This window comes from Pseudoalteromonas sp. NBT06-2 (genome assembly GCF_002276045.1).
Taxonomy (GTDB): domain Bacteria; phylum Pseudomonadota; class Gammaproteobacteria; order Enterobacterales; family Alteromonadaceae; genus Pseudoalteromonas.
Map to the genome: position 1 here is coordinate 1 of NZ_NQMR01000018.1, position 41,453 is coordinate 41,453.

Genomic DNA, 41,453 nt, shown 5'->3' on the forward strand with positions numbered 1-41,453 from the left:
CATGTCGCCCGTATGCAGTTTTTTGAGAAATTAAGGCTCAATGTTGCTCCATTACCCCCATATTCATAACTGGAGAAATAAGTGCTGTCTGCCCCTGTTGATGGGCAGACAGCACCAAAAAGATAGGCGTATTCAAATTGTTGTTGTCTTACTGCTCTTGGTCGTGTTCCTTTTTCTGTCCAGAGCTTTGTCGTTGTATTCTGCTGGCCAAAGCGTGCTTCATCTTGGAACCATACATCAATGTTTTCATGACTGACATTCCATGGGATCGTACGGATCATTTCACTTTCGAATTTTTTAAAAAGTCTCTTGTACTTCATCTGATTTTTGGGGGTGTCTTGAGCGACTTGTTATCCAACTAAATCCTATCGACTTTAATAGCTTATAAATAGCATTACGATGATAATTAACGTTAAAATTAGTTTTAATATAAGATTGAATACTCTCACCTGTTAACCGTCCCCCAGTCTCTGAATGGCTTTGAGTTTTTATATATACCCAAGCCACTTCAAGATTTGAGGTTCAGGACTGCTGAGCAATTCATGATCTAGGCGCATCTTTGCATTAATGGTTACTCCCTTAAAAAAAGATGGAACAACGAGCATGATTTTCTCAGAAGTCCCTGTAAGGTTGGTTTATAAATACTTTATGCAGCGTTATTGATTTTGAAAAGGGAATAACCATGTTCTTCAATCAATGCCTGCCTAAAGCATTTCTAATTCCAACTGAATCCTGCATCTTGAAGTGGTTTGGGTATATATGCTAAGTGCTTTCTTTTCCTGCTCATTTAGGTAACTAGGTCTGCCTGTAGGCTATTTACGACAAAGTCGCTCGGTAATTAGGCCGACAGTTTCCCTTGGTAATCACACTACTACAGGTAATAGATTTTTTATAACACGTACTTTTTAGACTCTTGTATTTGATTATATAAAGGCGTTATTTCATCTATTTGTTCAAATTTTAGCGCATCTAATGGCTCTAATTCATTAGGATTACTTCCTGTGATCAAAGCTTCCTTTTGTTGCTCTAACTGCGCTTTAAGCTCCTTTATACGCTCTGAAAAAATATTTTTATCTGACTTTGTTAAATATGATGAATTTCCAACATTTTGCTCTGCTAAAGTTAACATATCTATCCTAACGTCTAGCTCTTTAAGCTTTAAAAAATCAATGCCTAATCGTGCAAACACAATAGCCTCTTTCATTTCATGTCGTTCAATTTCCACTTCAATAGGTATATTCATGATTTCTTTAAGGGTTTTATCAAATAAATTTAATTCATAATCTCGATCTTTCAAATAAGGCTTAATAGTTTGTTTAACATCAATGCTCAGTTCACTATAAAGCGCTTTTGTTTTATCTGAAATTTCAGCTACGCTTCGTTCTCCTCTTAAATTAGATTTTTTGGCCACCTCTTCAAATAATTTAAAATGAGTTTCTGTCATATCTGAGCCATTTTTATTGCCTAACCGAGCTTGAGAGGTGTCAAAACCATTTAACCCAAGTAATTGATTGCTGATCAGTGACATATTATTCCCTTCATTGAATTGAATGAATTATAAAGCAATATTCAAGCCAAGTTACTGACGATTGATAGTGTTAATCAGTTATTTAATGAACTTTATCATTCGGCGTTTCTCATTTTTTGTCATTTTTAAACAAATATAATTAACCCATTAATGCGCTATCTAATTAAAGTATTATAAAAATTAAGTTCATCATCTAAGTTATAATAATAGAATCAAAGATAAGGTTATTTAAAGGTATATGATGAACCCTAACGTGGTGAAATATAGTATTGTGATTGTTATTTCAATGTTTTTTGGTGCTTTTTTTACTTATATTAATGTAATGCCACAGAATGTTGCTACAAATATAGATCCAAAAAACAACAGCAATACTGCCATATCAGCCAACTTAATAGCCAATAAAGAAAATAGCGTTAATATCTCTTTCAATGAGTTAGATGTGCCACCTTCTAAATTTGATAATTTTAAACAAATAGTCCAAATCGGCACAGGATTTGAGCAAGGTTTAGCTGCATATCATTTAGCAAGTGATATGCAATTTGCTGAGTTATCAGTAAACTTAACCGCTTTGTTCAAATTAGAAAAACAGGATCCTGCTGTAAAACTTTCGTATATTGTGCGCCAAAGAATGCTATTACTCGATCCATTAGCAACGGCACAACTTTATTATTCACACTTTAAATTATATCAGGAGAATTTAGATAAAAGAACAATAAGCGCTTTTCGCGGGATATTACATGATTGGGCACTACTTGATATTAAGAATGCGCTTTCATTTGTTAAAGATAACTTTCCTATAAAGCAGCAAGAATACTATTTTGATTATTTACTAAAAGATAATCACTTTAAACAAAGTGGTTACTTATTTGCGCAAGCAAATCAGTTTTCACCCGCGATTCAACAAAAGGCGTTAAGGGCTAAACTTGATTCAATGAAACCAGAATTAGCATTTGAAAAGCTATTAGCGTTAACTCTACCTCCAAGAGAAAGATATTATATGTTTCGCTCTGTTATAAAAAAGTGGCAGTCGGCTTCACTAGATAATTATCTCTCTCTTCAAAATAAACTCATTACCTCAAACTTAGCTAATCGTGAAAAAGAGAAATTAATAAATGAAGTGTTTATCCAATGGGCAGATTCAGATCCCGAATCAGCGTTAAGTGCGATATCACAAATAAAATATGGTAAACAATCAACTTATATAACCAGCATAATGTCTGAGTTGGCTAAAAAAGATGGAGAGCATGCCGTTTTAGTGGCCAAAACATTTTCTAAACAGCTTGGTAATGAGATCATTGATACCGCAATCTCTGAATGGGCAACATACGATCCACAAGCAGCAACACAGTACATTGAAAAAAATGGCCTAACTAAAAATCAAAGTTTATTGTACAAGGTGGCACAAACATACGGCCGAAAATCGCCAAAAGAAGCATTACAATGGGCTGAAAATTTAAATGCGCCAGAGGCCGTATTTCGCAATATTTCCAGATCATTAATAAACTCATCCCCTGAAGCCGCACAGAATTATTTAGACTCAGTGACTAATCAAAAAGTAAAAAACGCTATGTTATCAGCAATGGTAAACGAAAAAAGTAGATATAATAGCGAAGAAGCTCATATTTGGTTAAATCAATACAGCGCAGAACCAGGTTTTAAAGAAGCACAGCAAACCGTTTTTTATAGTTGGATTCGCCAAAATCCACAACAAGCTGTGCATGCATTATCTGAAGTAACTGACAATAAACAATTGCATAATTTAATTCCTACAATGGCTTATCAATGGTATAAAAAAGACCCTACGGCCACTGAAAATTGGCTAAGACAGTTAAATAATACAGCGATTAAAGATCTGGCGATTTTACGTATTGTAATGTACGCTTTATCCAATGATATTGGACATGCAAAAACACTTATTTCAGAAATTAATGATGAAAAAATAGCCGAAAAAGCAAAGAAAAGGTTAAACCACTATGAAGAAACGCATGGTAACTAGTGATACACTTTTCTTAAATTTATTTAATTCAAATCTTTATAAAAACAGTAGATTCTAAACTCAAACAGAGATTTTTATGCAGTATATCATGGTATTAAATATCGTAAACTCGACATTCGCGCTTTTATTAATTTTTAAGAGAGAAGTTCAAATAGTCATATATCAGTTTTTATTTTTTAGCGACTAAAAATAACCCAACAACTACGAATATTGCACCTATAATTCTATTAGCACTAATTTCTATTTTTGGAAAACCCAACCATCCATTATGATCGAGCGCCAAAGAGGCTATCATTTGACCACATACAACTGAAATTGCTAATACCACAGCACCTAATTTAGGCGCTAAAAATATCGACATTGTGATATTAAATGCACCTAACAACCCTCCAATCCATGCCCACCAAGGAATTGAAGCCAAAGCACCAGATTTAAACCAAGCATCACCTTGAAAAAATGCAATGATACCTAGTATGATTGTACCCACTAGAAATGAGATAAATGCCGCTTGAATTGGATTACTCAGAGCTAATCTTAGTTGAGAATTAACACCGGCTTGAGACGCAAGAGAAATACCAATCAAGACACTTAGTGGTAATAATAAATACATTCCTAAATTTCCCAATTTCTATCCTTTTTTATTTTTTAAAAACAAGTAGGTAACGCTCTACTCTCTTGGAATATCAATCAAAGGTGTCGCCAAAACATTACCATTTGTCGCCGTAATCTCAGTCATTAATTCATAATGAAATTTATCTATTGGGTGCTTTAATTGCATTGATATCTCAAATACCTGCTCAATTGACTTAGCTCTTAAATACCATAACAAATATTTTTTATTATCTATCTCTACTTTAAACCAAGATTCAATTTGTACGTATTCATCTTTCAAAGTGGCCGCCGCTTCATCAAGTCGAGATGAAATCACTTTTTCCCACTGTTCCACTTTATCTTCAGTGCCAGGTTTTAGCTTAATTAACCCTGATGCATATTCCATTTTCACACTCTTAAATTTCTAAATATTTAGTCTCGTATACAAAAAATTTATGCGGCGTTATTGATTTTGACAAAGGAGCCATCATTTTCTGAAATCAATACCTTTCCTAAATTTTTTAATTCCAACTGAAATTCGTACCTTGAAATAGTTTAGGTATATAATTGCTTAATCATCTAGTACTTACAACCAGTTTTTAGATATTTTTCTTGCATCCATTGGTCTCATAATCATGTTTTTCATAAGACTGAAATTCATTACTGATATGTATAAATTAAACGTCTCATTAAGTTAACCGAATTTGGCTTGATATACATTTTAAAATTAAAAGTTACAATAAGGTGGACGGCTATCAACCATAAGTATATCTAATTTAGTTTGTGCTCTTTTTGGATTTTCAATATCAATGCTTTCAATCATTTCACATTCATCTCTCACCATTTCTGCAATACTAATTGGATAATGACGGCAATCTTCAGGACGATCCAAATAAATACCACAAGTATACTTTACTTGTTTTGATAGTTTACTCTTTGGCATAGTTTCTAAAAATGGGCAAGTGGATAGTTGTTTATTTGTTTGTGGATCAAACCAAACTTTTCCATTTTTAACATACTCAAATATATGGGGTTGAAATAGCTCCCACATATCAATTTCTTCCATAGTAACACTCAGATCAGCGCCACCATATTTCATACAACATTTGCCACATTGGTTACACTCTTTCATTGGTAAGCTCCGTGATTTAATACCTGTACTTAAAATTGTAACATTTAAGTAATTGAAAGAGTGAAATCGGCCTCAATAAGTTGTATGAAGATCTCTAGACTTAATTTTAAAGAGTAGTTTGTCTACTAATATATACCCAAACCACTTCAAGATGCAGGATTCAGTAGGAATTAGAAATGCTTTAGGCAAGGCATTGATTGAAGAACATGGTTATTCCCTTTTCAAAATCAATAACGCTGCATAAAGTATTTATAAACCAACCTTACAGGGACTTCTGAGCAAATCATGCTCGTTGTTGCCTGCATGGATGTAGGTACTAGAGCAATGCAGGAGCATATTGCCGGTCCATCTTTTTTTAAGGGAGTAACCATTAATGCAAAGATGCGCCTAGATCATGAATTGCTCAGCAGTCCTGAACCTCACATCTTGAAGTGGCTTGGGTATATATTGAAATGTAAGCCGCTGATTCAATACATAGACCAAATTTAAAAAATTTCCACGTAATCCACATTAAAAAATTTCACCTTCGCCATATTAGTCTAAAAAACAACCACTTTGGCTCTATAAATAAAAACACAAATAAATATCAGTTGAATATATATTGTTATTTAATTGTTAAGAAACTAACTTGTACCTGTTTTAATACGGAAAATAAACAAGGATTAAAAATGTATAAAATAAACACTGTAACATTAATAGCGCTGGGCTTATTCGTAACAACAAGCGATGCTAAAGTTTCACTTAAAAATATTTCTGCTCCACCTATTATAATTGCTAAGACTATAAAACATACGCTATCCCTATCACCTTTAAACAATGTAATGTCTAATGATAATAATCAAAAAACAATACAAAAAACCATCACTGAGCCTGGATCTGAATTCATTAAAGTGCACTTTAACAGATTCAATATACCATTGGGTGCATATGTCACCGTTGCCAGTGCTGATGGCAAGGAAATATATAGGTATGATGGTATTAATAACAAAAATGCGACGTTTAATGGTCAAATAGGAGAAAATGGAATCAATCAGTTTTCTGCAATGTCGGTTTTTGGTGATGTTGCTGTTGTTACATTACATCTGCCAGAAGGTGTACATTGGACCCAATCTCATCAAATCGAAGTAGATCGATTCAATGCAGGTCAAAATGAAGCAATACCTCTAAATATAAACCCTAGTGATATCGATCCTACTTCCTCTTGTGGTGTAAATGAAAGAGTTGACGCTGTCTGTTGGGCATCAAGTAACCCGGTAGAATTTGAACGCACAAGACCTGTTGCACGCTTACTCATGGCGGGCTCAGGTCTATGTACAGGTTGGCGCGTTGGCGCAGAAAATCATATGTTTACCAATAACCACTGTTTATCAACACAAAGTAAACTGGCTGATACTGAAATTTGGTTTAATTATCAAAAAACAACCTGTGGTGGCTCAACTTTTTCGGGTACAGTAAAAGTAACAGGTAAAGATTTATTAAAAACAGATTACGATTTAGACTATTCTGTATTTTCAGTTAATGATTTTGCAAGTATTGCCAGTTTTGGTCAATATGGTTTAGATGTAAGAACTCCCACTCAAGGAGAGACAATTTATATTCCACAACATGGCGCAGGAAATCCAAAGGAACTGTCTATAGAAAGTGATCAAAATACCAATGGTTTATGTCAAATAGATATTGCAATCGCTAATGGACGTGCAACAGACTCTGATACAGGCTACTTTTGTGATACCATTGGCGGTTCATCTGGTTCACCTGTTTTAGCAAGTAGTAGTAACAACGTTATTGCTTTACATCATTTTGGTGGCTGTGAAAACCAAGGTGTCAGAATTGATAAAATATGGCCTCAAGTAGCGAGTATATTTAATAATCAAGTGCCAGTTGGAGATAATGCATCAGGTGGCAGTAATCAAGCGCCCGTAGCTGAAATTACATCAAATTGTAATGGTCTAAGTTGCAGTTTTTCAGCTGAAAACTCATCTGATGTAGATGGCTCTATTATAAATTATCAATGGCAATTTGGCGATGGTAATACAGCTTCGGGTAGTCTAAATCAGCATGCATATATTCAAGGAGGTACTTACAGTGTTAGCTTAACTGTAACCGATGATGATAACACAACAAACACCCAAAAAATTGATGTTTCAGTATCAGATAATAATTCAAACGAACTTTCTTCAGGCGTTGTACTGACTAATATTGCAGGTAACAAAGATCAAGAGCTTATTTATTACATAAATACACTAGAAAATGATACTAAAGTTAATGTAGTTACATCCGGAGGAACCGGTGATTTAGACTTATATGTGAAATCAGGTCAAATACCGACAAAAAATAATTATGATTGTCGCCCTTACGAAAATGGTAATAATGAAACTTGTGACGTTTTACTTGGAACCCCTGGTACAGTTTATATTAAGTTAATTGGTTACAGTGCATTTTCTAATACCACTTTAGTTGCAACTAATAGCACCAGTCCATCATCTGAATTTCCAATAAACAATTTAACCGCAAGCAAAAATCAATGGTTATATTTTGATTACATTATGCCTGCAGGTAGCACTCAAGCAACAATAAGTACTTCTTCGGGTTCTGGAGATGCAGATTTATATGTGAAAAATGGTACGCTACCATCAGATACAAGTTACGACTGTCGACCTTATCAATCTGGTAATAATGAATCTTGCACACTTTCAGCTAATGCTGGAGATGTTTTAAAAATAGGTATAAAAGCTTATACCAGTTTTAGCGGAGTAACATTAAACGCGCAATAAGACCTAAACTAATACGCATATGAATTATTCATATGCGTTTGTTAAACTCTGTTACAAAGTTTAACTTACATCAATACCAGCTTCATCAACCTCTATAATATCAGTCTCTATTGCTGAGTCAGCTATCCATTTTTGTAAGCTAGGGCAATCTAGTACGCGTGTCATATAAGCAGTCGCACCATCATTAATTTGAATACCATATGTTTTAAAACGCAATACAACAGGGGAAAACATGGCATCAGCAATAGACCATTGGTCAAATAACCAACCACCTTGCTCTTTAAATTGTAGATGTTGCTCGGACCAAATAGTCTCAATACGCTTTATATCTTTTTTCGCTTGTTCTGAGAGTATCACATTCCTTTTTGCTCTAATATTCATAGGCAGTTCGTTACGAATACCCATAAACCCAGAGTGCATTTCACATGCCAATGCTCTTGCCTTGGCTTTATTTTTTGAACACTGTGGCCATGCAATTCCTGATAAATAAGAATCATTGATATATTCGCATATAGCTAAGGAGTCCCATACTATAGTTGTACCATCAATTAAAGTAGGGACTTTTTGTGTAGGACTGAGATTTTCTAATCGTTTATAAAATGTATCAGTGCCTAGTGTTAATTTAATTTCCTTAAAATTAAGCCCATGCTTTTTAAGCATTAACCATGCTCTTAGTGACCAAGTAGAGTAATTTTTATTTCCAATATAGAGTTCCATAGCGTGTTATTTCCGTTATTTATCTGAGTTCGTAGTGGCACTTTATAGAGGTTTGTATGGTTTTAATATCAGATAATTTTTATAATACCTATAAATAAATCGAATAGGTATGTCACGTTTTATGGATATAGAAGCATTGAGAAGTTTTTTAGCTTTTGTAGAGACGGGAAGTTTTACACGAGCAGCAAAGCAAGTTCATCGCACACAATCAGCAATTAGCATGCAAATGAAAAAGTTAGAACAAAATATTGATAAATCCTTATTTGAAAAAAAAGGACGCTTATTGGTTTTATCTCAAGATGGGCAAGTATTTACTGGGTATGCACGGCAATTACTTCAGTTACATGATGAAACGTTAAACAAGATGCAAACAGAGGTACCAAGTACATTATTACGCTTAGGTTGCCCTGATGACTATGCTGAGTCGGTTTTACCTAAAGTAGTAAAATTTTTACATCAAACATGGGTTAATTTAGATTTGCAAATTGTGTGTACACCAAGTAATCGCGTCAAATTGATGTTAGATAGTGGTCATTTAGACATAGGGATCACTACTCGTTCCACTAACTCAGAAGAGGGGTATTTATTACAATCTGACCGAGGTATTTGGATATTCAATAGCAATGAAACTGCTCATTTAACCATACCGTTACCCATTGCAGTATTTCAGTCTGATTGTCGCTTCCATCAAGCGGCCATAGAAGGTTTATTAAAACAAAAAAGGCAATTTAAATTAATTGCATGTAGTGGCAGCGCAAGTGCACAAAGAGGTATTGTGCAGCAAGGTTTGGCTATTGGCGCTATGGCCAAATTAAGTAAAGGTAATTTAGATGAGCTGAGCTGCGATAATTTACCTCAATTACCAACTATAGAGATTGTTTTATTACGCTCAAGTAGTAAAAATAATCCTATTTCTGAGGAACAGTTAATTTCGCTGTGTGAGAGTTACCGACAAACAGAAATAACTTTATAAAATATGAATAGCGTGAGTTTAGGTAAAAGCAGCTTCAAGATATCGCATCTACGTCTTGGTTTATCCCTAAAACTGCTTATTTTATTATTTAGTGTAATTAACTCAAGACTATTTCCATGAAAAAGATGATAATTACGCCCATTATGATCAACCCGCTATTTGGCCGTTATTTTCTAATTTAAATACTGCTAATAAAGCGCATGACCTCTGTGGACACTACTCAATGGAAATTAAAGTTAATTTTCTCGATAACCTTAGACTTGAAGCTAAGTTTGATGATTTTTCTGTTATAGCAGATCAACCTATTCGCTATAAAGGTGACGGTTCAGCACCTAGCCCTTTTGATTACTTTTTAGCATCTTCAGCTCTGTGTGCTGCTTATTTTATGAAAGTTTATTGTGCTGCTCGCGATATTCCAACAGATGGCATTAGACTGTCTCAAAATAATATTGTTGATCCTGAGGATAGATATAATCAAATTTTCCAAATTAAAGTCGAGATACCAGAAAGTATTTCTGATAAAGATCGCCAAGGAATTTTACGTTCAATAGAACGCTGTACCGTTAAGAAAGTGGTTCAAACCGGTCCTCAATTCAAAATTGAAACAGTAAAAAATCTAGATGAAGATGCGCAAGCTATGCTTATGGCACAACCTGCGGATCAATCAAATACTTTTATCTTAGGTAAAGACTTACCCCTTGAGCAAACTATTGCAGATATGACGCGCATACTAGCTGATCTTGGTATGAAAATTGAGATTGCATCTTGGCGTAATATCGTACCAAATGTATGGTCGCTACATATTCGTGATGCAGCATCTCCTATGTGTTTCACAAATGGTAAAGGTGCAAATAAAGAAAGTGCTCTTTGTTCTGCGCTTGGTGAATTTATCGAACGTCTTAATTGTAATTTTTTTTACAATGATCAATTTCTAGGTGAAGAAATTGCCAATAGTGATTTTGTTCATTACCCAAATGAAAAATGGTTTAAACCTGGTGATAACGATGCCCTACCTACAGAAATATTAGATGAATATTGTCGTGAAATTTACGATCCTGAAGGTGAGCTATGTGGTTCTAACCTGATTGATACCAACTCAGGTAACCGTGAACGCGGTATTTGTTCTATCCCTTACGTTCGTCATTCAGATGGAAAAACCGTATATTTCCCATCAAACCTCATTGAAAATTTATTCTTAAGTAATGGCATGAGCGCAGGTAATAACTTTGCAGAAGCAAAAGTACAATGTTTATCTGAAATATTTGAACGTGCAGTGAAAAAACAAATCATTGAACAAGAAATTGTATTGCCAGATGTCCCTAAACAAGTTATCGCAAAATACCCAACTATTTTAGCTGGGATAGAGGGATTAGAAGCACAAGGTTTTCCTGTCATCGTAAAAGATGCTTCATTAGGCGGACAGTTCCCAGTGATGTGCGTCACGCTGATGAACCCAAAAACAGGAGGTGTATTTGCCTCATTTGGTGCTCATCCGAGCTTTGAAGTTGCCCTTGAGCGAAGCCTTACTGAATTATTACAAGGCCGTAGTTTTGAAGGCCTTAATGATGTACCTAAACCTACTTTTAATAGCTTAGCAGTATCTGAGCCTGAAAACTTTGTTGAACACTTTATTGATTCTACAGGTACGATTTCTTGGAAGTTTTTTAGCACTAAGTACGATTATGAATTTAACGAGTGGGATTTTTCAGGCACTAATGAAGAAGAAACTGCTAGCTTATTTGCTATTTTGAAAGATTTAGGCAAAGAAGTATACATTGCTGAATTTTCAGTTCTAGGCACAGCTTGTCGTATCTTAGTTCCTAATTATTCTGAAGTATATCCAGTTGAAGATCTTATCTGGGATAATACAAATAAGTCGCTTAATTACCGTGAAGATATCCTAAACCTTCACTCACTCAGTGACGATGCTTTATCAAATTTAGCTGAGCGTTTAGAAGACAGTCAGTTAGATAACTACACTGATATTATCAGTTTGATTGGTATCGAGTTTGATGAAAATACCGTTTGGGGTCAGTTAACTATTCTTGAGCTTAAAATATTAATTTACCTAGCACTAGGTGAATTAGAAGATGCTATAGAGTTGGTAGAGACATTCTTACAGTTTAATGATAATACCGTTGAACGTGGTTTATTTTATCAAGCTGTTAACGCTGTACTTGAAGTGATATTAGATGAAGAACTTGAACTTGACGACTTTATTGACAACTTCACTCTTATGTTTGGTAAAGAGAAGATGACTAACGTTGTTGGCTCTATCACTGGCGATGTCAGGTTCTTTGGTTTGACTAAAACAAGCATGAAGCTAGAAGGCCTAGACAAGCACTTAAAACTAATCGAAAGCTATAAAAAGCTTCATTCTGCTCGTGTAATTAAAGCTAAATAATTATATCAAAAAGCCAATTTTTAATTTAGAAATTGGCTGAACAAAGTAACTAATCAGATAATATAAACTAGAAGTAATACCTATCTAATTATAAACTTATATATAGCTTACAATTTAGCAATATAAATAAAGATTTTAATCGATTGGATATGAGTCCTAAACTGGAGATAAGTAATATGCTTAAGTTATTAAATATATCTAGATTTAAATGGTTTATATTCAGTTTCTTCCCCGCATTTTTTTATTTCAACTCAACTGCTTTTGCTAATGAAAAAATCGCCGTTGGTTATTTCAAACAAGGTAAATATATTGTTAGTAAAGGGACAAAAACGCCAACAGGTTATATATTTAATAAAAATTCAAATAAAACCATAAAACTCTCAACTTTAGATTGGCCACCGTATATAGGTCAAAATTTATGTAATAAAGGCTGGGGGTTTAATTTCACTGTGGCACTACTTGTCAGTAAAGGATATCAAGTTAAAATTGATTTTTTACCTTGGGCCCGTGCCGTTAGGTCAGTGGAGTTTGGCATTAGCGATATTTTATTTCCTGAATATTATATTGAATATTCAGCTCCTTCTGATTATGTAAAAGACAAACGGCGTAGAGAAATATTAATGCTGTCTAATGAATTTCCTGGCGGTATGATTGGTTTTTTAAAACGTAAAGGAGAGACTGATAAATTTAAAGGTAATTTACATAACCTTAAAGGAGAGGCGATTGGCGTAGTTAGAGGTTATCAAAATACCCCCGAATTCGATATTATGATGGATAATGGTGAATTTAACATAGTTCAAGCCGTTGATGATTTACAATTAGTGAAACTACTCGTAGCTAAGCGAGTAAACTTAATAATTGGTGATCCGATAGTATTACGTTTTACGGTTAATTACTCTGATTTACCTGCTCCTGAAAAAGCAAAATTATTAAATAGTATCGAGCAAGTTAAGCCTGAGATTCAATATAATGCTTTATATTATGCCTTGAGCGTAAAAAATAAAAATGCACATGAGATTCTAAAAGATATTAATACTGCTTTAAACGAATTTAAAAATAGTGGTGAAACTCAAAGGATCATAGATATGGGAAATAGTGAATGTTTACTTTGAAAGATGGAAATACAATGCGGTAATGGTTGAGTTTTAACAGATTGCCAAAATGACTAACGTATCACCACTAAGGATAAGCTTTTGTAAAGCAATGCGTGAAAAGGTAAAACGATATATCCTGCCAAAAAATGAAAGCGCCTCAAAAGAACAAACGTCCGCATTTAAAAAACCCATTCCCCATTCAGTCAATACATGCTTAACTGAATGATGTTAGAGTACAAGGAGCTTTAAAGAATTTACACTTCGTTGTTATGTCAGTGCTAAAGGGAATACATCAATTCACTGACATGCCTAACATTATAAAACGTCATAAGCTCTGATTGGTCATTTAATATTATTTACCCTGGTGATAATCAATGAGGTAAGGTGCTTATCACTAAAGCCTACTCTTGATTAGTGAATTTTACTTATTTTTAACAGCGACTGCGTGCGCAAAGCTGATATGTTTTTCATTCATTTTAATAAACTGACTAGCACACAAAGAAGCAACCGCAATTAAAGCACCAGCATAAAATACCAATGAATTATCAACTAACCAAAGTACACCAAAACTTGCAGGTATTACAACAGCAGCAATATGATTGATGCTAAAACTCACAGCAGAATTTGATGCGATATCTTTTGGATCGGCAATTTTTTGAAAGTAAGTTTTTAAGGCAATTGCCATAGCAAAAAACAAATGATCAATGACATACAGCATCGCAGCAATATCAGCAGACTCCACAACAGCGTAACCAACAAAAACAATCACTAAGCCAGTGTATTCTAAGGTAAGTGCTTTTCGCTCTCCGACTTTACCTATCCAAGCACCTATTTTTGGCGCTAAAAAGAAATTGATTAGATGATTTATTATATAAAGTAATGTAATTTGCTGAACGCTATAACCAAATTTATCAACCATTAAGAAACCCGCAAAAACAACAAATATTTGTCTTCGAGCCCCAGATAAAAAGGTCAGTAAATAATATAAACTGTAACGTTTTCTCAGAATGATTTTCTTGTGTTGAGTATGTTTCACTTCGAATTTTGGCATAGCCATGAATAGCCAAATTGTCAAGATCAGACCTGATAAACCAAAAAATAAATAGAGAAATTGATAGCTAGTAGAAAAAAAGCTAAAACCTAACCAAATAAGACCGTAACAAACCAAAGATGCAGCTGATTTAATAGACATTAACTTACCCAACTTTTCAGCTGTTTCATTTTTATTAAACCACTGTAAGCTTAATGAAGTATTTACAGTTTCGTAATAATGAAAGCCTATGGACATTAAAACAGTGGTTGCATACAGGCCGTAAATACTTGGAAATAACCCTGTGATGGCAACCCCAATAGATAAAATACATAAAGATATCAGTGCAAATACTTGCTCTGTTAAAACTAATAAAATAAATACTGCTGTAAAAGCTAAAAATCCAGGGATCTCTCTAAGAGATTGCAATATGCCAATTTCAGCCCCTGTAAAAAATGCCTGCTCTATAGCAAAGTTGTTTAGCATTGCTAACCATGCCGCAAAAGTGGCTGACATAACAATACTTGCCACCACTAAAAAAACAAATGGTGTTTGCCATACCTTATTATTCGTATTACTTCCAAAGAGCTTTATAATTTTTTGATTCATGCTGTTCCTACAAAATCATTAATAATATCTAGTTTGTGTAGCAAAGGAGAACAGTATATTATTTCCACCCAATGTCTAAAATATGAAATTATGCCAATTAACTTATCAAAACAGACAAGTTTAAAATGGACAAAACAAAGTCCAAGTAGGCTCTATCCAGAGCTACCTAGGCCAATTGTTTCAATTGCTCATGAATTTAAAGCGATGACACATATTGTTAGTCATTCTCACCCATGGTCACAATTGTGTTACTCATGTAAAGGGGTTACTCAAACAGAAACTAAAGAAGGTATATTTGTTTTACCTCCAGAGCAAGCCTTATGGCTACCAGCCAAAGCTGAACATCAACAAAGGCTAAAAAACAGTGGGAGTAATCGTAGCCTATATATCGATCCTGATTGGAGTGAGCCTTTAGGAAATAAAGTGCGCTCATTAACTGTTGACCCTTTATTAAAAGCACTGATCTTAGAGATTGCTAATTGGCCTGAACAATACCAACAAACAGAGCAAACGGATCGACTTGTTCGAGTTTTAATTGATAGACTAGCCATTGCGCCAAGCAATGAATTATTTATGCCTACAATAAAAGACAATAGGTTGTTACCAATTATTGAAGTGTTAAACAATGAACCTGCAAATAAATTAACGATAGAGCAATGGGCAACAAAAGTCGGGGCTTCAAGTCGCACATTAAACCGCTTGTTTAATAAAAGTTATGGCATGGGTTTTAGTAAATGGAAGCAAAAAATTAGAATTTTAAAATCATTAGAGCTGTTAAATGAAGCGGTGCCACTGCAAGAAATCGCCTATAGCTTAGGTTATGAATCCTCTTCAGCCTTTTTAACTTGCTTTAAAAAACAGTTAGGCTGCTCTCCTAAAAAATATATATTAAAATAATTCCCTACGATAATTTAATCATTAATGAAAAGCATACGCCATTTTTAAAAAGAGCTTTAAGCATTACTTTTAGCACTTAACAGCATATATTCCTTGGCATACTCCCATAACATTTGTGCTTGTTTAATATTATCTTCCTCGCCAATTCGGTACAAAGCCAGTGCGTGTATAGCATAGTCTTTCGCAGTGGTTTCATCATTTAAATTCAGTAAATTAACATCTGAATAGCCTTCTTGAATATTCATATTTATACCTAAGGTCGTTTTCAAATCATCAAAATAGTTCTTGATTATTTAAAGCAAATTTTAAGCCACTAATAACTGATATAAAATATAACTAATAAAACAGGCCACATATATGTGACCTATTTAATATCTTTATAATTAATATGTGGCTTTTAAGCTAACACCTGAATAACTACTATAAGCTTTTATTAAAACATGTACTGTCGTTGCTTGATTTACACTCATAGTGCACGTTTCAGTATTACCATTGCGATAAGGTCGGCAATCATAATTTGTATCTGTCGGCTGAGTACCTTGTTTCACATACAAATCACCATCCCCAGTACCCCCAAACATTTGCACTGTCAAACTTGAATTTGCAGGTACATCTATTTGATAAAAATTATCTGATCCAGTACTACCTGATAAACCTGTTTTTGCCACACCATTTTCTAAACAGCCATTATCAGTACACCCACCAGTTGCAGATTCAAAACTGCCAGTAATAGAAGTGCTGTATGATGAATATCCATGAACCATTGCATACATTTTACCCGCTGGTGGATTATCAATTACACAGCTTTCTGCATTACCATTTTTATAAGGTCTGCAAGAATAAGTTGATAATGTTGCTTTTTGTCCTTGATTAACATAGAGATCTGCATCACCCGAACCACCTGAAATTTCAAGTGTGACACTTGACGCAGCTGATGGTACATCTATATAAAAATCCATTGTGCTTCCAGCACTACCTGAAACAGCTTTTAATTGGTTATTTGATAATTCAGTTTCTTCAACAGGACAATTATTAACACACACTATATCTTCAGCTAATGCAAATAACATCTTATTAGGTGAACCCGATTTTGCATCGGTCACTACATTACTCGTTGATCTAGCGTTTAATAAGCTTTCCACTTGTGCACTCGATAATCCTGTATTTTCATCTAAGTAAAGCGCAGCAACACCTGCTACATGTGGCGCAGCCATTGATGTGCCACTAATCGTATTTGTTGCTGAATTAGAGTTATACCATGCAGAGGTTATATTTGAACCTGGGGCATAAATATCTAAACAATTACCATAATTAGAGAAACTAGAACGAGAATCACCATTGGCAGTAGAGCCAACAGTAATTGCACTTGCAGCCCTTGCAGGGGAGTAATTACATGCATTACTATTATCATTACCTGCAGCAACAACAAAAGTTATGCCTGCAGCAACAGCCGAATTTACCGCATCATCAGTTGCTTGTGAAACTCCTCCTCCTAAGCTCATATTAGCAACTGACGGCCCTGAAGCATTGTTTTTAACCCAGTTAATTCCCTGGATCACACCTGAATTACTACCTGAACCATTACAACCTAATACCCTTACGCCAACAACATTTACATTTTTAGCTACGCCATATGTTGCACCACCTATCGTGCCAGCTACATGAGTTCCATGACCATTACAGTCTGTCGCATTATTATCATTATCAATAAAATCATAACCACTTGTTGCGCGACCACCAAATTCATTATGAGAATTTAGTACACCAGTATCAACAACATATGCTGTGACTCCTGTACCATCAAAGTCATAATGATAATTACCATCTAGAGAACCTGAACGTTGGTCAACGCGATCTAACCCCCAAGTTGGGCTTGCTTGGTCTCCTGAAGCTGCAATGGGAGTTGCATACATCATCTGATCTTGCTCAATATATGCAATATTTGGATCTAAAAGTAGTTGTTTTAATTGTTTTTGCGTCGCATCAATTAGAACTCCATTTAACACACTGCCGAAGTTACTTTGAATATTTACATCATATTTATTTTTTAAAGATAATCCTTGTTGTGTTGCAAAGCCTTCTATTGACTGTTGACTATCTAAATTCAAAACGCTGGGAGTATTAAATACAACGATATATTTGTCTTTTATTGCTTTTGATTCATCGACTTGTAATAAAGTTGCTTTATATTCATTTGCTTGAACAGATGAATATGAAAGTACAGCTGTAACTGCTAGCGTCACTAAATGTTTTTTTTGCATTTTATTCTCCATTAATTGTTGTTTTTTTGCCCTGAGGCCAATTAAATCTAGCTCAACATTACCTTTTACAGGTACTTATTTGTAACTAATTGTAAACAAAAAATGAAAAATAATGGAATGGAATTGATTACTTTACATTCATATCATTAACTAAAATTAGAATTTTGTAGTTGTATCTGGCATTGAACAGAGAGAATTACAAATTTTCATTTAAAATGCTTTTTAAGAGGCATTATTTGAAGTATTGAGCTTAAATGCACTTAATTAGTAATGGTTCAAAATGTTTTTATGTAAATAACTAAAAATGAATATGTCGTGTAAAAATAAATTAGTCAAACTTCGTCGATAATGCAACGAATAAAATGATAAAGTTACCTGATCAATGTCTGCTATAAAAGGAAGTAAAATTTAAAAGTGGCAATAAAAAAACATGTATGAGATTTTAAGTATATGTCCAATTTTGATTGTATTTCACATTAAATTATTGGCTTGCTTTTATTACCTAACAAAAATTTCATATCGATGAACGACAACTGACAAAGGCTCAACTTTTAATTTATATTCTATCCATTTTTTTTGTACAATTAATGTATCTATATGGAAATATTACTAAATATTTAAATGCTTTTTGTGGTATGGTCAACAGAGAATAAATTTAAAATAGGAATGTAAGAATATGGAAACCTTTATACCTTTATTAGCGAGCCCAATTTTATGGATCACCTTAGTGGTGTTATATACTTTAAAAAAAGGGATTTATTTTGTACCACAAAATAGAGGATATGTGATTTATACATTAGGTAAATATGATAAGACCTTATCTGCGGGTCTAAATTTTATTATCCCTTTTATTCAATCAGTTGCTGCAGATAGAAACCTTAAAGAACAATCATTAGATATCTCTTCCCAATCGGCTATCACCAAAGACAATATATCTTTAGAGCTAGATGGTATTTTGTTTATGAAAGTAACAGATGCAGCCGCTGCAACTAACAATATTAGCGATTATAAACTCTCTGTGACACAACTCGCTATGACAACTATGCGTAATGCCATTGGCTCTATGGAGCTAGATGAATGCTTCCAATCGAGAGATACAATCAACGCAACCATATTATCAGCTATGACCGAAGCGACCGCACCTTGGGGTGTCATGGTAACACGTTATGAAATTAGAGATATTATGCCACCACAAAGTATTCGCGAAGACATGGAAAAACAAATGACTGCAGAACGCGAAAAACGCTCTGTAATATTAACTGCTGAAGGTGTAAAAACTGCAGCGATAACAGAAGCTGAAGGTTTAAAAGCAGCAAGAGTACTAGATGCAGAAGCCTCTAAAGCTGAACAAGTTTTAAACGCTCAAGCTGATAAAGAGAAACAAATTTTAGAAGCAACAGGCAAAGCAGAAGCGATTCGATTAGTTGCGAATGCTGAAGCCGCAGCACTTTCTACAGTAGGTCAAGCTGCTGAAACTCACGCAGGTCAAGCAGCGGTTACTTTAACGCTCGCACAAGATACCATTGCAGCACATAAAGCAATAGCTGCAGATAGTACCGTTGTACTGACTGATGGTAAAACAGGTGAAAACATAGCTAATACAGTTGCACAAGCGATTGCTGTTTCTAGTTCATTAAAACTACCAGATACGAACTCTGTGCAACCATAATAAGAGGATTGCTATGGATATAGTTAACTATTTTTCGATCCACCACGCACAGTTATTATATTTGATAGCAGGTGTGAGCTTTATTTTAGAGCTTTCTGTTCTAGGAATGAGTGGACCCTTGTTATTTTTTGCGATAGCTTGTGTTAAAACAGGTGTATTAGTTCATATTGGCTGGATTTCAGGCTGGGAAAGTGAATTATTCACTGTAGCCGTTTTAACAGCTTTGTTATCTGTATTGTTATGGAAACCATTTAAAAATTATCAAAATTCAGGCGGTGGTCTTGACACCAGTAGTGATATGATAGGTAAACAGGTGCCCAGTGTAGATGAAATTACGCTAGCTGATGGCCATATTCGTTATTCTGGTATTAATTGGAATGCAAAATTAGATGGTGATACTAATGATGAGGTTATTGAAGCAAATACCCAATGTATTATTACTGCCGTTGAAGGTAATACTATGCTTGTAAAACGCATTTAACACTTTAAAAATAAGTCCTTTTGATGTAAATAATATCATAAACACCTTTATACCCATGTTACTTCAAAATGCATGTTTCAGAACTATCTGAGCGAGTCCAATTCAAATTTTTAAGTATCATGGGCATATAACTTTTAAAACCTTATATGCTCTCCTTCATTCAATACATATAAAGGAATGTTTGACTTAAGCTTTTTTTGCATATGTAATAAACGAAAAAGCGCTGAATGTGAAGTATGATCTCCCATCATCCAACTTGAATTACCATAACCCCAAGGGATCATGACTTTACAATTTAAATCCTTAGCTGCCTGTAAAGCATCTTCTGGCGTTGTATGTACCTTTCTATACCATTTAGGGTCTTCCTTATTAAAGTAAGATGCAATTGGCATTAAACATACATCAATATCGCCGTATTTTTGCTGAATATCTTTAAAATGTGGTGAATAACCTGTATCTCCTGCAAAAAATAATTTTTTATCATTATGTTCCAAAACCCAACCTCCCCATAATGTAGCATTATGATCTTCGTATAGATATGGCACCCAAATTCTGCTACTAAAATGATGAGCTGGAACAAAATGTGCTTTTACTTCCCCTAATTTTTTACTGGCATACCAAGCCATTTCACTGATATCAAAACCATTATCTGGAAACTGTTTTGCAAAGCCTAATGGTGTTAAAAACTTGGGCTCAGAACCTATTTTTACAATATCGTCTTTATTAAAATGATCGTAATGAATATGAGAATACATTACGGCAGTGGTTTTTGTTAAAATATCAATACTTATAGGCATTGCAGGATTACGATTAAAGCCTTCACTCAGACGAAAAGCCCAGTTTACTGGCCAATCAAATTGAGCTGATACAGGATCAAATAAAAACTGCTGTCCGTTTGATGTATTAATTATAAAACTTGCATGACCTAGCCATTTAATATCAAAGCCCGTTTCAAGATTCAATTGTGGATTTGTACCTCGATATTCACAATCTTGCATTTTAGATTCGCATTGAATCAACGGTGTTACTGGGTAGCAACCTGCTTCACAAGTAACAAGATAGTCAGAAAAATTTCCATATAGATTGGTATACCTATCCTGATAGCCTTCAATATCAGTGTATTTAACTACAGCATCATTAGGAATAAGCGTTTCAACATTATTATTTGTGCTACAAGCAGTTAAACCCAAAAGAATCAAACTAAATGACATGCTTCGCATTAAAAAAACCATTTTATTTTAAAACTTCATTTTAACAAAAACTTATAAAATAGACGTACCTTTTTTTTAAAAAATATTGATACGATTTAAATCCAAGTCATGAATGAGCTATTTAAGAAAACTAAAAAATATTTTTCCGAAATTTTGTTTTCAAATATAAGGTCTCCTATCCCTACAAATTAAATTTTTACGACTCAAATAGAGGTAGGTTATTTTTCTATGCTAAAAATAATATCCCATACAACATTACAAACTCGTTTATTAATGGGGTTTAGTGCTGTTTTAATAATGATGTCATTAATCACTATTTTCGGAATTAATAGTGTCAATACGATAGATAAATCAATGACAGTTATTACTGATATAAATTCAATGAAACAAAGATACGCAATTAATTTTCGCGGGAGCGTTCATGATAGAGCGATTGCAATTCGAGATGTCGTTTTGATGAAGGATAATAACCAACTGTTTAGCACATTAGCATTAATTAAACAGTTAGCAGAATTTTATAACAATTCCCGTATTCCTTTGGACCAGCTTATGACTCAAGGTGCTACACAAAGGGAGCAAACGATACTTGCCAACATTAAACATATTGAAAATAAAACTCTCCCCTTGGTAAAAAAAATTATTAGATTAGTTGAACAAAACAGAAAAAATGAAGCTGAAAATATTCTTTTAAATTCTGCCAGCACTGCATTTGTTAAGTGGTTAGAAACAATCAATCAATTCATAGATTATCAAGAGCTTGAAAATCAGCATGCAACAAAATTTGTTAGAGAAACCACAGCTGATTTTCAAGGTGTGATGTTAGCTCTAACTGGTATTGCTTTTTTAATCAGTGGCATTATTGTTTATCGTATTGCAAAGGGTTTAAAAGTTTCTTTAGATGGTGAGCCTAAAGATGTAGCTGGTTTGCTTTCTCAAGTTGCAATGGGTGACCTAACCCAAAATATAGAAGCAAATTATGAAAATAGTGTACTGTTTTCATTGAAAAAAATGCAAAACCAATTAAGTGCCACAGTTTCAAATATTACAGGAGCCTCAAAAGATATAAATGGCCAAATTGATATTGTTTCTTCTGGATCAGCTCAAGTGTTATACTTGGTACAGCAACAAAGAGAGTGTACAGCACAAGCAGCAGAGAATCTAAATCAAATGCGCGATAAAACTTACACTGTGTCTCAAATACTTGTACAAACAGAAAAAAATTCTTCACAAACACTAAATTCTTGTACCGTTGGCAGTCAATCTGTCAATGATACAGCGATAGAAATAGAAAAAGTATTAACAACCGTCAGTTTAGCATTAGAAAAACTACAAAAGCTAGAGCAACGCACTAAAGATATTAGCGGTATTATTTCAGTAATAAGTGGCATATCAGATCAAACAAATTTATTGGCTTTAAATGCTGCAATTGAAGCAGCAAGAGCTGGAGAGTCAGGTCGTGGCTTTGCTGTTGTTGCTGATGAAGTAAGAACATTAGCTCAAAGCACGAGTACTGCTACATCTGAAATAGAAGCATTATTAACTGAAATCACACAAGAAACTACCGAGTCTGTTATTGCCATGGAGTCAACCTTACCCAAAATTGAAAAAGGGCTTTCTCTCGGAGTTGATTCTTCAAAATTGTTAGCTGAAATAGAAAATCAGGCAAACAATTCATTATTAAATGTAAAACAGGTTGTTAACGCTTCAAAAGAACAAATTATTGCTATAGATGAACTATACGAAGGAATGAAAAGAGTAGCTCAAATGTCAGATTGTTCAACTGATTCTTTAGAAAAGAATAATGATGTCGCAAATACATTAAATGTTCTGGCAAATAATTTAAAGGAACAAATTGGTTATTTCAAAGTGAAAAAATTCAGCTAATTCATGTCATTTAAAAAATGCAAATAAAGACCATTAAATTCTTTATTTGCCACTTTGATATTATTTAACTTCCCCCTATAAAATAGTGTAATTATTCAACAATTGTAAGCTTATGATTTAAAATAATATAAATTTTATATTTATTTTTACATCTTGTCATAAAACTTTAACATTACCCTTGTATGCTTCGTACCCATTTTAACTAATTTTGATGTTTTTAACTATTTCAATTTTCCAAACATTAAAAGATACAGCTAGGTCAGGTATGAAATTCACGCAAATAAATCATATTTTAGGTTCTGTTACAGGACTTTTATTATCCACAAGCGCTTTTGCGACAATCCCTACAAATTATTATGAAACTGTAGATACATCCTCAGCAACAGCACTTAGAAATTCGTTACATGCCATCATAGATGATCATACACGTTTTCCTTATACTTCATCTCAAACAGATACTTGGGATATTTTAGAAACTGCAGATCAAGATCCAAGTAATGCATCAAACGTAATTACAATTTATAGAAATGCCAGTTATCTAAAGGAACATGGGGGTAATTCATTTTATAATCGTGAACATACTTGGCCTAAGTCATACGGGTTTCCTGATGATAACTCAAGTAATTCCCCTTACACTGATGCTCATCACCTATTTATTGCAGACAGTGGCTATAACTCTAGCCGCTCTAATAAGCCCTATGCAAATTGTGACTCAAACTGTGATGAAAAAGTAACAAAGTCAAATAATGATAGAGGTGGTATAAACTCCAACTGGACAGGTGGGTCATACTCAACTGGTAGTTGGGAAACTTGGGATGCAAGAAAAGGTGATGTCGCTCGTGCTCTTATGTATATGGCTATACGGTATGAAGGAGGTGTACATAATGAAACTGGTGCCTCTGAGCCAGATTTGATACTAACAGATGATAGAAATTTAATCAGTGCTTCTAACACAGGCTCAAATGAATCTATCGCTTATATGGGATTAAAATCAACGTTAATACAATGGCATAAAGGTGATCCTGTTGACGACTTTGAAAAACGTCATACTGATGCTGTGTATGCTCATCAAGGTAACAGGAACCCTTTTGTTGATCACCCTGAATACGTTGCTTGTGTCTTTGAATCAATTTGTGATGGCGAGGCTGATGTTATCGCACCCAACGCTCCCTCTAACCTAAATGGAATTGGCAACCCAGGTAAAATAACGCTTAATTGGCATGCTAATTCTGAAGCAGATTTAAATGGTTATAACGTTTATAGAAGTGATGAATCTGGTGGTACTTTTGATAAACTAAACGCATCTGTAATGAGACAATTAGAATTTAAAGATGTCACAGTCGAGCCACTTAAAGAATACTACTATGTAATAAGTGCAATTGATTTTTCAGGAAATGAATCTGACGTAAGTAATGAAGCAACAGCAGCTGCAAGTGAAGTCATCATTAAATCAAGTGATGCGTGGATTAATGAGTTTCATTATGACAATTCCAGTACAGATGTTAATGAATTCATTGAAATAGCAGGAAAAGAGAATACAGATTTATCAGGCTGGTCGCTAGAATTATATAATGGTAATGGTGGTGCTATATATAAAACGGTTCCTCTAAGTGGTGTTATCAGCAATCAAGATAATGATTTTGGTACTGTCATCTTTTTAATCTCTGGAATACAAAATGGTGGCCCTGATGGCTTTGCATTAATCAACCCTGCCAATGAAACAGTTCAATTCTTAAGTTATGAAGGCAGTTTTATTGCAAAAGGAGGAACTGCTGATGGTGTCGAATCTATTGATATCGGTGTATCAGAAACATCTTCAACTGCTGTGGGAACGTCCTTACAACTGTCAGGAAATGGGGCTAGCTATTCTGAGTTCACATGGTTAAGCTCTTCAGCTGAAACTCCGGGAGCTGTGAATACATCTCAAACTTTTTCATCACCAAACCAATTACCTGAAGCGAACTTTACATATATTTGTACTGATTTAACTTGTCAATTTAATGCTAGTAACAGCAGTGATACTGATGGTGAAATAACTCAATACTTATGGCAATTTGGTGAACAGCACAACGGCATAAATCCGATTGAAAGTCATACATTTACTGATGAAGGTATTTACAGTGTAACTTTAACCGTTACTGATAATAATGGTGGTACAAGTACAGTAAAGCAGGATGTTTCTGTTTCAATTGAAGAACAATCATTCTTTGAAAATACAACTGTAATGCCGATATTAGATAAAAAACGCACAGTAAGTAAAATTAATGTACAAAGATCTTTTAGTGATGAAACTGCCACTGTAAATGTTGATATCACACACTCTTATCGTGGTGATTTAAAGATTAAACTTAAGTCTCCAAAAGGCACTATCTATAAGTTAAAATCAAAAGATAAAAATGATGATAAAGAAGATGTTCAAGAAAGTTACATTATTGATATACATGGTGATATATCGGGGAAATGGAAGTTAATAATAAAAGATAAAGTCAAAAAAGATGAAGGTCAACTTAACTCTTGGTCTATTCAATTTTAAAATTTAATCTCATTTAAATATACAATTGGGCGTGTAATTAATTACTTCACGCCCTGCTAAACATCACAATATCTTAATCATCCTTGATTTAAGACTACTGCATATTTCACTACTAAACATCAAATTCATTTCCTCCTGATAGATCTTCTAATTTAAATAAATCTTTATTCAAATTTGGTTACAGTATTGATTGATATTTTTGATATGTTATATTATAACAATTAATTCATTTGGATTGTGTCATGAAACTACAATGTATAAGCGATAAAACTGCAATTGGGCTTTCAATGTTATGTATAGCGCACTGTTTGTTAATACCTATCCTCATTATTCTTATACCTTCTATTTCAGGTATATTGTCATTTAATAATGAAGATTTTCATAAACAAATTCTATATCTAATGGTTATATTTAGCTTGATTGCTTTATTTATAGGATTTTTAAATCACAACAAGTTAAACGTTTTTCTACTTGGTTGTTTTGGATTATTACTTCTGATATCTGCTGTTCTGACTAAAGTTCAAATATTTGGTTCACTGACAGAAGTTATATTAACGGTATTAGGTTCTAGTATTGTGGCGTTTAGTCATGTAAAAAATTATCAGTTACGCCAACAACACAGTACAAAAAACACAGCCTAGCATTATAGATATTATCGTTATTTAAAAGGGCATGATTAAATTAAAGTAGCCCCCTCTCCTTAGTCAAATTGGACCATATGTACATGAATATAAACTTACCTGATATTACTTCAGGGCAATATGCCCTAACGCAACTGCCTCTTAGATGGGTTGGAATGGAAGCTATTGCCATTCCTTTAGAAGTACCTATATCTGATTTTACAATATTATCAGTAAATGCCAAAGCTGACATTTTTGTGAGTTTAGATAAGCCTGAGGCCAAGGGAATTCATATGTCGAGGTTGTACCTCAAATTAAAAGACAAGTTGACATCATATAATTTAAATGGAGAAATGCTAACTGAATTACTACATGAGATCATCAGTTCACAAGAAGGTCTCAGTGAAGCTGCTAAAATTAATCTCTCGTTTGAACTAACTATTCGTAAAAATGCATTATTAAGCAATGAGTTTGGCTATCAAAGTTACCCTATTTCAATTTCAAGATCTTATGTTCATGGAAAAACGGTTACTGAATTATCTTTAACAATACCATATTCTAGTACTTGTCCTTGTTCATCTGCATTATCAAGACAGGCTTTAAGCGATAAACTGGACCAAAGTTTTGCAAGTATTAACATTGATAAAAATGAATTGTTGCAGTGGATCATTTCAGAGAAAAATACGGCAGCAACAGCTCACAGCCAAAGATCATATGCCTATTTGAAGTTTACATTAAAAGACGAGCACTTACCCAATTTAAATGATTTAATTCTTAAATTTGAACAAGTAATGGGCACACCAGTTCAAACTGCAGTAAAAAGAGAAGATGAACAAGCATTTGCAAAATTAAACGCTGAAAATTTAATGTTTTGCGAAGATGCAGCGAGAAGATTGAAGCAATCGATTGAAAATAATAGCAATATTAGTGGATATTGGTTTAAAGTAGAACATCAAGAAAGCCTACATGCGCACAATGCAGTCGTAATTGATCACAACGAGCAACCTTATGAATAAAATATTAAAAGCCCTTGCTATTCCAACATGTCTATTTTATTTATCAGGGTGTGAACATCCTGAACACGCAAGTGTACAGCCAATATCTGAACTGAAAAACAAGGCACCATTAACGATAGCAACTTGGAATATTGAACACTTAGCTTACCCCAGTGATACTGGATGTAAACCAAGAAACCAAGAAGATATCGAAAAGCTACGTACATATGCCAAAAACTTAGATGCCAGTATTATCGCATTACAAGAAGTAGCATCAAAAGAAGCATTAAAATCCATTTTCCCTGAAAATAACTGGCAGCTGATCATGTCTGATCGTGAAGATAGCCCAATATACGAATGTCGAGAGAGTAGATTTCAATCAACGCAACAAAAAGTCGCTTTCGCTGTACGTAAATCAATTCCTGTAGTAGACATTAAACATAACAATCAGTTTAACCTTGATATACCAGGGTTAAGAAATGGACTAGCTATTACTGTAAACACACCGCTTGGTAATACTGAAATACTAAACGTTCATCTTAAAAGTGGCTGTTTTGTTAATGATTATGCAAAAAGTGGCAAAAAGGCATGTCAAGTTTTAGAAAAACAAGCTCCGATACTAGATTCATGGTTAGAACAACGTGAAAGAATTGACTCCCCTTACATCATTTTAGGAGATTTTAATCATAGATTATCAACTCCTGACAACCATTTTTTTCAGGTATTAAATAACAATTCCAATAAAAAAGAGCCATCATTACACCTTGCTACTGAAAACTTAAAAGGATGTCATCCAAGATACCCTGAACCTATTGATCATATTGTAATTGGTGGCACTAATACTGATATTTCAAAAAAATCCGCAAGCGTTCACAGTTATATAAATATGAATGAAGATGAGATGTTAAGTGATCATTGTGCTATTTCAATAAGCCTTTAACACATTTGGGTCATTCTCTTAATATGAGGATGACCAAACCTTTAAATTCAGGCCCCCGATACAATATTCACTCATAGAAATATAGCTTCATTGTATTTAAAATATAATTGACTAAGCTCACTTTTGAAATTTTTGTATGATATCTTTTAAAGCAGCATCAAAAGCGCCTCTATTTAATGCTCCTTTTAATTGCTCAACCACAATATTAACTTGATCTTTTCGAATACTTAGCAATGTAGTGCCGGGTTCAATAACATCAAGAGGTACAACGCAGCCTCCTAAATTGAGAGACAATGATATTTCATTTTTAACTATTCCTTTATTCATATTTTTAATTATGACATGTGCTCGTGCTTGTTCTGGGGTTAATTTAGATAATATCTGAATCATTTCCATCTGTTTATATCCTGTTTTAATTTTAGGTCCTCATAAAAGATAACGATTGAATATGACAATTTGAAGAGGATGTAGTATTTGTCTAATTGAATCAGAAACTATGAAACTGACGTTTAAAAAAACGATATGATTTTACAAAATAAATCAGAAGTTAAAAATTGATACTGAATAGTTAGATAAAATTTAATCATATCGAAATAACATCTTAGATGTCTATGCTCTTGTAACCTCACAACAAGTTTGATTCTTCCGATTCTTCCGATTCTTCCGATTCTTCCGATTCTTCCGATTATTCAAATTAGGAACTATACTTTTTAAAGTTGGTTATAGTTTAACTAAAATGGTGAATATATATGCGCTTTTTAATAGCTTATAAAATTATCTTTATTGGTTTTGTTGGGGTTTTAGCAATACTAATTAATATCTTATTTAATTACCAGGTAAGTGAATCAAACCGCGTTAGTTTATCTAATATTTCTAACTTACACATCCCATTGGTTGATAATATAAATCACTCTATCTTACAACTTAAACAAATAAAGGGCTCATTAACAATCGCGGTGTCTACTGGTGAAATAGAGTTAATTGAGGAAGTAAGAAATTTACAAGTTGGACTTGAAGCTCGTTTATTAGAAATAGCAAAAATAGATGCATCCTATGAAGGGGATGTTACAAAATATATTGATGACATACGCCGCTATTTAAATTTAGCAACTAAATTATCAATTAAAATTATCAATGAAGAAGTTTTTTCCGAAGTTGATAAGAAAATGATTAGCGAAATGAATAAACTCTATAACGATTTATTACTCGCTCTTGAAAAATCTAGAGATATACTAAGTAATCGTTTTTCTGATGTTGTCACTGCTGCTAGTGTAGCAACTAAACGCTCAATATATATTAATTTATTTATTGCTATGATCACAGCAATTATTATTTTTATCACTGCTCTTACTATTTCTCGTTCAATTTCTACAACTATTCGACGAGTAATCAATAATATGAATAAATTAACTGAGCAAGATAGTGGATTTGAATCGCGGATAGATAGTATTAATAATGATGAAATTGGAGATTTGGTAATTGGTTTTAATTCTTTTGTTGTTGGTATGAGTAAAATATTTGTAAAGATTCAACAAGAAAAATGGTTAAAGGCTGGAATTGCCGAGCTGAATATTTGTATCAGTGATGAAAAAGATACTCGACAATTTGGTGATGCTCTCTTAAAGTTTATGGCAAGTTATGTTTCAGCCAATATAGGGTGCTTTTATATTAATGAAAAAAAAGATGGCTGTAACCTTTATCAATTAAATTCATCATATGCTTGCGCCAGTGAAAAAAAACCTCGCTTGCAATTCAAAGATGGTGAAGGGTTAATCGGTCAAGCCGCTTTAAATAAAAAAATGATGATCGTCAATAATGTACCTAATGAAAGTATTGGTGTAACAAGTGCTATGATTGAAGCTTCCCCTACAACCATTGCTATCTTACCTTTACTATTTGAAGATAGTGTCATAGGTTTAATAGAATTTGCTTTTTTAGCTGAACTAACGAAGGAACAACTGTTATTTATAGATGCTTCAATAGAGCCTATTAGCCAAAGGTTATATGCTTTAACCTCTAGAATGAATACAGAAATATTGTTAAAACAAACACAAAAACAAACTTTAGAATTAGCATCAACTCATAAAAAAATGACTGATAGCATTAATTATGCGTCACTCATACAATCTTCGATTATTCCGAACGAAAGTGATTTTAAAAAAGCGTTTTCTGATTACTTCACATTATGGAGCCCTAGGGACATAATCGGTGGAGATATATATCTTTTCAGCTACTTACCTAATAGAAATGAATATTTACTAATGGTAATTGATTGTACTGGCCATGGGGTTCCTGGAGCATTTGTTACAATGTTAGTAAAAGCAATTGAAAGACAAATTATTGGTAAAATCAACCAAAGTGAAAGTATTGATGTAAGTCCAGCTTGGATTTTGGGATATTTTAATAAAACGCTCAAGAAATTGCTTCATCAAGAAGATTGTAATAGCGTGAGTAATGCTGGTTTTGATGGTGGTGTATTATTATATAATAAAAACAAAAATTTAGTTAGGTATGCAGGTGCAGAATTAGCTTTACTTTTTATACAAAATGGCATGATAAATCAAATTAAAGGAGATAGACAATCTGTAGGTTACAGAAATAGTAATAGTGCTTTTGTATTTACAGATCATGACATCGCAATAAACAAAGACACTTATTTATATCTCACAACTGACGGGTATATTGATCAAAATGGTGGTCCTAAAAAGTTTCCTTTTGGGAAAAAGAAACTACAAAAGACTTTGCTAGATATACATTCCAAAACATTTGAAACGCAAAAGAAAATACTTTTACAAAAAAATATAGAATATAAACAAGAAGAAGAAACAACAGATGATTTAACAGTGATTGGTTTAAAATTAGAATGCACGCAATAAGAAAGCCTTCATAATCGTGAACATATTTTATTTCTCTTTGATTGAGAGTAACACAGCAACTGGATATTTTTTAGATAGTAAGAATATATTGTATATAAAAGTAACGTTTAATTAATTCGATTTACTAATGTTAATGCGTTTCAAGAATCATAAGCTAAATATTATACATATTTCTTTATTTTTTATAAATATTATACTTTAATTTGTTTTAGAAGTTGCTCATTAAATAATAATTCTAAGCTCTAGAGATCCAGTATCCAGAGTTATAAAAATGGGAGGTTCCATTCGATAATAATTAATTTAACGTTAAATAGTGGCAGTTTACTCATTATGTTATTGCCACCTCTTAGTTGAAATTCAGATTATTAAAATTGAGCAGAGTCAATCTTTAGAGACTCCTAACGATAAGCTAACAAATACTTGTTGTGGTATGTGGTATGCCACACATATTTATTTTTAAGTCGTTATTTATGCGGGTTTATTGAATTATGTAAAGTAAAGATCTGCACTCTTTCATTAATTTATCAATATAACGTGAAGAGTAAGGAAGAAATAATGAAACCTAGCTTACTACTAATACCCATAATAATTGGTTTAACTACCCATAAATCATTAGCAGATATAAAAATTAATGGTTTTGGTTCTGTTGTTGCAGGAGCCGTTCTTAAGGGGGATGGATATATTGCAGATTACCCCAACTTAGGAGTATATGAAAATCAATTTGATGTAAGCCAAGAAACACGTTTAGGTTTGCAAGCTAAAGCCCAAATTGATGACAAGCTATCAGCAACTATTCAAATGATGAGCCGATCAGCCAATGACTACTCACCAGAAGTAGAATGGCTTTACACTTCCTACAAAATCAATACCAACAGTAATGTTCAAATAGGTCGCATGCGTATGCCTGTATACTATTACTCTGATTTTATGGATGTTGGTTATGCATACCCCTGGGTTCGCATACCTGCGGATACCTATTCGTTAGATATTACAAATTTTAATGGTATTAAAATTAATGCCGCTAAAAAGCTAGGTGATATATACATTAAAACCTCTTTATATACCGGCCAAGAAAAAAGTGAAAGTGATGAATTAATGAGCTACTTATTTGAAAGCTTTACAACAAATATAGATCGTAGTTTCGAGAATATATTAGGAGGAGTAGTAGAAAGTAGCTACTATGATTTTTTAGCAAGAGCAACTTATACCAAAGCTGATATGCTAGAAACGCAAACATATTATGATGGCAGTGATGCAGACATTAATTTCGATATTAAATTTTATGATTTATTTTTAAAATATGAATTTGATATTGGTATTTCAATAATGGCAGAGTATAACAGATACAAGCCATTCTATGAATCCTATTTTGGTTCACTTGTCTACCAAGATCAAGCTATGAGTTATTATTTAAGTTGGTCTAAATTTGATTTAGATACTGCTTTTGAAGAGCATGATACAACGAGTATTGGTGTAAGATATGATGCTGAAAGTTATGCACTTAAATTTGATATCAGCTCAATGAAAGATAATGGTTTTAATCCATTTAGCGGTAAAACAAATCCGGTATATCACAAAGCAACTGATAGCGGTGATGTAATAACTGCTACCATTTCACTCGACTTTGTATTTTAGGAGATAATGATGAAAACATTAATACTGATTTTTGCTGCTACAATTAGTTTACATTCACTACCTTCATATGCTGAAATTGCTGTGATTGTAAATCTAAATAACTCTGTTACAGTTAGTGCTGAAGATATCAAAGGGATATTTTTAGGAAAAATTAATTCATTTCCTAATGGCGTACCTGCTATCCCTATCGTGCAAAAAGCTAAAACACCTGTGGCGGATGAGTTTACCAAAAAAGTATTACATAAAACTAATAGTCAAATTCAAGCTTATTGGTCAAAATTGATTTTTACTGGGCAAGGAACTTCTCCTAAAGAGCTACAAAACAGCGAAAAAATATTATCTATCGTTTCTACCAATCCAAATACGATAAGCTATATAAATGCAGCTGATATCACTGAAAAAATAAGGGTTCTTATTAAATTTTAAATATCTTTGTTCACCTAAAAAACTTGACGTAGATCGCCATATTAGATCTGTTAGTGAGCTTTGAGTGATGGAAAATTAATGACAATAAAGGTTTTTTTAATATTTTAAGTAACACTTTAAAAACTGAAATCAGTTCAAAACAGCCAATATTTGATTACCTTATTTTATCAAATAAAAGAGATATATATCTCACCTTATATAATTTCAAATGTTTAAATTATGAATAAATATTAAGAAATCCTCTTTGTTGAAAGGCTTTTCCATAAATATAATATCTGAAGGTATTATTTTTGTCTGAATTTCAGTTTTGTCACTAGCAGATAGAATAAAATATTGTGCTAACTTATATTTTTCCCGCAATTTTTCTATTAAAAAAATGCCATTTGTGTCAGGTAGTTGATAGTCACAAATAACAAAGTTGGGTTTTACATTACTTATAAATTGCAATGCTTTTTCAGCACTATTATACGCCTGTACATTAATTCCAAGTTCTTCTAATAAACGTTGACATAATTCAAGGTTCATCTCATCATCATCAATTATTAATGCTGATTTACCTTTTAGTATACTTCTGTTATACGTTTCCTTTTTACTTATAGTTGTATAGGGTAAGCGAAATACAACTATTGTCCCCTTATTTTTTACGCCCCGAATACGAATTTTACCACCAATACCTTCTAAAACTTTATTACACATGTATAAGCCAACCCCAATTGCACCTTGACCTCCCATTTTATTTAGTTCACCTGTCGTACTAAATGGATTTGAAAAAATAAGTTTAGGATTTACACTTATACCTTTACCATAATCTTGAACTATAACTCGAATATAATTACCAAATTGATTTTCAACCTCAGATATATAGCAATTTACAATTGCTCCAGAACTATACTTAAATGCATTATTCACAATATTGGTAGTAAGTTGAAAAAACTTTGGTGAATCAAAATTTATCAGGCCAATTTCTTCGCTAAAATGTAAAATTAACCGTTTTTTTGATTTAAAAGTATAAGAGCTATAATACGATTTTATTTTATTTAATAATGCAGGTAAGTTTGTCGGTCTATTGTTTAATGTTAACTTTCCAGCTTCTGCGCAGCTATAATTCAAGGTGTTTTCAGCAACGCTATTAAGCATATTCGCTGACCAAATAATGTTTTCTACTACTTCTTGACTCTCACTTTTTAGAGCCTCCTGTTTTTTAAGTCTTTCACAAAAATAGATAACACTATTGATAGGTGTTCTTATTTCGTGGTTAATGGAAGATAAAATAGCAATTCTACAATTATTTTCTATATTTTCTAAATCTATTTGTTGTTTTATATTTATATGTTTATATATTAGGAATGAACCAAGCAATCCCAAAGTGAAAATAAACACAACTGTACTTAATAAGATAAACTCATTCTGCCAACTTAAATCATATTCAACCAACACTGAATAATATGTATTAAGAGAGGGTAAATCGAAAAATGTATCTTGATTGTACCTATTCAACGAAGAATACCAATTAACAGGCTGTATATTACACTCATTAGTTTGAATTATGTGCTGTTGTCCAATTAATTTCACACAATTATCGGCAGATAAATTGAGCAGGTTTAATAACGCGTGATCTGAAATTAAATAAACTAAGTATGGATTCTCACTCTGATCCAACGGTACTATAAATGATGTAAAGTTCGGGATATCTATTATAGGAGCATTTTGAGCTGAAATATTTATTGTTAATTTATGCTTATAGTTATTAAATTCATCTGACGAAACAAAATCTATACTATTGTGGTTATCTAGAGCAACTATATAAACACCATTTTCAGAAATAAGCTGCTGAGTATATAATTTAAACTCTTCTGAATTAACAAAAGTAGAAGCACTAAAAAATGCCTGAATAGATGCTATATTAGTTTGGTGCTTAATCATGGATGTTTCAATTTGATTAAAAATTAATTGAGCTTGATTTTTAAAGTTATCTTTTTTACTGCTACCTTCATGTACTAACAAAATCCAATTACTGATAATAGTAAATATTAATATTGTAATTGAACTTAAAATAGAAGAGTTAAACAATTTCAAGTTGATACTTCCTTTGATCATTACCCGACAAGCAGAAAAATATTAATTTAATGTTAAATATCGGAGCTATTCATTAAACTTTTCTTTAATAAGTAAAATTTCAGACTTACATCGCAAAAATATGGATACCAATGTAGGGTCAAAATGTGCTCCGGCATGTTCATTTAAAAAATTAAAAGCATCCTCTGTGGGCCAAGCTTCTTTATAAGGTCTAACAGATGTTAAAGCATCAAAAACATCAGCAATTGCAACAATACGCCCTTCAATAGGAATATCTTCTCCTGATAGTCCATAAGGGTAACCGGAGCCATCCCATTTTTCATGATGACTCAGCGAAACTGTTCGAGCCATTTTTAGTAATGCACTTGTATCTTCACCTATTATTTCTGCACCAATTTTAGGGTGTAGTTTCATTATATCGTACTCTTTATCAGTCAGTTTCCCTCTCTTTTTTAAAATTGCATCTGGGATCCCTATCTTTCCAACATCATGCATAGGTGCAGCTGCTGTAAGTAATGATACTATTTGAGGATCTAATTTTATGGCTTTAGCTAATACTTCAGTATAGTTGCTCATACGAATAATATGTAAACTAGTTTCATTGTCTTTATATTCTGCTGCGCGACCTAGAATTTGTATGATTTTAAACTGATTTTCTTCAATTTGTTTAGTTCTAATTGAAACTAATCTTTCTAGTTCTTTATTTTGATTGCTTAAAGCTAAATGCGTTTTAATACGAGCTAAAACAGTACTGCTATTAATCGGTTTTTTTATAAAATCAGAAGCCCCTAGTTGTAAACCATATTCTTCATCTGTTGGATCTGTTTTTGCGGTAATAAATATGATGGGTATTGAACTAGTATATAGATTTTCTTTTAGCTGACGGCAGACCTCATATCCATCAACATCAGGCATCATAACGTCCAATAATATCAGATCTGGCTTTTCTATTTCCATTGCAATTTTGATTGCTTTATTACCATTGATAGTTGCTTTTACATTATAAAAAGGTTTAAGGATATTACCTAACACCTTAATATTATTACTATTATCATCTACAATTAAAATGGTACTCTGGAACTTATTCATTTGTCTCTCCATTTATTAATCTTGTATCTGAATTTAGTGTTTCTAAGATACTTAAGGCATCCTCAAATTCATAATCATCTATTGATTGAATTAGGCTCTGTACTTTATCTTTTCCAAAAAAACTGTTAAAAAGATCTTCTACATCCTCTATTATTTCGTTTGCCTCAATATTATTATCTTCTAACATAGATTTTAAACTACGAATATGCCTTATAATATCCTGACTCATAACAACTGATATTTCTTTTTCTTCATGGGACATAAAATCTAACTGGCTAATCAATTCAATAACTTCAAAGATTTTTTCATCAATAAGTTTTACTTGTTTAATTAGATTATCATCTGTTTCTTGTCCGTCATCAAAAGAACGCTCTAATTGCTCTGCGAGATTATTTATATTTGCTGCACCTATATTACCTGAAACTCCCCGAAGTGAATGAGCTTGTCTTTTGGCAGCACTCCTGTTTTTTTCAAGTATTAAGTTCTCAAATCGTTGTAAGAAATCGCATTCTGAATCTGCAAATTTTTTTAATAACTTCTGATATAAAGACACACTACCAGAGCATATTTCTAAACCTACTTGAAAATTTATTATATTTGAATTATGCGATAAATTTATGTTTTCTTGCTCAGAGAGAGAAGTGAAGATTTCAGGTTTGGAGGGAGTAATCCATTTTCTCATAATGCTAAAGAGTTTATTTATATTAAACGGCTTTTCAATATAATCATTCATGCCACAATCGAGCGCTTTATTTTTATCCGCTAACATTGTATTTGCTATCATTGCAATTATAGGTAGTTCACTCAAATTTAACTCTTTTCTTATCACTTGTGTTGCTTTATATCCATCCATAACAGGCATTTGACAATCCATTAAAACACCATCAAAGCGCTCTCTTTGAAGTTTTAATAATGCGTCTTTTCCATTTATAGCACAAGTTACATTTATTTTATGTAAACTAAGTAAGCTACTCGTTACCTCACTGTTAATCTCATTATCTTCTACAAGCAAAATATTAGATCCTGCTAATAACTTGGTCATATTATTTAAATTATTCGTTTCTGGTAAGTGATGCGTTATATCATTTAAAGACTCATTAAAAGCAATTAAAAGCGATTTTGCCATATTATATGGTGTTACTGGCTTATTAACAAAAGCATCAACACCGAGATCATTTGTAACCAGATCAAACTCTTCCTGACCATAATCTGTAACGAGGATTATTTTTGGTCTCATGTAATTATTTGTTGTTACTAAATAATGTATTTTTTCAAGTACCTTAAAGTCATTATCCGAAGACATTTTCCAATCCATTAATATTAATTCAAATGGCCTTGATGCCTGTTCAGAGGAGAAAATCGATAACGCGTCATAACCAGATTCAGCTGATGTTACCATCATGCCAAATTCACGTAACATTTGAGTAATAATATTTTTTACAGCCATACTTTCATTAATAACTAACGTATTAATATTTTTAAACTTATTAATATAAGGTTGTAAAGAAGGTTCATTAGGTACTATTTTTAATTGCGTTGTTATATTAAATTCACTTCCTTTACCTACTTCACTCTCAACCCATATTTCTCCTCCCATTAGCTCAATAAACTTTTGACTTATCGCAAGACCTAATCCTGTTCCCCCATGCTTACGAGTTAAAGAGCCATCTGCTTGACAAAACGCATCAAATACATGTTCAATATCTTTTAAATTGATACCCGCCCCACTATCCTTTATGTTAAATTTCAATATAATATCAGTATCTTTTCTACTAACCTCCATCACAGTCACGATTACCTCACCATACTCAGTAAACTTGATGGCATTATTTACTATATTCAGTAATACTTGGTTTAGTTTAGTTTGATCTCCAATGTAAATATCTTCTAAGGCAACTGGTATATCAAATATGAGTTCTATATTCTTATCATATGCAAATATAGATAAGTTTTCTGATAAATTTTCAAATAAATCATATAGTTTAAATTTAGAGGTCTCTAACGTTAATTTATCAGCTTCAATGTTTGAAAAATCAAGGATATTATTAATGATACTTAATAATGACTCAGCAGATTTATGAACTTTATCTAAATGTTGTCGTTGTTTTTTATTCAAATCACTATTAATAAGTATATGAGATAAGCCTATAATTGCATTCATAGGTGTGCGTATTTCATGGGATATGTTGTTTAAGAAATGAGTTTTTGTTTCATTAGCCTTTTCTGCTTGTATTTTCGCTAACCTCATCCTTGAAGACATACTAACAATGGAACTAGTCGATTTTTGAATTATGTATATTAATATCAATAAAGATATAATAAAAATGCTTGAAAGTAATGGTAATAATGGATTTAAATTAAATCTATTTTTATAAAGTAATAACTGAGTTCCATGGAAGTTATAAAGTAAAGAATTAGTGTTTTGTAACAAGTTATAAACTTCTTGCTCTATTTTGTAAATTTCAAGTACAGTTTTTAGATAAGTATCATATTTTATTTGATATTGTTTAAGGACTTTCTGTAAATGTAACCCAGAGCCATCTTCACTTAATTCATTTAAATTTTTTAAAACTTCAATAGTTAATATTTTAATCAATTTAGATATTTTATTTCTTGTCTCATTACTTGTTTCTGTTATGGAAATATTAGATAGATGAGTCAGTTTAATTATTTTTAAATTTAAAGAGTTAAATTGTTCATTATTATATTTGGGGGTTTTAGCATCAAAAATGAATAAATTATGATAAAAAATCACAAGTTTTTCATTTAATTCTACACTTAAAGAATGAAGCTCATGCTCTTGTTTTTTTATTAGAGGATTCAATTTAAACAATTGACGCATATGAGTTTCGTATTGACGAAAATTATTTTCTATCTTCTGAAAAATATTTCCAGCTTCAGTGCCTTGATACTCTTTAGTCAATTGGCTTGCTAATTTATATGTTTGTATAATAGTATCGGTAGCATCACTTGCTGTATTAAAACCAATTTTAAAGCGATATTCCATAGCCTTGAGCTGACTTTGTAAAAAACTATCTAATAACTCATCAGTTTGCACGTATTGCTCTGTCGATTTATGTAATGAATTAATACTAAACCAGCTGACTAACCCCGCACACATTAATATAACAATGACAGTAACAAGGCTAAAATAAATTTTATGGCCGTTATGTATTTTTTTAATTTTAATCGATTTCATTATTTTACCTTAACCTTGTGCAAGGCGAAAACCATCACCATTAGATTTTATCATTGGTTTATCCCTACCACGAAAAGATGTTGACATATAAGTTGGTTTGAATTTATATGATCCCCCTCTTAAAACACGCCTATCACATCCTATATCTTGTTGTGGATATGCATCACGTGGGGAGTGTTCATAAGAACTAAAACAATCAGCCACCCATTCCCAGAGATTGCCATGCATATCATAAACACCAAACTTATTTGCTGTGAATGATTTTACAGGTGCAGTTATCTTATAATCCCATTTAGAATTACAGCCCCAGCAATTCGCATTATTAACACCAACATCTTCTCCCCATGAAAATTGTGTATTACTATTTGCTTTAGCAACATATTCCCACTCAGCTTCTGAAGGTAAACGAAATTTACTCCTTGTTTTTCGATTAAACCATGGAATAAATACATTGGTTATTTGCTCCCAACTAACCGAATGAACCGGATGTTTTTTAGTTTCATTTATGTTCATTTCATTTTCAGGGCAAACATTTTCAGCTATACATATTTGATATATTTCCCAAGTCATTTCGTGTTCCATTATTCTAAATGGATTGATGTACACCTTATGAACTGGCTGCTCTCTTTTTTCTTTTATTGATCCCATCATAAACATTGCTTCAGGTATGGCTTGAAAATGTATTGGGATGTCATTAACATAAAAAGTTTTATCTTGTTCAAGATCTAAAAATAATAAAGGCTCTAATCTGACTGATTTTTGTTTTTTTACATCAATAACCTGTGATTTATAATTTGGATGAGATACTTTTACATAATCTTCAGTAGTAAATAGATTAAATGACGACTCTCGTGAAATAGATGCTTTAGCAGGTCTCACATTAATATTAGGAGATGATGTTTGATCCATAAATAAATCGGGTATACCGGTTAGCCATAACATCAAAACAATAATAAAATATAATCTTATATTTTTACTATTTTTTAAAATGCTAAACATTTTTGTTACCGAATGTATGATTAGGTATTAGTATTAACTGCAAACTTTTCTCCTTCGAGGGTTAGTTCTAAAAATTTAAGTACGTAGTCAAAATATGACCAATAAATTTATGTATTCATAATTTATTCAATTTTATTTTTAATAATCATATTTTTTAAACTCTTGGATTAAAGTAGACGTTAAATTATTTGCTTGCTCAAAATCTAATTCATCTAACATAGCTTCTAAATTAAGCAGTCTATTTTTATGAATACGCGCCACTGGTATTAATTGTAAATAGTGAAGTTGATCAATAGCAGCTATATCAGAATCTTCAATAAAGATTCTTAACTTCATTAATCCTGCTAATAACTTTTTCATATCATTGTCACTTGAAACCTTAACGGTCTCAACTGAAGGCTGAAAATCTACAATGTTATTTTCAAAAACTTTAAGTTCAGACATGAGAATTTGTAATTCTCTTTCTACTACCTCTACAGCCTTTTTAGTATTAGAACCTGCTTGATCTAACGCAATGAGCGCTGAATGTAGCTCCGTAGCACCTATATTTCCAGAAGCTCCTTTAATATCATGTACTAAATTATGCAAATCCTCATTATTGCCATTTGATTGTAATTGCTTAAATCCTGCAATAAAGTTGATATTGTTATGTAGAAATTTAATTAATAAGTTTTTAAATAATTTATTATTATATTGGCAGCGCTCTAAACTGGTTTCTATATCGAGATGTTTCAGCATAGAAAAATCAATATCCTCTTGTTTTTCTACTGTTTTATTGCATAACTCTTCACTATTTTCAACTGAATTAATCCAA

The 41,453-nt window shown here is 32.7% G+C and carries 33 protein-coding genes and 1 pseudogene; 17 read left to right on the forward strand and 17 right to left on the reverse strand.

Features of this window, described 5'->3' with window-relative positions; translation table 11 throughout:
• The 3 genes and pseudogenes from CJF42_RS29485 to CJF42_RS05850 all read right to left on the reverse strand — a co-directional run.
• Positions 1-281 (reverse strand): annotated as a pseudogene (locus CJF42_RS29485) (hypothetical protein); the annotation flags it as partial.
• Between the two features lie 16 nt (positions 282-297).
• On the reverse strand, positions 298-507 hold the full coding sequence (locus CJF42_RS29255; protein ID WP_095365782.1) for a helix-turn-helix domain-containing protein: 210 nt from the start codon (positions 505-507) through the stop codon (positions 298-300).
• Between the two features lie 382 nt (positions 508-889).
• Complete coding sequence (locus CJF42_RS05850) at positions 890-1,528, reverse strand: hypothetical protein (protein WP_095365783.1); 639 nt, start codon at positions 1,526-1,528, stop codon at positions 890-892.
• 238 nt (positions 1,529-1,766) lie between these two features.
• Here CJF42_RS05850 and CJF42_RS05855 point away from each other — a divergent pair, with 238 nt between their 5' ends.
• Positions 1,767-3,524, forward strand: coding sequence for a hypothetical protein (locus CJF42_RS05855; RefSeq protein WP_141235490.1), 1,758 nt, complete (start codon positions 1,767-1,769; stop codon positions 3,522-3,524).
• Positions 3,525-3,693: 169 nt separating this feature from the next.
• On the opposite strand, the gene CJF42_RS05860 is transcribed toward CJF42_RS05855, so the two are convergent.
• The 3 genes from CJF42_RS05860 to CJF42_RS05870 form a co-directional block, all read right to left on the reverse strand.
• Positions 3,694-4,149 (reverse strand): DMT family transporter, encoded by a 456-nt coding sequence (locus CJF42_RS05860; RefSeq protein WP_095365785.1) that lies wholly within the window; start codon positions 4,147-4,149, stop codon positions 3,694-3,696.
• A gap of 42 nt (positions 4,150-4,191) precedes the next feature.
• Complete coding sequence (locus CJF42_RS05865; RefSeq protein ID WP_095365786.1) at positions 4,192-4,521, reverse strand: DUF6176 family protein; 330 nt, start codon at positions 4,519-4,521, stop codon at positions 4,192-4,194.
• 321 nt (positions 4,522-4,842) lie between these two features.
• The gene (locus CJF42_RS05870) at positions 4,843-5,247 is read right to left on the reverse strand and encodes a YkgJ family cysteine cluster protein (RefSeq protein ID WP_095365787.1); all 405 of its coding nucleotides are present in this window, start codon (positions 5,245-5,247) and stop codon (positions 4,843-4,845) included.
• Positions 5,248-5,532: 285 nt separating this feature from the next.
• On the opposite strand from CJF42_RS05870, the gene CJF42_RS27240 reads away from it, so the two are divergent.
• Complete coding sequence (locus CJF42_RS27240; protein WP_170940492.1) at positions 5,533-5,736, forward strand: hypothetical protein; 204 nt, start codon at positions 5,533-5,535, stop codon at positions 5,734-5,736.
• A gap of 179 nt (positions 5,737-5,915) precedes the next feature.
• A complete protein-coding gene (locus tag CJF42_RS05880) occupies positions 5,916-8,021 on the forward strand; it encodes a PKD domain-containing protein (protein WP_095365788.1) in 2,106 nt (701 codons plus the stop codon).
• Between the two features lie 60 nt (positions 8,022-8,081).
• Here the strand turns inward: CJF42_RS05880 and CJF42_RS05885 are convergent, their stop codons facing one another.
• The gene (locus CJF42_RS05885; RefSeq protein ID WP_095365789.1) at positions 8,082-8,738 is read right to left on the reverse strand and encodes a glutathione S-transferase family protein; all 657 of its coding nucleotides are present in this window, start codon (positions 8,736-8,738) and stop codon (positions 8,082-8,084) included.
• 121 nt (positions 8,739-8,859) lie between these two features.
• Here CJF42_RS05885 and CJF42_RS05890 point away from each other — a divergent pair, with 121 nt between their 5' ends.
• The 3 genes from CJF42_RS05890 (at position 8,860) to CJF42_RS05900 (ending at position 13,227) form a co-directional block, all read left to right on the forward strand.
• Positions 8,860-9,711 (forward strand): LysR family transcriptional regulator, encoded by an 852-nt coding sequence (locus CJF42_RS05890; RefSeq protein WP_095365790.1) that lies wholly within the window; start codon positions 8,860-8,862, stop codon positions 9,709-9,711.
• A 223-nt stretch (positions 9,712-9,934) separates the two neighbouring features.
• Positions 9,935-12,115, forward strand: a complete 2,181-nt coding sequence (locus tag CJF42_RS05895; RefSeq protein WP_095365791.1) for an OsmC domain/YcaO domain-containing protein — start codon at positions 9,935-9,937, stop codon at positions 12,113-12,115.
• Between the two features lie 176 nt (positions 12,116-12,291).
• Positions 12,292-13,227 (forward strand): substrate-binding periplasmic protein, encoded by a 936-nt coding sequence (locus CJF42_RS05900; protein ID WP_095365792.1) that lies wholly within the window; start codon positions 12,292-12,294, stop codon positions 13,225-13,227.
• Between the two features lie 403 nt (positions 13,228-13,630).
• Here the strand turns inward: CJF42_RS05900 and CJF42_RS05905 are convergent, their stop codons facing one another.
• Positions 13,631-14,848, reverse strand: a complete 1,218-nt coding sequence (locus CJF42_RS05905) for an MFS transporter (RefSeq protein ID WP_095365793.1) — start codon at positions 14,846-14,848, stop codon at positions 13,631-13,633.
• A 90-nt stretch (positions 14,849-14,938) separates the two neighbouring features.
• Here CJF42_RS05905 and CJF42_RS05910 point away from each other — a divergent pair, with 90 nt between their 5' ends.
• The gene (locus tag CJF42_RS05910; RefSeq protein WP_095365812.1) at positions 14,939-15,745 is read left to right on the forward strand and encodes an AraC family transcriptional regulator; all 807 of its coding nucleotides are present in this window, start codon (positions 14,939-14,941) and stop codon (positions 15,743-15,745) included.
• Between the two features lie 56 nt (positions 15,746-15,801).
• Here the strand turns inward: CJF42_RS05910 and CJF42_RS05915 are convergent, their stop codons facing one another.
• Both CJF42_RS05915 and CJF42_RS05920 read right to left on the reverse strand, forming a co-directional pair.
• The gene (locus CJF42_RS05915) at positions 15,802-15,990 is read right to left on the reverse strand and encodes a hypothetical protein (protein ID WP_095365794.1); all 189 of its coding nucleotides are present in this window, start codon (positions 15,988-15,990) and stop codon (positions 15,802-15,804) included.
• 138 nt (positions 15,991-16,128) lie between these two features.
• Positions 16,129-18,006: a S8 family serine peptidase gene (locus CJF42_RS05920; protein ID WP_095365795.1), complete on the reverse strand. Its 1,878-nt coding sequence runs from the start codon at positions 18,004-18,006 to the stop codon at positions 16,129-16,131.
• A 676-nt stretch (positions 18,007-18,682) separates the two neighbouring features.
• On the opposite strand from CJF42_RS05920, the gene CJF42_RS05925 reads away from it, so the two are divergent.
• Complete coding sequence (locus tag CJF42_RS05925; protein WP_095365796.1) at positions 18,683-19,675, forward strand: SPFH domain-containing protein; 993 nt, start codon at positions 18,683-18,685, stop codon at positions 19,673-19,675.
• 13 nt (positions 19,676-19,688) lie between these two features.
• Entirely contained in the window at positions 19,689-20,156 is a 468-nt protein-coding gene (locus tag CJF42_RS05930) for an NfeD family protein (RefSeq protein WP_095365797.1), read from the forward strand.
• A gap of 134 nt (positions 20,157-20,290) precedes the next feature.
• Here CJF42_RS05930 and CJF42_RS05935 read toward each other — a convergent pair whose 3' ends face one another.
• Positions 20,291-21,376 (reverse strand): MBL fold metallo-hydrolase, encoded by a 1,086-nt coding sequence (locus tag CJF42_RS05935; RefSeq protein WP_095365798.1) that lies wholly within the window; start codon positions 21,374-21,376, stop codon positions 20,291-20,293.
• 219 nt (positions 21,377-21,595) lie between these two features.
• Between CJF42_RS05935 and CJF42_RS05940 the strand changes: the two genes are divergently transcribed.
• The 5 genes from CJF42_RS05940 to CJF42_RS05960 all read left to right on the forward strand — a co-directional run bounded on the left by CJF42_RS05940 (position 21,596) and on the right by CJF42_RS05960 (position 28,339).
• Complete coding sequence (locus CJF42_RS05940) at positions 21,596-23,251, forward strand: methyl-accepting chemotaxis protein (RefSeq protein WP_095365799.1); 1,656 nt, start codon at positions 21,596-21,598, stop codon at positions 23,249-23,251.
• Positions 23,252-23,516: 265 nt separating this feature from the next.
• Positions 23,517-25,784: an endonuclease gene (locus CJF42_RS05945; RefSeq protein ID WP_141235491.1), complete on the forward strand. Its 2,268-nt coding sequence runs from the start codon at positions 23,517-23,519 to the stop codon at positions 25,782-25,784.
• A gap of 242 nt (positions 25,785-26,026) precedes the next feature.
• Positions 26,027-26,425: a MerC domain-containing protein gene (locus tag CJF42_RS05950; protein ID WP_095365801.1), complete on the forward strand. Its 399-nt coding sequence runs from the start codon at positions 26,027-26,029 to the stop codon at positions 26,423-26,425.
• An 83-nt stretch (positions 26,426-26,508) separates the two neighbouring features.
• Complete coding sequence (gene folE2, locus CJF42_RS05955) at positions 26,509-27,420, forward strand: GTP cyclohydrolase FolE2 (protein ID WP_095365802.1); 912 nt, start codon at positions 26,509-26,511, stop codon at positions 27,418-27,420.
• On the forward strand, positions 27,413-28,339 hold the full coding sequence (locus CJF42_RS05960) for an endonuclease/exonuclease/phosphatase family protein (RefSeq protein WP_095365803.1): 927 nt from the start codon (positions 27,413-27,415) through the stop codon (positions 28,337-28,339). Before folE2 ends, CJF42_RS05960 begins: the two co-directional genes overlap by 8 nt.
• Positions 28,340-28,456: 117 nt before the next feature.
• Here the strand turns inward: CJF42_RS05960 and CJF42_RS05965 are convergent, their stop codons facing one another.
• On the reverse strand, positions 28,457-28,735 hold the full coding sequence (locus CJF42_RS05965) for a hypothetical protein (protein WP_095365804.1): 279 nt from the start codon (positions 28,733-28,735) through the stop codon (positions 28,457-28,459).
• 353 nt (positions 28,736-29,088) lie between these two features.
• On the opposite strand from CJF42_RS05965, the gene CJF42_RS05970 reads away from it, so the two are divergent.
• The 3 genes from CJF42_RS05970 (at position 29,089) to CJF42_RS05980 (ending at position 33,276) form a co-directional block, all read left to right on the forward strand.
• Positions 29,089-31,215 carry a SpoIIE family protein phosphatase gene (locus tag CJF42_RS05970; RefSeq protein ID WP_095365805.1) on the forward strand — a complete coding sequence of 709 codons (2,127 nt, stop codon included), beginning with the start codon at positions 29,089-29,091 and terminating at the stop codon, positions 31,213-31,215.
• Between the two features lie 555 nt (positions 31,216-31,770).
• Positions 31,771-32,850, forward strand: a complete 1,080-nt coding sequence (locus CJF42_RS05975; protein WP_095365806.1) for a hypothetical protein — start codon at positions 31,771-31,773, stop codon at positions 32,848-32,850.
• Positions 32,851-32,859: 9 nt separating this feature from the next.
• Positions 32,860-33,276 carry a type 2 periplasmic-binding domain-containing protein gene (locus tag CJF42_RS05980; protein ID WP_095365807.1) on the forward strand — a complete coding sequence of 139 codons (417 nt, stop codon included), beginning with the start codon at positions 32,860-32,862 and terminating at the stop codon, positions 33,274-33,276.
• 204 nt (positions 33,277-33,480) lie between these two features.
• Here the strand turns inward: CJF42_RS05980 and CJF42_RS05985 are convergent, their stop codons facing one another.
• The 5 genes from CJF42_RS05985 to CJF42_RS27245 all read right to left on the reverse strand — a co-directional run.
• The gene (locus tag CJF42_RS05985) at positions 33,481-35,352 is read right to left on the reverse strand and encodes a hybrid sensor histidine kinase/response regulator (protein WP_170940493.1); all 1,872 of its coding nucleotides are present in this window, start codon (positions 35,350-35,352) and stop codon (positions 33,481-33,483) included.
• Positions 35,353-35,418: 66 nt separating this feature from the next.
• Positions 35,419-36,441, reverse strand: coding sequence for an HD domain-containing phosphohydrolase (locus CJF42_RS05990; RefSeq protein ID WP_170940494.1), 1,023 nt, complete (start codon positions 36,439-36,441; stop codon positions 35,419-35,421).
• The gene (locus CJF42_RS05995) at positions 36,434-39,640 is read right to left on the reverse strand and encodes a response regulator (RefSeq protein ID WP_095365810.1); all 3,207 of its coding nucleotides are present in this window, start codon (positions 39,638-39,640) and stop codon (positions 36,434-36,436) included. Before CJF42_RS05995 ends, CJF42_RS05990 begins: the two co-directional genes overlap by 8 nt.
• A gap of 9 nt (positions 39,641-39,649) precedes the next feature.
• Positions 39,650-40,639: a formylglycine-generating enzyme family protein gene (locus CJF42_RS06000; RefSeq protein WP_095365811.1), complete on the reverse strand. Its 990-nt coding sequence runs from the start codon at positions 40,637-40,639 to the stop codon at positions 39,650-39,652.
• 138 nt (positions 40,640-40,777) lie between these two features.
• A partial coding sequence (locus tag CJF42_RS27245) for an Hpt domain-containing protein (protein WP_170940495.1) occupies positions 40,778-41,453 on the reverse strand: 676 nt, incomplete at its 5' end.

Coding starts and splice junctions, on each gene's coding strand:
- CJF42_RS05850 (WP_095365783.1), bottom strand. CDS start 1,528: ATGTCACTGATCAGCAATCAATTACTTGGGTTAAATGGTTTTGACACC.
- CJF42_RS05855 (WP_141235490.1), top strand. CDS start 1,767: ATGATGAACCCTAACGTGGTGAAATATAGTATTGTGATTGTTATTTCA.
- CJF42_RS05865 (WP_095365786.1), bottom strand. CDS start 4,521: ATGGAATATGCATCAGGGTTAATTAAGCTAAAACCTGGCACTGAAGAT.
- CJF42_RS05870 (WP_095365787.1), bottom strand. CDS start 5,247: ATGAAAGAGTGTAACCAATGTGGCAAATGTTGTATGAAATATGGTGGC.
- CJF42_RS27240 (WP_170940492.1), top strand. CDS start 5,533: ATGCTCGTTGTTGCCTGCATGGATGTAGGTACTAGAGCAATGCAGGAG.
- CJF42_RS05880 (WP_095365788.1), top strand. CDS start 5,916: ATGTATAAAATAAACACTGTAACATTAATAGCGCTGGGCTTATTCGTA.
- CJF42_RS05885 (WP_095365789.1), bottom strand. CDS start 8,738: ATGGAACTCTATATTGGAAATAAAAATTACTCTACTTGGTCACTAAGA.
- CJF42_RS05890 (WP_095365790.1), top strand. CDS start 8,860: ATGGATATAGAAGCATTGAGAAGTTTTTTAGCTTTTGTAGAGACGGGA.
- CJF42_RS05895 (WP_095365791.1), top strand. CDS start 9,935: ATGGAAATTAAAGTTAATTTTCTCGATAACCTTAGACTTGAAGCTAAG.
- CJF42_RS05900 (WP_095365792.1), top strand. CDS start 12,292: ATGCTTAAGTTATTAAATATATCTAGATTTAAATGGTTTATATTCAGT.
- CJF42_RS05905 (WP_095365793.1), bottom strand. CDS start 14,848: ATGAATCAAAAAATTATAAAGCTCTTTGGAAGTAATACGAATAATAAG.
- CJF42_RS05910 (WP_095365812.1), top strand. CDS start 14,939: ATGCCAATTAACTTATCAAAACAGACAAGTTTAAAATGGACAAAACAA.
- CJF42_RS05915 (WP_095365794.1), bottom strand. CDS start 15,990: ATGAATATTCAAGAAGGCTATTCAGATGTTAATTTACTGAATTTAAAT.
- CJF42_RS05920 (WP_095365795.1), bottom strand. CDS start 18,006: ATGCAAAAAAAACATTTAGTGACGCTAGCAGTTACAGCTGTACTTTCA.
- CJF42_RS05925 (WP_095365796.1), top strand. CDS start 18,683: ATGGAAACCTTTATACCTTTATTAGCGAGCCCAATTTTATGGATCACC.
- CJF42_RS05930 (WP_095365797.1), top strand. CDS start 19,689: ATGGATATAGTTAACTATTTTTCGATCCACCACGCACAGTTATTATAT.
- CJF42_RS05935 (WP_095365798.1), bottom strand. CDS start 21,376: ATGCGAAGCATGTCATTTAGTTTGATTCTTTTGGGTTTAACTGCTTGT.
- CJF42_RS05940 (WP_095365799.1), top strand. CDS start 21,596: ATGCTAAAAATAATATCCCATACAACATTACAAACTCGTTTATTAATG.
- CJF42_RS05945 (WP_141235491.1), top strand. CDS start 23,517: ATGAAATTCACGCAAATAAATCATATTTTAGGTTCTGTTACAGGACTT.
- CJF42_RS05950 (WP_095365801.1), top strand. CDS start 26,027: ATGAAACTACAATGTATAAGCGATAAAACTGCAATTGGGCTTTCAATG.
- folE2 (WP_095365802.1), top strand. CDS start 26,509: ATGAATATAAACTTACCTGATATTACTTCAGGGCAATATGCCCTAACG.
- CJF42_RS05960 (WP_095365803.1), top strand. CDS start 27,413: ATGAATAAAATATTAAAAGCCCTTGCTATTCCAACATGTCTATTTTAT.
- CJF42_RS05965 (WP_095365804.1), bottom strand. CDS start 28,735: ATGGAAATGATTCAGATATTATCTAAATTAACCCCAGAACAAGCACGA.
- CJF42_RS05970 (WP_095365805.1), top strand. CDS start 29,089: ATGCGCTTTTTAATAGCTTATAAAATTATCTTTATTGGTTTTGTTGGG.
- CJF42_RS05975 (WP_095365806.1), top strand. CDS start 31,771: ATGAAACCTAGCTTACTACTAATACCCATAATAATTGGTTTAACTACC.
- CJF42_RS05980 (WP_095365807.1), top strand. CDS start 32,860: ATGAAAACATTAATACTGATTTTTGCTGCTACAATTAGTTTACATTCA.
- CJF42_RS05990 (WP_170940494.1), bottom strand. CDS start 36,441: ATGAATAAGTTCCAGAGTACCATTTTAATTGTAGATGATAATAGTAAT.
- CJF42_RS05995 (WP_095365810.1), bottom strand. CDS start 39,640: ATGAAATCGATTAAAATTAAAAAAATACATAACGGCCATAAAATTTAT.
- CJF42_RS06000 (WP_095365811.1), bottom strand. CDS start 40,639: ATGTTTAGCATTTTAAAAAATAGTAAAAATATAAGATTATATTTTATT.